Here is a 56,523-nt window from a genome sequence, read left to right on the forward strand (position 1 = left end):
GACTAGCAGCACAAGGGTATCAAGATTCGGGGGAAAGATGATTATAGCGACGCGCTGCTCTCATTTATCAGAATCTTGCTTATAAGAAATCATCTTTTCATGAGTAGGATTCTCATAAGTAAACTGGGAAGATTGGACGGTTACAACGGGCTGGGATTAAAAAATAGGTTATGGAAACTGTATTTTACCAAACCTATTTCTTCCCAAGGCGATTGCCTGTCGAACGGTTACATCATCGCCCCAATAGTTAGGCTTATTATTTTTCTGTGGCATAACTCCTATAACCGCGCTCCTTCTTTGGCTGATAGCCATAGCAATCGCTTGCCAACTTCAGTTTTAATATCTGAAAAATTAGCATAACTTTTGAAGTTTCAATTTCTGACCGCAAATAAAATCGCCTCATCTAATTGGGACTCCGCCGCGATCGCCTCCGGCATCTTTCTCTACTAAAATAGTTTTTGACCCGAATAAATCATTTTTTCGTTTTAAATTCTCTGCAAAAATGGCTGAAATGAAAATAACCCAAAATAACCATAGTAAGTACGGTTATTTTATTCTTTAATCGAAGAATTGTTGCAGGCAAAAAATAGTGATTAAGAGCGCTAAGTTGTGGCTTAGTCTAGGCTTAGTCCAAGCTTAGTCTAGGAAACTTGCTTTCTTGAAAAACTGATTCCCTGTGCTTAGTCTAGGCTTAGTCTAGGCTTAGTCCAAGCTAAGTTGTGGCATAGTCTGAAGCAAATGTAGTTTGGCATACAATTTTGTTATTTAAAATCCACTAATTACATAAACTTAGTGGTGATTATGTAATTAGTTTGTAAAGGAAAAAATTACTTTAATTTCTCCCTGACTTAAAGCCTTCACCACTAAGGAACTCTTCATTGATCAGCAAGAGAATTTTATCTGTGTCCTTTCCCTTGTTGGCATAGCTGGCTGGATTACTGGGGTCTTTCTTGTTGTCCATGCCGAACTTAGCATTATGGCTAATCACCTCATCCTTGTGAGCCTCAATCCAATCGCGTACCAGCAAGCCGTTACAGCCCGATAAATCTCTGAGTGCTTGGTTAGTAATTGCCAAGCGATCGCCCTCCCCAGTCGCCACAGTATCGTTATACAAACAGATTGCCTGATAAGACCTACGAATTTTTTCTATACCTGCTAAGGTTGCTTTACTTCCCCATAATGATTATCATTATTGTCTAAATTTGACTCTTGATTTTTGTTGAGTAATTTATTCCTTGGAAGCCCTTATCTGGTTTTTGGCTTAACCGAACCGTATTGATATGACAGCAAGTTTCGCAATAGGAATGGTTTCCAAGAAGTTGTAATCTAGCTGCTAGCTGTTGTTGATCCAGTACTTCTACTGATTTCTGTGTTTCTAACAATAAATCATTGGTTTTTATTTTTAAGGAAAGCATAATAAATATATACTTATCTACCCTCTGGGTGTACTACTGGTAAATTTATAGTGATGCAAATTGCTTTATTACACACCAAGCTGCAAAAATTAGCAATTTGGAAAATACATGCTGACAAGTTAGTTTGTGACTTACCTTTTACCACTGTGGTAGGACACCTAGAGTTATGCTGTTGCTTAAGTTTAGATTATGCTAGGCTCCGCGTTAACGGTGTCTCTCTGTTAGAGAAGCTATCTTGGAAGAAGCGAATAGCACACGGATACAATACGCTATGTGCGTGCTACGGGAAGGTTAATGCTAACGTACTTAGTGGACTTGGAGTATGATAACACTTGGTTCGTTGGTAGGTTCCCGAAACAACAGCTTGGGCATAGGGAAGGTCATTGATATATCTGATGCCAATGCAAATGTTGAGTATTTTTGTTCTATAGGGCAACGTCTTCAAAAAACTTTACCTTTAAGTTCGCTCTCTGAAGTCAGACTTGAACCCCAGGCTCGATGCTATATTAAGTACCAAACTCAGGATAAATGGATAGTTGGCAGAGTTTTCATCTGGGATGAAGATACAGAAATGTATCAAATTGATTTACCAGATAAGAAAACTGCGATCGCTACTGAAGAAGACATTTACGTTCGTTGTAATCTCCCAAATACAGACCCCATCGACACTTTAGCGATGAAGGGGCAAGAAACGCCCTATTTCCACGATAGACGCTTTGCTTTTGTTAAATGCTTAATTTTACAACGCGCTGTCAGTCGGGGAATGACGGGATTAATTTCTGCCAATATTAAACTTTATCCACATCAAGTTGAAGTTGTCCGTCGTGTACTTGAAGACCCGATTCAACGATATTTATTAGCGGATGAAGTTGGACTGGGAAAAACCATCGAAGCTGGTGCTATTCTTCGTCAATATTTATTAGATGAACCTTCTGGACGTGCGGTAGTGCTAGTTCCGCAATATTTACTCCAACAATGGCAGCAGGAATTAGAAAACAAGTTTTACATCTCCCACTTTCCCAAACGGCTAGCAGTGCTTTCTGTTGAGGATATTCACAAAATCAACCCGAAAGCGAATATTGGCTTGCTAATTTTAGATGAAGCACACCACATCGCGGCAATGGCAACCTCTAACGATGCAACAGTGCGCCAGCGTTTTGAGACTTGCAAAAATATTGCTCATAAAAGCGATCGCCTGCTTCTATTATCGGCTACCCCGGTTCTCAACCACGAGCAAGATTTTCTAGCAATGCTGCATCTGCTCGATCCTGCAACCTATCAACTTGATGACTTAGCAGGTTTTCGTGAAAGGGTAGTAAAACGCCAAGAGATTGGTCGAATTCTCCTGTCCTTTAAAGAAGGTGCAAACCCCTTTGTCCTGAAAACTAATCTCAAAAATCTCCGTAACCTGTTTCCTGAAGACAAGTATTTACTGGAATTGGCAGACAATCTAGAAAATAGTTTACAAGCAAAAGCTAGCGATATAGTTGAAATTGTCAGGGCAATTCGTATCCATATTAGCGATACCTACAGACTTCACCGCCGGATGCTTCGCAATCGTCGCGCTTCCGTAGAAGATGTAATTTTTGACCGTAATATTACACTGAGAACCGAGTACGATTTAGATGAGCGATCGCCTGACATCCACGAACTAATTGAGGAGTGGCGTGAAGTAGCTCCTGATGACAAACAATATCACCACATTTTTCTATTGTTTTTCCGTGCTTCTGGTACTTGGCTGGGTATTTTAAAACAGGTAATTCAAGCACGTTTAAGTGGTGTGTCCACTGCGGAATTAATTCAGGAGTTTGGTGCTGATAGTGTTCGCATCCTGACTGAAACTCCTAAATTTGCTAACGGGGAAGCAAATATTTTGCAAAGCCTACTGCAAATTATAGAACAACCGTCAGAGGATGGCGATCGCCTTGAATTACTCAAGACAGTCATCCTCTATCAACTCTGCGAACCTTTAAAAGTACAATCCTTGAAATTTAACCTCCCTAAATTACTTGCAGAGGTTCAACAACGGCTAAAAAGACCGATACCGGGAGACAGTCTGCCCAAAATTGTTATATTTACGAGTTTTGTACAAACTTGTGCCGAAATTGTCCGTTACTTGAGCGATCGTTTTGGTGAGGGAACTATCGTCAGTCACCAAGTTGGACAAACTAGGTCTCAAGTGGAGGAGAACTTAAATCGGTTTAAAAAAGACTCCAAATGCTTTATTTTAGTTTGCGACTCCTCTGGCGAAGAAGGTCGTAACTTACAATTTACCAACTACATGATATGTTTTGACTTGCCTTGGTCGCCAAATCGCCTAGAACAAAGAATTGGTAGGATAGACCGGATTGGTCGTTTATTGAAAGTTGAGTTTACAGTATTTGCTGGCGTAGACTTACCCGATAGTCTCTATGATGCATGGTATCGCTTATTGAAAGAAGGGTTTAATATCTTTGGGCAATCTATTGCCAGCCTCCAATTCTATGTTGATGAGAAATTACCCTTGTTAGCAGAAATTTTGTTTAAATCGGGTGCAAATGGACTATTAGAAAACATAGAAGTCATTCAAAAAGAAATTCAGCAAGAGCAAATAAAAATTAACGAACAAAATGCCCTAGATGAAATTGATGCTCTGGATGAGAACGCTACCCAATATTTTCAAGCTTTAGACGATTATGATGCCCGTCATCAAGAAATCCAGCAAGTAACTGAAGATTGGATTTGTGATGCATTGAGATTTCAGCCAATCACTAATCCTAATTTTTCGACACTTAAGCGTTATAAACCTACCGGAAATACATTAATTCCAGCAAACGATTTAAGCAGCAATTTTGCAGGGGTTTTAGAAGAATTTGGGACTTTTAACCGTAGGGTAGCAAATCAACAGCTTGGTGCAAAACTCTACCGCATTGGTGAAAAATTTGTAGAAGCACTATCATCTTATATCCATTGGGACGACCGGGGTCAAGCCTTTGCTATGTGGCGAGTTGCAGAAACTTGGGATTTTGGGGAAGGTGAAGAGTGGTATGGTTTACGATTTAATTACGTTATTGAAACAAATTTAACGAATTACAAAAATACCATAAAAGATAAAACTTTGCAAAGACGCGTAGATGGGTTATTCCCGCCCATTGTAGAAAGTGTATTTATTGATGCACGATATGAACCAATGTGTGCGGTTGAAGATGAAACATTATTAAATATCCTGCAACGTCCTTATAAAGGCCAAGGCGGTAAATATCGAGATTACAACTTAGCCAAAAGTCGTTTATCTATTCTTGATAATTTTATTGAGCCTAGCAGGTGGCAAGAATTTTGCCATCAGGCGCGTCGCACGTCTTTAGAATTACTCAGTCAGCGTCCCGAATTTATTTCATTATGTGAAAATAGTGCCATCCGTGCTAAACAAAAGTTAGGTAAGAGACTAGATCAATTGCGCTTGCGTCTCAACCGACTTACTAACCAAGAGCGTATTTCTAATAAGGTACTGGAGCAAGAACTCAATAACGAAACGGCATTAAGCCAAGTAATTATCGAAGGAATTCGTCATCCTAGCATTCGTCTTGATTCTGTTGGTTTTATTATCGTTTCTGGGCGACCTCCAGCTAAATCTGAGGAGGATGATTTATGATTGACTCCTTCTCAGAACTTCGGGAAATTCTTAAAACAGGTAAAATTCCTGAAGATATTAGTAATGTCTCAGAACCTTGTCATCGGCGTTTGTTGGATGCGCTGCAAAACTCGCCTGGGTCTGGGGATCTTGTTAGTCTAGTGCGTCATGTATTGCGGCGCGAGGATGCAAAACAGGGTGGAAGTTCTGCAACGACTCTTTTAGTATCTTGCAAACCTCCTTTTCCTAATCGCAGTATTTGGGAGTCGGCTAGCATAACCGTGCTGCGCGAAGATAAAGAACACTATCTCATCAGCGCCCGTCCTTGGCAACCAGAATGGCTTGACCTAGCTGACCAATATCCGCCAGATGCACCTTTATTTAGAGAAGAAAACCGACGGAATTATGAACCAGTTTCCGGCGACCCGTTTTTGCAATTAATGAAGTTAGACAAATACAGCAGTAGCGGACAGCGTGAAGCAATTCGTGCAGTTTTGACTGCTCCTGATAATTCAACTTTAGTAATAAACTTACCTACGGGTGCGGGAAAAAGCCTTTGCGCTCAACTACCTGCATTGCTGAACTCCAGAAATAATAATGGTGTCAGCGTGGTAGTTGTGCCAACTACAGCATTGGCTATTGACCAAGAACGGGCATTAAAATCAAAATCTTCTGTACATCATGCCACAGCCTATTATAGCGATGATTCTGTAGAGGGTAAAGAAAGAAGAGAAGGGATACGCGATCGCATTCGCGTCGGAACCCAAAGGATAATTTTTACCTCTCCTGAAAGTTTAATGGATTCTCTAGCACCTGCTCTGTATGAAGCAGCCAAACTAGGGATATTACGGTATTTTATTATCGATGAAGCGCACATGGTAGAGCAATGGGGTGATGATTTTCGTCCCGCATTTCAAGAAATTCCCGGTTTGCGAAGAGATTTACTGCGTCTTAATTCCTTCACAACTTTATTACTAACAGCAACATTAACAGAATCTTGTTTAGACACCCTGGAAACCTTATTTGGGAAAGATTTACAAGTAATATCTGCTGTACAGTTGCGGCCAGAGCCTGCTTATTGGTTTAAGCGATGTGAGAGTGAAGAAGTTAGAAAAAAAAGGCTACTTGAGGCAGTTTATCATCTTCCTCACCCGTTAATTATTTACGGAACTAAAGTTAAAGATGTCGAGAATTGGAAACGAGAATTAACCCGCGCTGGATTTAAAAGATGTGACCTGATGACAGGTAAATCTACTACTCAGCAACGGGAGCAACTAATTGAAAAATGGCGAGAAGGAAAGATTGATATAGTTGTTGCTACTTCTGCCTTTGGATTAGGTATTGACCAATCAGATGTCAGGGCAGTAATTCACGTTTGTATTCCCGAAACCATTGACCGTTTCTATCAAGAAGTTGGACGGGGAGGAAGAGATGGTAAAGCTTGTATGTCGCTAACATTATATACAACTGAAGACTTCAATGTTGCTCGTGGTTTAAACGAAAAATCGACAATTACTATTGAGAGAGGATTGCAGCGTTGGGAAAGTATGTTTGCGAAAAAAGAACCCCTGAAAGACGGTAAATATAGTGTGCCTATTAATAATCCTCCCTCTTTGCTAGAAGGAGATATTGATATGCAAAGTGACCAAAATAGGGCTTGGAATATTCGCACGTTAACTTTGATGAACCGAGCAAATCTAATTGAAATAGACTCAGAAGAACCTCCTCAGAAGAAAAACTCTGAATCAGAATCTGAACAAGCTTATCAAGCAGCTTGGGATTTATACCGAAATTCTCGCAGTATTCGTATCCGCAATGAATGCCATTTAGAAAAATTTATTTGGGAATCTGAAGTTGAACCAGTTCGCCATCAACGCCAAAGCTGGAGTTATAAAAACCTTGAACTGATGAAAGAAACTTTAAAAGCTAAACGTTGTATTTCAGAAATATTTGCACAAGCGTATAGTATTCCCTCACGTCACACTCCAGAACCCAGAAATCCCGTGATAGTTTCTCATGCTTGTGGAGGTTGTCCTGTTTGTAGAAAAAATGGAGTCACACCTTTTCCCGGAATAATGCCTGCTTCTAGACCTGTATGGCAAAAAACCAATTTTATTCAGGGTAAAGAAATCCAAAGGTTGCTTGCAGGTGAAAAAATTCTGCTTATTTTCTATGATTCGCTGGAACAATTAAATAAGTTGTCAAGAGGTCGAAAATTGTTTAAGTGGCTAATAGAACAGGGGATGAATAATATTGTAATTTCTCCAGAATATAATCAATTTTTGAAAGAAAGTAGTAAAATACATAACTCATTTATTTTTCTATTTGATAGTTATAAACCTGTGCTAATGCCACGAATACCCACTCTGATTTTTCATCCTCCAGGAATACGTTTACCTGCAAAATATTTATCTAATTACAGTACATTAAGCAGAACGCGCATCATTTTACTTCCTATAAATACACCAGACCCAGAGAGAGAAGACCGACTATTAATTAATATTTTTTCAGGCAGATATTTTAAATTTGATGTATTTTGTACCGAGGTTAGTATATGAGTGTTTTAAAAACAGGTTTGGCTCATCCCAGTAGAATGCGGGGAATATTTAGATATTTACTTCATGCTCAAGGACAAAGGGAGAAGAGAGACGTATTAGAAAAAATATTATCTCCTGATAAATTAGTCGAACATTTAGCGAGTGAAGAAAAATCAAAAGACAAAAAAACCTCTCATCCTATGTTCAATGATGCTATTAGGGAAAGCATAAAATGCAAACTTTTAATCGAAGAGAATGAAGAAGTTACAATTAATCAAACTTTACCAAAAGATGCAATAAATCCTCAGCTTGGTGACAAGCTATTACCTGATACTTTCAATTACCTTTTTTTTACATCTGATAACGAAGATGAAGAAGACTTTGGTCGGGTTTGTGCTTGGTATTTAGCACAGGATATTTACGATGCACCTGGGACTTGGGAAGAAGTGGAAAAGCGTATTAGTAACCAAAAAGCAGGCGATTTTTTGAAAATGTCAAGCAGTCGCCTCTTTGTGCAAATGGATGACTGGATGCGCTACCTGGGTTTTGCATGGGGTCATACTTTGGGAGGGAAACCTCTCACAGTTCCCGATCCGACAGCTTATATTAAACGAAATCTCAAGCTTTTGTTTAATGGACAACAAGAAATTACAATCCAAGATTTTATTAATAGATTAGCCAAACAATGTCCTTTATTTGAAACTGGAAAGTTTCGAGAAGAGGTAGAAGAACAAATTGGCACACGCGAAACTAATTTTCTTTCTACAAGTACAGCTTTTGCCTTATTTCGACTTCACGATGAGGGTGAGATTCAGCTTGAGAGACAATCTGATTCAGTCTTTATGATTTTACCAAAAGTCAATAACCAAGTTGATAATGATGGGCGAATTTCTCACATTATTTGGAAAGGAGAAAAATCATGACTTTTGAAAAGTTTGTCTGTTGGAAACTGGATATGATTCGTCAGGTGATGAATGTGGAAGCAACCCAAACTGCAAATCATTTGTTTTTGGCTACACATCATCCTATTGCAATGTATCGTCAGGACTCTATTAAAGCTTTATCACAAAAAGAATATGATGAAGCACAGTTTCTCAAAGATTTTTTAGGTGAAAACGATTTTGCCTTTGTACCTGTTTTGGGTGAGACGGGTACGGGAAAATCTCACCTGATTCGTTGGTTGCAAGCTAATATAAAATCAACCGATAGACGAAAAGTGCTGCTAATTCCCAGAATTGGCACAAATTTAAAAGATATAATTGAAAAGATTTTAAATATTGCAGAATTTGAGGCAGATAAATTAGATGAGTACCGCAAACGTTTAAATCAATCGAGCCGGACTTTCACAGATAAGGGTGCAAGAGAACAATTATTAAACAATTTAGCTTTTCAAGTTGGTATTAACGGACAACATACACGCGCTAAACTTGCTGATGAGGAAACTCAGGAATATTTAATCGAAAATTTACCTGCTTTGCTATATGATGATTTCTTTCGAGAACATTTATTAAGAGATGGAGAGATTATTCATCGTTTAGTAATTCATACACTGGGATATCAATATACTATTGAAGATATTAATGAACGTCGTGAGTTTTCTATCGAAGATTTGCCTCTTAATATTTTAAATATTCAAAAAGCTGGAGAAAAGGCACGAGAATTTTATAGTTTATTAATAAATGATGAGGATATAAAGAAGCACACCGTAATTTGGTTAAATGATCACTTAGATGAAGCTATCACCCAAGTTTTGAATTTTGGTCGAGAAGACTTGCAGCAATTAATGCGCGAAGTACGAGAGACATTAGCAGAAAAAAATATTGAATTAGTACTTTTAATTGAAGATTTCGCTAAATTGCAAGGTATTGATAGAGAAGTATTGGAAGCAGTTTTAGCAAGACCTCAGCAAGCTGGAAATAAGCCATTATGTGCTATGCGTACAGCATTAGCTTGTACTACAGGTTATTTTAAAAATTTGATTGATACAGTGCAACAGCGCGTTACCTTCAGCGTCAATCTTAATATTGATACAGTTGGTGAGAAATCTTTAATTACTCAGGATGATATTCAAGTATTTGTTGCTAGATATCTAAATGCTGTTCGCTTAAAGGAACAAGACATTGAAAACTGGGCTAATTCTCAAAATAGAGATGAAATAGAAAGTGCTTGTAACGAATGCGAACATTCCCAAGCTTGTCATACAGGTTTTGGTCATGTTGAGGGAATGGGTCTTTATCCTTTCAATTCTAAAGCTTTAGAACAGATGTTTAGTAGAGTAAATCCAGATGAATTTAACCCCAGAATTTTAATTAGAGATGTGTTGAAATACACTTTGGAAAATTCTATTGATGATATTGAAAATGGGCGTTTTCCTTCAGTTACTTTAGGAAAACACTTCGGGAAGATGAGATTGAGTACTGATGTGAAGTTACATATTCAAGCCAAAGATCCACAAAATTCAAAGCGTCGAGAGATATTTTTAGACCTGTGGGATGATAGTCATGAACTTTGCAATTTATTCTCAGAAGTTCATACTGCTTTTAATTTACCTCTGCTTGATGTTAAGGCTAAACCAATAAAAATTCCGCCTGTTCCACCCCAACCTCATCCAATAACACCAAGGGTTGTAGAACCTTCAGGGGAATATAAAATTGATACTTCGCTACAAGAAAAGCTTGAAAAACTCGATAGTTGGAACAATGAAGGACAACTATCAGATACGCTTGCACAAAATATTCGTCAGTTGCTTTTCCCCGCTATTATCGAAAAAATTGAATGGGATACTGAAATGCTGCTGAAGGGTACTTTCGTCGGTAGTGGTGGTAAGTTGCTTAAGCAAGAAAATCTCATGTTCCATAACCCAATGAAACATAAGAGAACACGTTATTCCGGGGTTGTTTTATCGCTTCCTCTCAATCCAGATGATGATAAGGAATTTACAGAAACTGTATACGTATTTCAAGGTATATTAAAGTACAATAAATATGGAAATTGGAAGTTTGAAAATGGCGATCGCTATTTTCGTATGTACGCAAAGTATCTAGAATGCTGGAGTCAGTACGTCATCGAAAAAATTCGCCTTTATCCCCGCGAATCTGGTGAACCTTGGAACCCCGTACCTGCTGCGGTGGAATTACTAGCGATTAGCGCCACGATGGCGGGGTATCCTACTAATACGCTCGAAAATTTGATTAATTCTTTGTTTATCGACTTAGATAAAAGCGATGATACAACTCGTGCATCTAGTTGGAAAAAGCTGTTTGATACTTTTAGTCTCAAGAGAAACAGAGAAGCATTATTAGATATTGTTAAAAGTCGAATTGCTTGTACGAAAGGTAGTTATTCAACGTTTCAAATTATTGATGCAATTCAAATTATTGAACCTCTAGAAAAAGTGCGTAAATATTGGCAACCTCAAGAGCAAATTCCTGAAGATGTCCGCGATAAGTTTCCAGAGTTACAAAAGGTACGTCAACAAGTCGATGAACTCCTAGAGAATGCTATTCAAGAAGAGTACGAACGACAGTTTAATATTTATCAATCTCTAGTATCTGAGTTGGGAGAAGAAATTAATAAAGAGAAAGTTATTAAAACTCTCGAAGCTGCAATGATTTCAGCACAAAGTGAAGGTGTATTTCGTGGTAAAAAAGACTTTGTTGGAATGAAAGACATACTAAATAAATTTAGACGTACCGCAATTACCAAGTATCAAGATACAATGAAGCGCGTACAAGCTGAGAAAGACAACCCAGAAAGTAAAGTTGGTAAATTACTTCAAGACTTGAGTGAAGATTATCAAAAAATTATTACTGATTCTTCAGAATTCCTCGATAATACTAATAATTTTCTGGATGCTTCGATTCTTGAAGCCAAAAGTCGTATTGCAGAGTTAGAGCAACCTGATGGTGCAACAGGAGAATCTAGTTACGAAGAAATTTGTGAGGGGTTAGCTAACTTACGGAATCTTATGAATGAAATTAAAGGTGATACAAAATGCTCTTAGAAAAATCACAAGAACTAATTGATTTATCTCAACGTAGAAAATCTCTGCAAAACTTTGTAGGTTATCTTAAAACTATTCAAACTAGGCAAAAGCAAATTGCTGATGCACTTGCAACTATTCAGCCACTTGTGGAAGCATTAAAAGCTTTTCGCCAAAGAGGTATTAACAATATTGATTTAACTCAGAAAGTAGAGTCTATTTTAAGTTTTGTTATTAATGTTGAGGATAATTTACAAAATAATTCCGAGTGGATTCTTGACAATAAAAATTTTAAAGGTAATATTTTAAAGTCAAATATAGATAGCCTAAAAACTACTCTAGAACAGCAACTGAGCGAAGCATGGAAAAGCTACCGGGATCGACAAATGCCTAGCACTAACAATGAAATCCTCAATTTACTGGCTAAAGTAGAAGCTTTTAAAAACACAGTTCGGGATATTCAGATTATAGATAGAGAAATAAAAAATGTTATTTATCCGAAAAACAATGCTGAGTTTGCAGTATATGAACGTAAAATTGAACAATTAAAATATTATTGGAATAGTCTTAGCTCTGATGAAGTTCCTGAAGCTGTATTGCATTTTCTTCGAGCAGCAGCAAATCAAGGAGCGCCTTTAAATCTTTTAACTCCAGAAGTTCAAGATTGGATTAATCAGCATGGTATTTCTGATTCCTTAAGAATTCGCTTGATTTAAAATAAAGTAAGGGCAGAGCAAGGGTGACTACCAACTGGGATAAAATAATTAGAGAATTTTTAGATAAGTTGGAACGCCAGGAAGTTCAACTTTTGACGTGGGGAATTATTGATGGTGGATTTTCTGAAGATGAAATTAAAGAACTTGCTGACGATTTTCTAAATAATTGTGAGATTGATGAGGATGTTTGGGATTTTATAGAGCAAATCATTGATCGCAAATTGTTGTTTGAGTTCAACCTCAGAGGCGATCGCCTTTTTCGCACCAGGATGGCGGAAGGGGTGAGATTATTTGCCCGTCTCCGCCAACTGTTCCCGAATAATAGTTGGCAAACATCTCCTACCTTAGTTGCTGATTATCGCTTACAAATCCGTCCGAGAATTTATCCCAAAAGATATATTACGCCAGAAGCAGTAATTAAACAGCTAGAGGCAGATAAACTATTAACTCCAATACGAAAAAAAGCTGTTGCAGCTATACTAAATTCGCCATTGCGTGGTGAGGTTCAACTTGCAGATTTTCAGCTACGCGCTACAAGCCGGATGCTGCGGGATTTAAACAGCACGAAAAGTCGCGGGATGATTGTCTGTGCTGGGACAGGAACGGGGAAGACTTTATCTTTTTACTTACCAGCACTGGCGCATATTGCAGGGTTGTTGAAAAAGAATGAGTATTGGAGTAAGGGACTGGCAATTTATCCCCGTAACGAACTTCTCAAAGACCAATTTTCTGAAACCTATCAAGAAGCACGTCGTCTTGATGCTGTCCTCAAGGCAGAAGGTAAGCGTAAAATTCTTATTGGTGCATTTTTTGGCTTAACTCCCAGAAGCGCAACTTTGGATCGGGTACAGGATAAATGGGAAGCTGAAAGTGGTGGGTTTACTTGTCCTTACCTGCGGTGTCCCAGATGTGAGGGTGCGCTATCTTGGCGACGGGCTGATTTAGAAGCAGGTAAAGAACAACTTTCTTGTCTCAAGCTATCTTGCGGTGCTGTTATCCAAGAAGATGAAGTAATTTTAACACGCGATCGCATGACGAAAACTCCCCCAGACTTGGTTTTTACCAGCACAGAAATGCTCAATCGGTCTATGGGAGACTCCCGTTACGGTCATATATTCGGCATTGCAACTGCGAAAAAGCCTCAGATAGTTTTGCTTGATGAGGTACATACTTACACGGGTATTCACGGGGCACAGGTTGCTTACCTGTTGCGACGTTGGCAGAAAATAATTGCCACAAAAGTCCAATTTACGGGTCTTTCGGCAACATTAGAAAGTGCAGCAGAGTTTTTTAGCCAACTGATAGGCTTAAATCCTGGTTCTATCGAGGAAGTTTCTCCCGGCGAAAATCAAGTTGCGGAAGGCACGGAATATCAATTAGTTCTCAGAGGCGACCCCGTATCTGGAACGAGTTTACTGTCTACAACGATACTAACTTCGATGCTGCTACGGCGCATCCTTGATCCATCTGAAGACCCTCCCAGCCAAGGGTTCTATGGTTCCCGTGTTTTTGCTTTTACTGACGATTTAGATGTAACCAACCGCTTATTTCATAACCTTTTGGATGCCGAAGGATGCGACAGTTGGGGTCGTCCTCTGCGGGGAAGACAGCCATTTGCAGCATTGCGATCGCATAGTGCATCTGAGGGAAGCGAACGCTTAGTTGCTGGGCAATCTTGGCTTTTATGTGAAGAAATTGGTCATGGGTTGGAATTGCCTTTAAGTATTGGCCGCACTAGTTCCCAAGATACTGGAGTTACCCCAAATAGCGATGTAATTGTTGCTACTGCATCCCTAGAAGTGGGATTCAACGACCCAGAGGTTGGAGGTGTAATTCAGCACAAATCACCGCGAGATATGGCTTCATTTCTCCAAAGAAAAGGACGTGCTGGACGACGGCGAATTATGCGACCTTGGACAGTGGTAGTGCTTTCTGACTACGGACGCGATCGCATTGTCTATCAAGGCTATGATATGTTATTTAACCCAGTTTTAGAAAAGCGCTCGCTCCCCATCCAAAACCGCTATGTTATTCGCACATCTGCGGTTTTCGCTTTTATGGATTGGGTAGGACACCAGTTAGCAGCAATCAAAGGAAGTGTTTGGTATGATTTTGCCAGCCCATCTGAATACGCAAAAAAACGCCAGCAATTAGAAATAGAACTAATTGAAAAGATTCTCGAAACAGAAACAAGACAACTCGAATTGGCAGCATATCTGCAATCAGCCTTGAATTTGAGCAAAGATGAGGTCGAAGCTATTCTCTGGGAAGCCCCAAGGTCATTGATGATGGTGGTACTTCCCACTTTGCTGCGGCGTTTAAAGTCTAATTGGTATCGCTTTTCAGTACATTTAAATGAATCAAATCAAGATTATCAAACCAACGACCCCTTACCCGATTTCGTTCCCCCCAGTTTATTTAGCGACTTGCTCTTACCAGAAGTAAAGATTACGACACCTCCCCAATTGCGTAATAGCCAGCCAGATATTAACCTCATGCCCATTATTCAAGCACTGAAAACCTTTACACCAGGCAGGGCTAGTCGTCGTTTTGGGGTACAACACATCCATGCAACTCACTGGATTGCTCCCCCGAATTGGCAAGAAAGAGAACAAAATTTACCAATAGAAGACTACTGTACTGAATTTGAAGAAGCGGGAATTTTTCAACTTTGGCAAAATGGAGAAATTGTAGATATTCGCTGCATTCGTCCTTGGGCAATCAATCTTACACAAGTTCCTGCCAGCATTTCCGTTCGTTCTAATGCCCAATTAGAATGGTGCAGTCAAATAATTCCTCCCGACTCCGGTATTAAACTCGAATTACCCCAAGGTTCCTCGTGGTGCAAAATTATTACAGAAGTTTGCTGCTTTACCCACATCCAACAATCGCCCCTTGAAGTGCGGCGGTTTGCGATCGCCTCCCATGCTAACATCCGTTTTCAAAAAGGTGACGAACTCGATACGACAATTTGCTTCACCCAAAAACACGATGGTAGTCCAGCAGCTGTAGGATTTGCCCAATCTGTTGATGGTCTAGTATTTCGCTTTTGTATTCCCCCTAATTTCAGCATCAGTCCCAGCGATTCTAATCCAGAGAAGATTTGGGCGTTTCGCACGGCATATTTCCGATATCGGGTCTTGATAGATGCCAGATTGTGTGAATTAACAAATGTCTTTCAACGGGAATGGCTTTATCAAATATATATATCGATGCTCACCGCCCGCGCCTTGGCAGACCAAATCTCCCTACCTGAAGCTTTTGAGGCGCTTTTGGGTGAAAATATGGGTCAAGAAATGGCAAGGGTTCTGGACAATATCTTTCAAAGCTTGAACGTCGAAGAAACTCTACTGGAAGAAGGGGAATCTGCACCAGAACAAATTCAGGGACGGCAGAGGGTACATGATAGGTTGCTGGCACTTGCCAACGCAGACATCATCCAAACTATATTAAATGACCTTGCACCGATTCTCTGGTCAGAACCTGATGAAGAGTGGCACTCTTGGGCAGCATTACGTTTTAAAGCGACCTTGGGAGGGGCGCTGCTGGATGCTTGCGGGCAATTGTGTCCCCACTTTGATTTGGGCGACCTGATTTTAGATATCGATCCTGGCCCGCGTCCACCAGATGCATCTGCTATTTCAGAGGGAGTAGAGGAAATTTGGATAACTGAATCTACCATTGGTGGCGGTGGGGTGATTGAGGAAATCTTGCGGCGCTATGCTGCTGATCCGGCGAATTTTTTCCGATTGGCGGGGAGTGCGTTGTCACCTGGAGATTTTGAGATTGTGAACTCGGAACTGACGCGGTTATTGGAGTTAACCCAAACCAGTGCAGATGTCGCCGATGCAATGGCTGATGTGCGGTTAGCCGAAGGACATGGTGAATTAAAACAAGCAAGCGATCGCCTCCGCAAAGTCCTGTCCTCTAAGGGGATTTTGGTAACGCATCCGGTGATGACTGCAATTAACGCACGGGTTTTGCGTCCTGGAAGTACCTCAGAAACCGATAAACTACTGCTGGATTTGATTCGTTTGTGGCATCAAGAAGAAGCGCGTTTAGGTATTGAAATTGATGCGCGGGTGTTTGCTTATGTCGCCAGCAACGATGACCAGTTGGATCAGGCATTGTTGCATCTTGGTTTAATGCAGCCTAATCCCTATTGGCGGTTTCAAGTGATTTATGGGCTGTTGTGGGCGAGGGGAAATATTATTCGTTCTCGCGCCTTATCTTCTTACAATCCCTTTGTTGTGATTGCCGATGCTGATAGAGAAATTTTACTGGATATTTTGCAAGTGGGCGATCGCACAGTTTGGCTGAATGAACCCAATTGGCGAGAACAGGTGGAGGAAGCGTTTAAGCAAGGTGCATCGGTTTCGCTGATAGCGCCTCCTGATGCGAGGGGAGATTTAAAGTCAGCGATTTTGAGTTTAGCAGTCGAACCGATGGAACTTGGGTTTTTGCAGGTTTATCCATTGGTGGAGGGGGTGCAGAGGTATCCGGGAGGGTTTGGGGTGAGGCTACGGGTGCGAGAAACGGTGCAGTAATAATCTGCTTGAAGATAAAGTCTGACCATCCAACACAATATGGATATTACTGTGATTTGAACTAAAAATTGAGATTTTAACTCATGATATGCTTCAGGAATGAGTATCCAGTTTATAGTTCACTTTTAATATTCGAGTTTTTTTACTAATAATGATTATCGTGTATAGGGGATAAAAAGACTGATAAAAGAGACGTTTGTATCAATCCTTCGGCTTGATTATCATTATTATTCAGCTACGAGTTGAGTAGGCGATCGCTCTGTTGTTGGGCGATCGCTTGTTCAATGAAATATTTTATTTTTACTCAAATATCTATTAAAATAAAAGTTTTGAACCATACAATGGGTATTTGAATCATATTTTGGATTGAAAGTTTAAGTTAGAACAATTTTGTCAGGGATTTTTTGTGCAAGTTTTGTTCAATTGTGTTTTTTCAACTCATTCTCTAGTTATGATTCATAATTTCAACTCTCACTCATGATTTGATTCAAAGTTTTAATTTGTGATTAGCGCGAAAGCCTGAATTTTCGTTAACTCTTTTCTAATTTATGGATCAAAATTTTTCTCACATTATCAAAGCATAATTAACCAACAAAAAGAACAATTTAGCATTAGCTATATTAGAGCGATCGCTGCCGTTGCAGGTTATTCTTTATATAGACCAGAAGTTGATAACGATAGCGTAGATTTAGGAATAGTCAGTAGAGGTGGTACAGGTAAAATCTTTTCCCCTAGACTAGAAGTACAACTAAAATGTACATCTAGAGGTATTCTGGATGAAAACTATATTAAATATCCCCTCAATCTCACCTATCAGGAGCGTTTACCAATTCGCGGCACAGGTGATTTAGTCAAACAAGATAATCATTTTATCCTGAAAAATCCTCAAAATTTGCAAATTGAGAAAATCTAAATTCAGCCTATCAATATTTTTAGGTTTTTTCTAGATGAGTTTTGATTTTAAGAGTTGTGCAATGCCTTTTCTGTGAAACGCTACGTGAATGAAGGGCGTAATTTCGGGAGTTACAATTAGTAGCGTAAAAGATACTTTGCCATGACTAAATTCAAGTGTAATTACTGAAGTGTTCTTACTAATAGTTAAGTTAACTTTTTGTTAGCCAACATCTACTTTTATAAGAATTAACCAGAATGTTAACTTTTTCAATTGGTGAAGTAAAAAATGCACTATCTAAAGCTCTTGAGTCTTTGCCTGATTTTCATCAAATGAATCCTTTTCAAAAAGGAAAAGTTATTGATTTAACCTTTAAATCAGTTTTGAAGGATTTAATGAATCAGTTTAAAATGAAGCCAGGTATAGATTATGTAGATAATTTGGGTGAGAATGAGCCTGCAACTGATTTTGTAGCTTTATCTCAAAAGGCAGATCAACTAATTACAGGTTTGATGGAAGGAAAGATTATTGCAATAGATGGGTATGTTGCCAAAAGTAAGTTAGGCAAAGAATATGAAGTAAAAGCGCATTTTCGCAGCAATCCGAAAGTAGCTTAAATCTTCTACTCACCGTCTCAAAATAAATGCTTTAACAATAATAAAATTCGGCTATTCACAATATGGAATCAAAATTTTTTGAAACTGGTAACTATATATATGAATGCAAAACTTCTCCTACCAATATGGAAGGTGATTTTGATACAGGTTATTTAAAACAATCAATTAAAAAACTTAGACAACGTTGGGATAGAGGAAATCTTCCAAGCGGCTACCGTTATGTATTTCCAGTTAATTATATTAATGTTGAAAGTATTAACATCCTCCAAAATTTGCAAAATGATTATCCAAGTGTAGATATAAAATATTATGACTGTGAACACGTTCAAAAACTTTTGATAAATTTAGAAAAAGTTGGTAATTTACAGTCATTGTTTGATTATATCAAGCAAGCAAGAGGTAAATAAAAGTGTCTCAAGACTTATATTTTTATAAACAAAAAATACTGACAGATAGTGCCACTAAAATTCTTTCAGAAGAAGAAATCTATGAAGCGATTAAGGCATCATTAGCAAAACGAAATTTAGATAATGAAACTTCTGTGCGAGAGCAACTATTTCAAGAAGTTGAACTAAAGTCAGTTGAAATAAGTGCTTATTCTCCAGAAATTGAGACTTTATTAGAGAAAGATATTAAGTTTATAAATCCACAATCAAGATTTTTCATGATGAATGAAAATATGTGGAATGCTATTAAAGGTTATATTATTTCTCGCTATATCAAAACAGATAATAGCATAAAAATAGATCCTGAAAACAGTAATAACATTGACCAGCTAATAAAAAAGCTGAAGCAGCTCAATCCTGAAATAAGCGATGATTATTCAAATTTAAATAAATTATATAACAAAAAAATGCTATTTGTTAATATTCAATAGTCAGAGTAACTTATATCTGTTGTTTACTTACAATGTCCTCCCACTTAAGCATCTACTAAACCCTGACTTATTGCAAACAATCTTCGTCGCTTAACTCAGCAACCGCAGTCAGTGCGTATGGCTCGGTTTTCCCTGGATATCTATTTAGTATGCTCGTTATCGATAACATCGGCAAAAGTTCCTATACGTAGAATTATCTGGAAATTATTCGATCGCACCCACCCACACCGTTATAATCATTGATTAATTGAGGCACAATAGAACCAAAGGCACTGTGAACACACAATGACTACTCAATTGATGGTTCAACCCTCATCCTTAATGTCTTCTGGTATCAGGATGAGCGAATTCGGTGATATTTATCTTTTTAAATTTACCGATGAGCTACAGTCTCGCTTTGAAGAACTGTTGCAGAAGAAAAAAGCTGATGCGCTCACTCCTGAAGAAGAAGCTGAATATGTAGGCATTTCCGAACTTGAGCGAATATTTACCTTGATTAACGCTCAACTAGCAGCCAAAAGTAAATGGTGTCCGAACAAACTCGAAGACTTGTAAGAAAACGAGCTGAATATCTCTGCGAATACTGTCACTCTCCAGAATACTTGAGTCCAGACCGTTTTACCATTGACCATATCATGCCGCAGTCTTTGAGTGGCTCTGATGAATTGGATAATTTGGCATTAGCTTGTCATCGCTGTAATGAGCGTCACTATAATTTTACAGTAGGTACTGATCCCAACACTCAAAAACAAGTCCCTCTATTTCATCCCCGTCAGCAACAATGGTCTGAGCATTTTATTTGGACAAAAGACGGGACAAAAATTGTCGGTACAACTTCTACAGGGAGAGCTACTAGCCATCGTTTTGACTTCAATGATGAACGTCGGGATGAGCCTTCGATTCAAGTTGCTCGTCGTTTTTGGGTAGAAGCGGGTTGGCATCCGCCCCAGTTAGATCCACGTCAAGAATAAGAAGAAATGTCATCCCGCTATATTCACTCACGCCTAAGTTCCCGCCAAATCCCTGACTTACTCCAAACAATCTTCGTCGCCGAACTTATCACCCCCAGCCAATGCGTGTGGCTTGTTTCTCCGTGGATATCTGACATCCCCGTTATCGATAACACCGCCAACACCTTCCTATGCTTAGAACCTTCATGGAGTCGTTCCCGCATTCGCCTCTCCCAAGTCCTCGCCACTCTAGCTGAACGGGGAACGACTGTACACATTGCTACCCGTCCCGACTCTCATAACCACAGATTTATTGAACAAATCAAAGGCAAAACTGACTATCAGGATGTTCCTGTGCGATTCCACATTACCGAAGAACTCCACGCAAAAGGTATCCTGGGAGATGGGTATTATCTTGCAGGTTCGATGAACTTCACCTACAACGGTATTACAGTCAATGAGGAAGTTGTAACTTATGAAACATCCCCAGAAGCGATCGCTGAACAACAGTTGATTTTTACTAACCGATGGGGAGGGGCGTAATGCTATTTTGGATTATTTAATTTTTATCCTGTAAAAATTTGAGTACTTTTTATTACACATCCTACTATATTAACTATGTGATATTCAAAAGCGATGACTAATGCCAGCAATGCAGATATCCGCCACTTCCTAGAGCAGTTTTTTGGCACTGACAACAAATTTGACCTTGGCAAGATTGAACGTGGCGAAGGAAAACAAGCCAAAATCCGTCCTTGGGTCGAGTTGTTGACCAAAGGCGAACCTCAGCCAACAATTCTTCCCTGCTGGCGTTCCGAGAGTGTAGATTGGTACGGCATCGCCCTTTCGGAACGCCAATTACGCCGTTTGAGTGAAGAATTAATGGCGTTTGTTGGCCCCACATATTCGACATTTCGCGGACAAAGAGCGCAACTAAACCCCCAAGACCCTATAGAATTAGCAATTTACGAATTTACTGGAGGCGCTGCGGTCAAACTGTGCGGACAAGCGACGGATGTTTGGGAAGCACTAGAGCAGATGCGCCGAGTGAGTGAGAGACGGGTGAAACGGGTCGCAGATATTCCCCGTCCCACAGGTCGCGTACTGCGGGACTTTTATATGGCATTGCAAGCAGGCGATCGCATTGCTGCGGAAAACTCACTACAATACCTTGTAGACCAGCATCGTCTGGATGCGCTGAATCTGCTGTTTCTGCGGGTGCAACTCTTAGCAGAACTAGAGCAATGGAATGAGTTGCTTACCCTCCCGGAACTAGGCAATCTTTTACAGGTTCGCCGCCCCTTCGCCGTTACCCAAGCTCTGCTGAAGGCAGTATACTGCACTGAACTACAACATTTTGAGGACAATAACGCCCCAGGCAGTGCTGTAGCCTATTTCCAAGAAGTAGTTTTCCCCCGTTACAACAATCTTTTTGCTGTCCGTGCAGGTAGTAAAATCCCGGAAGTATTGAAATTATTTATGCTGCTGGCGGTGGGTGGAGAACCAACGAAACCTGCACTTCGAGACGAACTGCTGGCAATTGGGGAAGTTGAAGAAACTCACCGCAGCTATTTGCAAAGGTTAGCTGCACTGCTAAAAGATTCTACCCCGAACAGCGAAGGCGACCCCCTGCAACAAGCCGAACAGCTATCCAAAAATGGAGACTTTGATCAAGCTTTTTCATTGCTTTGTAATGCTACGTCGTCGAAAGAGAAAGTTCGCTTGCTCCTTCAATGCGCCTACGAGTTGCAAACTTTGGCGGTGGAAAAAGCTGTATTGCAAGCCTTTGACGAGTTGACTGCTGACGAGCAAACAGCCTTGCTAAAGGTACGTTGGAACCAAGATTTTCTTACTCAACTGCGGGGAAGCCAAAAAGGTACAACAAAAGACACCCCAACAGCTTTATCTGTCCCAACGAATTGGTTGGAGTGGTTATCGCAACTTGATAAAAAGCCAACCTGGGAACGAGCGTTATACACTGCACGCCAGGGTTCTGCCGAGTGGGATGTCACTAGCTTGCTGATGCAACCACAGGCGGTGGCAGAATTTGACGAATTGTTAAGTAAAGTAGGCTCAACATCTGAGTCTATCCTGCACGATGCGCTTCCTTACTTGCTAGGATTTTTTCAGAAAGATGAGCAATTTCCCCGTAGCGAGTTCGAGAGCCTTTATTACTCATTGCTAGAACTGCTAGTCCTGAGTACAGAGGGTGGGGATGTTGATTTGGTTTTGTTCAATGATTTAGCGATCGCTATTTTAACTTTGGGAGTTAATACAGCAAAATATACAGAGATTGTAGACTATGCTTTGGAGCTTTGGGACAGGTTCGCCTCACCCAAAAAAGTTGATTGGATGCTTGACTTAATTGATGTACTAATATCATATCCTTGCCCAGTCCTAGAAAAGCGCGAACAACTTCTATTTGCTACGGCTGAAACTCTACGCCGTTTTACAGAACGTATTGATGAAGTGCAAAGGGGAATCTTTCGCGCTTTGGTAAAAGATTTACACTTAGGAGAATCGTTTCCAGATTTGCTTGACGAACCAGCGAGTTTAGTCGAGCAAAATCTGGAAGTTGAGGTGAATATTTTCCAAAAACTCAAGAGTAAATCTGTTCTTATTTACACTCTCACAGAAACCGCAGCAATCAGAGTAAAAAGTATTTTAGAAGCAGCTTGTAAAGAAGTGACAGTTTATCTCAGTCATGACAAGGGAGGTAATGATAGGCTGCGTCAGTGGGTGAGAAATTCTGACATTGTTGTGATGGTGACGGCTAGTGCTAAACACGCAGCCACAGGTTTTATTGAAGCGAATCGTCCATCGCATCTTGCGCCGATTCTTTTGGTTAACAGTAAAGGTAGTGCAAGTATGCTGCGTGCGATTAGCTTATATCTTGCACCAGGCGACTAGAAGTCGCACGCCAGGTGCTTCAAGTCGGCGGAGCCGCCCAACGCACTGGCTTGGCTACACAGGCAAAACCCGCCTGCGCGGGTTTTGAACCTTGATTTTCCGTTAGTCTTCACAATACCAGGCGGACTTCGTTTCTTCGTTTATATAGCCGCGATTTATAATCGCTAAGGCTAGGTGCAAGATGTGAGTTAGGGAATATTTGGCATGTTCAAGCTAATAGACTAGGGGCGATCGCAAGAGCGCCGTTAACTTGCCGGATGATATAACCCCGTATTTTCGTTAAATTCCCACCCCATACCTGATCTATCCTTGCCCTTGCACCATGCCACAAAAAGCGGTGGATGCAGATTAATTCGCTGTTCACGTATAGTTTCTACATTTACACCAAGTCTTGAAGCTAAACCTTCTTCCGTTAATGGTTGGATTCGCGGAGTATGCCCTTGATAGGATGAATTGTTATAGTACGATTTCTTCTGCCGCCTTGGTTGGTTGTTGAGATGATTTTGAATTTTAATAATCGCCTCGGTAAACTGTGTCATTCGGGCTGTCATCCCCTCAATTTTTTGTTCTAAATCGGCGAGATTATGGATTGCTCCAGTTTCGTTGCTATTAGATTCACCGAAGTTCTGTGATTCCAGCTTATCCAGTCGTTCGCAAATAGCTAATATCGTTTGGGAAGTAGGGTTGGCGCTTCTACTGTTACTGTCCAACGCCAGTATTAATTCATCCAAAGAGTGAAGCAACTCGCTTGTTCGTCCTTGTCGGTGCAGCTGGGATAACTCCCTAACTGCTGGAATCAGGGGAGTGGGTATGCGGATCATCTCGCTGGGTTTGTTCTCGTCAGACATAGTGATATCGCAATTGATAGCAACAGCTATCGATATCAAGTAGATAGCAATGCTATCAACATATCAGGGATTGGTGATTCAAGCACAAACCCGTTCGGGAATTGTCCGCCGTGTTTTGGGTCTTTCGCCCTAGAAGGGATCTTGCTACTTTTGTGCAGGCTTTTGGAATTATTAACGAATAGTGCCGGCATATCCACGGCGCTGTCGTAGAATATAAAAGCTTCCTGAAACTGCACTTCAGTTTTATCTACTGAGTCAAAAATATTGCACCAGTATAACTACCCGAACATCATTATTAATGACTTGCTAAAGGGCGATCGCTCTGGGGATATGTGGTCGGGTGTGGGGCGGGGTTAAGTTGACTATATTTTCTTAACTAGACATAACTAAGTATAGTTGCGGTTACTAATCATACTAAAACAGGTTAGAACAGTTACATACATTACTGAAACTTATGTTTAAGCAGCTAGTTTCGCTTTCAATACTAGTGTCTTTGCCCTTGTTGGCATAGCTAGCAGGGTTACTGGGGTCTTTCTTGTTCTCCATACCGAATTTCGCGTTATGACTGATTATTTCGTCTTTGTGTTGCTCAATCCAGTCACGCACCAGCAAGCCATTACAGCCAGATAAATCTCTCAGGGCTTGGTTAGTCACAGCCAAGCGATCGCCGTCCCCAGTCGCCACAGTATCGTTATACAAACAGATTGCCTGATAAGACCTACGAATTTTTTCTATACCTGCCCCCGGCGCTTTGCTCCCCCATACCTCATCATCAGTCTTGGCTTGCCAGTCAATCTCTTCCTTGATGGTGCAATCTTGGCAGGTGTGGCAGTGGTAGCAGGTGCTATTGCTATGCCTTGAGTTACCTTGTTCACCACCTCAATAATTTTCTTTTCTAGCCAAGAATCTAACTCAGTGACATTCAGAGTAACTGTTTGGGCTTGCTGTGCTGTGGTTTCCATAGCTGCTTTCTCCTGTTGTAATTGTTTGTTGGCTATATCTAATTGGTTATTGACTTGCTCTAACTGGTTATTACTTTGGCGTAACTGCTTAACTTCCGCCTCTAGTTGAGCAGTTACGCGCTGTGCTGACTGTAATTGCTTTGCAGCATCCAAACGGTCAGATGAGCTATACAATTACCGAAGTCTGAAAGTTGTAGTATGGGGGATAAAAATGGCACAAGATGACCGCTATACACTTGCCACAGGGGAGTTAGGCGCACATCGGCTTTCAATCCTCAACATCATCCACAAGCCCTATACAGAATTCTTATTCCGGCAAGTTGGACTTGAGCCAGGAATGTTAGTAGCTGACATTGGTTGCGGAACTGGTAATGTTTCTAACTGGCTGGCCCAACAGGTTGGTTCTGGCGGCTCTGTTTTTGGTGTAGATATGAGTGCCGCACAGCTAGAAAAGGCGCAGCAGAATGCAGAGGCTCAGGGTTTAAGCAATATAAAATTTACCCTTGGCAATGCCTACGATATAGGATTACCTAAAGAATCTTTTGACTTGGTTTACTGCCGCTTTTTGCTAATGCACTTAACTCGTCCTACTGATGCACTCGACCAAATGCGATCGCTTCTTAAGCCTGGTGGATTAATGGTGTGCGAGGAAGCAGACTTTAGCTGTGCCTTTTGTGATCCGCCATCCCCGGCTTATGAGCGTTGTTTTGAACTTTTCTTAGCTATCAGCGACATTCGCGGTCAGCATTTTCGTCTTGGAACCACGCTATACCGAGTTTTTCAGGATGTTGGGTTGGTTGCACCGTCCGTTTCTTTGGTGCAACCCGTTGTAGTGCGCTATAACGCCAAACGCCTAGTCGATTTATCATTATTTGAGGCAGTTGATGCTTTCATTGAAGCTGGACTGACAACACAAGAAGAGATTGACCAGACGATTGCCCAAATAAGGGCATTGGCTGCTGACGAAACAACAATATTTTGCATCCCTCGCGTCACGCAGGTTTGGGCGCAAAAATAAGTTTATTGTTCCGTTTCCGGTTTCAAAACATGCGAATCGCTTAAACCCGTTAACAAGTTTACTCAATTCAGTTTTGGGGGATAATCAGCAAGTCGCCACGCTCCCGTAATACCCTTGGAACCCAATCAACTAAACCTATTTCCAGAAGTGAAACCCACACCAGCACGTAGAGCAGAGGCGCTGGTGATGAGTGCTGATGCCTTGCTGAGGTGGAAAGCGCAGATTTTGGACTATCAGCAACGGGTGAGGGAAACCAAGCCAGTGCAGCAGGCGACATTATTTGACCTAGCTCCAGTGCATTGTGACCCAGAGACGATAGATCCGTTTACGCTGCATTTACAACCAATGGCTTTTTACCGGATGCCAGATGATTTTGGTCAAGCAGCTTTGTATTTTGTGATTGATAGTGCTGCTTCCCTATTACTTTATATTGGCGAAACCTGTCGTAGTAACAAACGCTGGCGTGGGACTCATGGCTGTAAAGATTACATCAGCAGTTACCAAGACTTACATTATCGCTATCAGATAGAGACGGCAGTTAATATTGGTTTTTGGTGGGATGCTCCAGTTGAACAACGCGCACGGCAGGCGCTAGAGTTGAGCCTGATTCAAAAGTGGCGATCGCCGTTCAACAAGGAAAATTGGGAGCGGTGGGGGCAGCCGTTTAAGTAGGGTGTTTCGTGGTGATTAAATTAAAATGTCTGATAATTTACCTTTTCAAAATCCTGACCAACTACAGCAATGGCATCAGGGTATAAAAGATGCCAACCGTAATAATATTTTCTGTCATTGTCGTGCTTGCGATTATGAGTGGATGGATTCAGCATTTGATGTTACTTGTATTCAATGCAGTAGCAAAGATGTAGAAAGTATTTCATCTTGGCAGTTTCCCGATGACTAAATCGAAATGCTTATTGAAGAGTGCGATGGCGAAGCGAGTAAAGCGAGTGTCATATTTGTTTTGGAAATATAAGCAACGCCTGACTGCACTATCCACTTCAACAGCAGAATAGTTAGTTGATTATTATATTGGTATTAATAGTTATTATTAGGGTTTACCGAACCTAAAAATTGGAGTAAACCGTAATCTTTTTTACTGCTTAATTTTGTGCGGTAATCATCAATTTATTAGGTGATGAGAACCGAATTTACAGGAGTTTTAACCATACTTATTATAAATACATAAGCACACAACCAAGTGCAAAAACGATTAAACAGAAGCTGAATTTTTCCGAGAAAGAGTTATGGCACTAGTTCGTTACAACCCCTGGCAAGAATTGAACGCTTTTGAACGTCACATTAATGGCTTACTTGGAGATACCAGAGTACCATCTAGATTGTTTGACAGAGACTTTATCAAAGTTCCGGCTGCTGAACTACAAGAAACTGATGATGCTATTCATTTGAAGCTAGAACTGCCAGGACTTGAAGCTAAAGACTTAGATATTCAAGTCACCGAAGATGCTGTTCACATTAGTGGTGAGCGCAAGTCCCAAACTCAAACCGAAAACAATGGCACTACAAAAAGTGAATTCTACTATGGTAAATTCCAACGTGTAATTCCTCTATCTGCTCGGATTCAAAATACCAATGTCACCGCAGATTATAAAGACGGCATTTTGAATCTGACACTGCCAAAAACTGAGCAAGAAAAGAACAAAGTTGTCAAGGTGAATTTGGAACAACCTGCTGCATAATGTGAAACTACTCTACCTCCAATAATTGATTGAGATAGCTAAGAGCTTGGTTCTGAGATGACCAAGCTTTTTTGTATGCGATGTCTATGACGGGCTGCGACGCTCTAAGCGTTGGCGCAGCCTCTCGTAGAGAAGCCATGCCGCAGGCTTTACGCTACGCTATCGGTGTCGCTCTTAGCCGCTATCCTCTATACCTGATAATTACTTGATAGTTGCTTGTTGATAAATAAGCCCATTAATTTATATAGAAAATTCTTGAAATTGAAGATTTAGTAAATTTACTGTATTTTAATTCAGTAGCAGAGGGAATCATCATGCACAACCATATCTCGCGCCGTGCGTTCTTCATTGGCGCGGTGAGAGCGGGAGTTACCGGACTCGCCGCCACGTCCCTCTCAAGAACTGGAGTTCTCGGCAGCATAGCCGTTGCACAAAGCCAACCTCGCCTGCGGCTCAACCTGCCGCCCTACCCATTCTTCGACAACCTTCGGACTGTCATGACCGAAGATATAGACCTCCTCGACCAACTCGTGAGCGCCTATGCACGCACAACCCCACTTGGAGGTCACGATCCGATCGACTTTCTCTCACGCTACGTCCCGGTGTACGTGTTCGAGCAGACACTCCGACCGTCCGAACCCGGCGACCCGTCGCTTTCGACGTTGCTGTGGCTGATGCACCTTGCCGGGTATTTTGGCGGCGTGTGGTTGCGCGACGCTTTCATCCGCTTTCCGGTGCCAGGTTCGCCGAATCCACGACCCGGATTTTTGCCGAACGCCAATAGCTTTAACGCGATTGTGACGCGCATTAACGCCGCGCTCACAGCATTCAACGGCAACGATGCCGGAGCGATTGCTTATGCTGAGGGGAGTCTTCGGGGCGCGCAGCTCCAGGGACTCACTGACAGCTACGGGTATAACGCGGGCTACCTCGACCAGATTCTCACTGGTTCAAAGCCGACGAACGCAATGGCTCCTGTAGGCTACTTCATCTACAATCCAACCTTGCTCTTTGAAGGCACCTATGCTGTCGAGGAGATCCGCCCGCTCGACAACTGGCGCAGACACGCCGAGCAAGCCGCAAGTCGGCCGGGCAGTCGCTATGCTGAGATTGTCAACGGTGTCGGTGGTGCCGACTCACTCCTGGCAATCCAGTCGTCCGGGGTTGCGCGGGGCAAGGCAACGTGGCAGCCCCAGAACGTGTTCCTCGCGATCGCTAACTACGACCAGCCCACGTATGACCTGCTCCTCGTGACCAGCGCGTACTTCTTGCAGTGCATACAGGCTACTGGGCTGGCGGCGCTTGCAGCATCGGCAGTTGGTAACGCAGACTGGGCGCGGGCCGCCGTGCGATCAAACGCGATGATCGTGCCGTATGGAGGCAGCTACAGCGTTGGCCTCTTTGACAACACTGGTCAACTGCCGACGTTCACGATGGTCTGACGGCTGATTGGTCGCTGTGGCCTGCGGCCTCCGAGGTTCGTCAGTATCCATCACGCTTGGGGGGTAAGATCGCTCCTATCTTTTTCTCGCTTGAATGAGGGGCGATGTCTACTTTAAGGGGCTGCGCCTACGCTCATATTCCAACAGAACCATCGCAAGTATCCTCCCACACTGCCATGAACTCTTGCCACTCCTCGTCTGTCTGGAGTGGTTTGTCTTTAGTCAGCCCCACTACTCGCGCTAGCTTCCTGGCTTGGTCTAAGCTCTCACCAAGCTCAACCAACTGGTGTTCTAAGTTGGGGTCGTAGCCTTGGGCTAGTAGCTGGGCATATTCGGTATCGGTTATGTCGAGGTTGTGAATGTTGGTCATGGTTGGGGGACGATCGCTTGAAGGTGTGATTATTGTTTAGCAAAAGCCAAGTCACTTTCAATTAACTTGGCACCTGTTAGATTAGCCCCACTCAAATTACATTCGTAAAAATTTGCCCCTCTTAGGTCTGCTAGTGCTAGATTAGCGAGAGTTAAATCTGCACCAGTGAGGTTAACTTCACTTAAGTTAGCACTACTTAGGTTAGCCCTTTGAAGTGAAGCTTGTTGCAGGTCTGCCCCGCTTAGGTTTGTCCTCATTAGGTATGCCTTACTGAGGTCGGCTCCACTTAAATTAGCAAGGCTAAGGTCTGCTGCTGTTAAATCAGCATAACTTAGATTGGCTTGACTTAAATCTGCCCAACTCAACTGAGCATAACTTAGATTAATTTCACTCAGTTTCGCTGATGCAAGTACTGCACACCTCAAATTAGCATTAACAAAATTTCTTTCTCCGATTGCATAACGGCGTAAAATTTCATCAGTTGTTACTCTGCCTAAAACAGCTTTTGATGCGCCTTGATAACACCATGTAGTTTCTAATAGCTTGGCAGCAGTGTTAACAGCTACTTCATCACCGGAAGCTATGATTACACCATTGCAGCCATCCCACTCACCGTTAAGCATCAGGGCAATCTCACTAGCGGCAGCAATTGAGCCAAATAGTAAAACAGAGTATTTTTGCTGCGGTTTTAACCAGTTATTCCAAACAATCGAGATGATATTTTTCATTTCTATAAGTTTTGGCACTTTCAGACTATTCTGGCTAATAACAATCAGACTGGTGTGTGTAACAACCGACTATTATTGTACGGGCTTAACGAACGCTTGCTAAAAGTTATCTCTTGAAATGGTGGAGGTATTTGACCAGACTGCCATCAATGCTTTTCACTTCTCCTTTAATAAAAAGTTGAAGTTACGATGCCACATTCATAGGTTTTGGCAATTTGGCATCACAAGTCTCTGAATTGCGGTTTAAATGAGATATCGACAGAATAGACACAAATCGCCAGTTGTTGACCCAACGCTGTAGAAGAACAAGAGCAACCAACCCACAGCGCTCGGTCATCGCTTCGCTACAACTGGCTAGTAATGTACTAGAAAATACATAGTAAATGTGCGTAGGCACAGCCCGTCGTAGACATCGCATCGGTGGTTCTTGGAGTTTTTCGTGAAAGCAGTAAAGTGGGTACAACCGCACCCCCACTGTCTGCTAAACTCTGCTTCTAGGAAACCCGGATATCCAAATATTGATAATGTCGTTAATTCCAAATACATTAGCAACCTTCATGGCTGTTTTCCCAATCGCCAATCCAATCGGTGCAGTTCCGGTTTTTTACAGCTTAACAGCGATGGAAACATCATCTGGACGACATCGGCAGGCGATACAAACTGCCATAAATGTAGTCTTAGTTTTAGCTGTGTTTTTACTAACTGGCAGGTGGATTCTAGAATTTTTTGGAATCTCATTAAATGTGCTACGACTGGCAGGGGGATTACTTGTTGCTCATACAGCGTGGGAAATGGTTACAGTCCGTCAACGACTAACTCCATCAGAAAATGATGAGGCTCTAGATAAAGAAGATATTTCTTTTACACCAATGGCAGTGCCATTAATCAGTGGGCCTGGAGCAATTGGGGTAGTAACGAGTTTATCGATTAGCTTTAAGCATTGGGTAGACTATCTTGAGTCTTTAGCGGGAATTGTTTTAATAGGTATAAGCCTTTATCTGTGCCTGGCCTTAGGTGAACCACTTATTAAGAAGTTAGGAAAAAATGGTGTGGGAGCCTTAAATCGAGTTTTTGGTTTTTTCATCCTAGCAATTGGTGTGCGGTTTATTGCCGATGGCTCTATTTCCTTGTTGAAAGAAGCGTTCCATATTCAAATAAAATAATCTTTAACTATAATGCTATAAAATACTGGACAGAATTATTGAAAATCAAACCGCCACATACCCTTATCTTGGTTGAATTGCTTATTTTTAGGCTTGAGCGCGATTGGTAAATTACGCATCCTTAACTTTTCCTCTCTTGATGGGGAGAGCGATCGCTTTTCTCGCTTGAATGAAGGATAAACACAATCAAATTACTGCCACTTTACCTAATGCTGTCTCCAAACGACTGGTGAATTGTGAAGAGCGATCGCAAGTCAGAATCAACTGCTCAATGGCCCGTGTCATCGCCACATACAATAGTCGTGCTTCTTCTTCTGGTGTAGCGTGTCCGTACTGGTCAGGCATAAAACCAATACCAGGAATAAGCACCACTGGGAACTCTAGCCCTTTGCTGGAGTACATGGTTATGAGTTTGATGCTTTGTTCGTCCGGGTTATAGTTGCGGCTCTCACTATTGGCATTTACCCACTCTATTGGGATTTGGGCTTGTTGGAAGTCCTTGTAGATGCGATCGCCCATAAAGTTGGAGCGATAGATAATTGCTATTTCGTTCCAGGGGATATCTCTCTCGTGTAATTGTTGCACTCGCCCTGCTAGGTAATCTACCTCGTGTTTAAAACTGGGTAAACGGATGAGGTCTGGTTTGGGGCCTTGCCGTCCTGCACTAGCAGGTTCTACCAATATTTGTTGGTCATCATCCTGGGTTTCGGTGGGTTGCATTACTTCTTTAGCAAATTCATAGGCTACCCCCAATACTTGAGCCGTGTTGCGGTAGTTGAGTTTAAAAATGGTGGTGCGTCCCTGTGCCTGGATGCCTACACTCTTGAAGCTAAATTTCTTAGTGCGTTGTTCACCGTAGAGGTTTTGGGCATCGTCGTAGAGGATAAGCAAAGAATTGGTTTCGGGGTTGACCATCTGGGCAATCAACTTTAACCACTCTGGTTTAAAGTCGTGGCCCTCGTCTAGCATCACCGCGCCATAAGTGCCAGCCGGTATCAACTGGGCATCGACAGCAGCAATAACTCGGTTAACCAATTCTTCTATATAAGCTTCACCTTGATACTCTCTAGAATCTGGTCTGGGGATGTCATATTTTTTGAGTAAATCCATACACCACCCATGAAAATGTCGTACCTTAATGCGACTGACTCGGTTTTGGTCTTGGATAGTCTGCCGGAGTTTGGCAGCAAGAGAGACATTGAAGCACAGCACCAAAATTGGTTTATTACTGACTTGTGCAAGGTGTTGACAACGGTAGGCTAAAATCATCGTTTTGCCGGAACCAGCTACACCATGAATTACCCGATGTCCATCACCTAGACTCCGTGCCAGCTGCTCTTGCTGCAAGTCCATAATCTTGAGAATGTCGGGGATTTGCAACTGCGGTTCTTCTTCAGTATCGGCGGTGTCTGGTTCAAATTTGGTATTAATCCACAACTCTGGGAACAGATGCCAACGGATTCTATCTATTTGACTGCTGGTGAGTGTCTTGCCAAATTGATATGCCGATAAATCCCAAAGTCGCTGCTGAAATTCGCCTACATCTGTGCTTGGTCGCATTTCATCTTTGCAGATAACCAAGTGTTCCTCAAATACTGCTGGTAGTTCACTGTTGTTAAAATCTTTGCGGGTGATGTTGGTGAACACGACCCCATAACCGTAGGGCATAACCAGCTTGCCTTGATATTTACCTTCTTGCTGCACCAGAGCAGGGTCTTTTTCTAGCATCTTGTTCACTACTAGGGCATAATCTCTTGCCTGTTGTAGTGGATGCTTGACTTCTTTTATCCCATCCTCAGTAATTATGGTGACTGTGGAGGGGTTGATATTTTGAATAGTGTCTAACTTCCAGTCTTTGACTTCAAGGATGAACAAGCCCCGGCTGGGGTGCAGCACGATGAAGTCTGGATGCAATTGCTTTTTACCTACTGGCACGTCATACCAAAGTAAATAATCATTCTCTAATTTTTCCTCTAAGCGCTGCGCTAATCTCCTCTCGCCGGGGGTCATTTTCATTGAGCAGCTATTGAATGAGGGAATTAGAGTAGCCATAGATGGTAGATGTTTATATGGGTTTTTAAGGGGGGCGATTGCTCCTACTGTTAGTCTTCCCTTAATAATGGGTGCGATCGCCTGCGACGGGCTACGCCTGGGGTTTCCTCTAAGAATTGGGGTGATCGCACCCGCTACTGTTTTTTCTTCGCTTGAATGAAGTGCGATCACTAATAATAACCCATGTCAAACCGCACTTCCTTTGCAAAACAATCGCGATCGCCCCATTTTTAGCCATTTCTGCGTTGGTGCTGACTGATTTATCCTTCTCTATTGCAAATGTACGTAGCACTGCTACCAAATCAAACTGAGTTATTACAGTAAAATAAGGGGAGTTATTAAACTAAAATATGATCGTAAAAATTACAGAACGACTCCACCGAATAATAGATTTATATTTTGGTATTTTCAGTGCCTCAATTATTCTTAGTTTGTGGTTGATTACTTTTATATGGTTTTGCTCTGTTGATATCTCTAAAATGCCACTTTTTATCATTATAATAATTTTATTATTCCGGGTATTTTTACATACTGGAGTATTCATTGTAGCTCATGATGCTGCTCATGGAGTAGTGCTTCCTCAGCATCATAAACTTAACCATGTGATAGGTTATTTAGCTATTTATATTTACGCACTTTTGCCTTACAAACAATTTGTAGAAAAACATTGGATGCACCACCGCTATCCGGCTAGTTCAAATGATCCTGATTACCATGATGGTCACAATAAAAATGTGGTTTATTGGTATATCAAATTTATGCGCGGCTATTTGGATTGGAAACAGAATCTAGTATTACTAGTTTGGATGAGTGTAATTTTTCATGGTATCAGATTAGGTTTACACGTACCTGGAATTAATTTAATAATGTTTTGGGTACTGCCATTATTGTTAAGTTCAATGCAAATGTTTTACTTTGGCACTTACTTGCCGCATAGAGAACCTAAAGAAGGTTACACAAATATTCATCATGCTAACAGCAACAACTTTTCAGTTTTCTGGTCATTACTGACTTCTTATCACTTTGGTTATCATTGGGAACATCACGAGTATCCTGATTTGCCGTGGTTTAAGCTACCATCTGCAAGAAATGCCGCAGATTAAGAGAATATAAATTAAGCTGAAGGTTGTTACTAAACAATGGTAAGTAACAGATACATTAAAAAGTAGTTTATTTTACTTCTTCCTTTCCTTAATCTTCTGCCTCTACTTCCTGCCAGCCTTTGATAGCACCAACAATAAAAGCACCTGCTGGGTTATCAATAGCCTTTTCAAATGCAGCCAAACCACCCTCCTTAACAGCATTTATTACTCGTTTTTTCAATAATGGGTTGCTTTCAATGCAGTTTACAACTTCTGCCGCTACTACCATTTTCTGTGGTGTAGTGGTGGTAGGGTAAGTTTGCTCTAATTGTTTTAGTAATAGCTGAATCTCGGCAGCAGCTTGGGCAAGGCTCTGCGGTTGTCCAGCAGCGTAGTAATTACCTTGGATATAATCGCGTTCAATGCGCTCGTTATAGTTGCCGCCACCTGTGTTGATATTGCGATTGCCAGTCATTGTTGTATCTCCTTGAACTACTTTATTGTTATCGCCTTGCACATTTCTGATATGGCCACCAACTGAACCACCAACTGAAAATCCACCAGGGTTACTAGTCATAGTACTTACCTGTCCTACTTGAGTATTTGAATAAAAGTTAGGACGCTCTAGCGCCGTCATTATCATATTCTCTAATCTGCGAATTTGATTATCTTTTTCTGCTAACAGCAATTTAATTTCTCCCTCTGGTAAACCCTTAAGCTGATTATAAGTGTCAAAATATTCTGCACTCAGTTCAGATTTGTCAGCCGTAGCTGCGGTTTTAGCACGAAGTAAAAAATTATCTTCACCTCGTACTTCCATGCCGACAATTCGCAAATCAGCATCAGGGTGATTCTCTGCTAACTGCTTGAGTGAAATTGCGATCGCCCTTGGGTCAACACCTTGGTTATGGTAAAGGTCAAGGGTATCAAAAATTGGCTTGATAAAATCACCAAACTCCCCATCTGCAAAAACCTCTTTGTTATTATCAGGTTTGCGAAGGGGTTCAGGGTTTTGTTTTGTAGGGAGTCGCATATAAACGTATTCACATCTCACCCCATCAAATTTGGTGTCAGTTGTAATGCCCCAGTCTTGAATGTATGCCCCGGTGAGAGTAGCCCTTGTTAAATCAGTTCCAGTAAGTTGAGTCTGTACTAATTTTGCTCTGGATAAATCTGCATTTTGTAAGTTGGCTTGGCTCAGATCAGCACCAATAAAACTGGCATCTACTAAATTAGCTCCTTGAAAATTGACCCCCCGTAAGTCTTCACGTTCAAAGTTTGTTTCTGGTTTTTGACCTGTCACCAGAACTTGACGCACTTGTGCATTTTGTAAGTAAGTTGTGCCTGGGCAAACACGGTCAAGTTTTATAGTTTTGTTGAAACAGGTACGAATCAAATTAGCTTGTCTAAAATCTGTACTTTTAAGTGTAGCAGCCGTGAAATTAGCATCTGTTAAGTTGGCGTTGCGAAATTTAGTACCTTTTATAATTGTTAAATATATAGCTATTTTCTTAATTAATATATGTTTCTGCTGTTGGCTAAAAGAAAACCAACCAGTAAAAGCAGATAAACCTGCTACTATTGCCATAAAAATTTCAGCAACAGAGGAAGAAATCATTCCAGCCATTATTACCCCCATACTTATAATTATAAGTATAATTACATTTAAATAAGACTCAAAAGCCGCTCTTGCTACAGCACCTGCTAAAGCGCCTAATAGTACACTAAATGCTATTATGACGATAGCTATCAATACAGCTGCTGATCCTTTAATACCACCTATGCCAACTGCTAAAAGCAGATCCACTGCTGTAACTATTGCCAAAGTCCAGAGACCAGCTACTTCACCTTTGGTTATATTGATCAAAGAAAAAATTACATAGCCTATTAATGTAAGCAATGTCAGCCAGAGAGCTATGTGATTTGTTGCTTCAAGATTCAAAAAAAATTCAATAGCCCTATAAGCCAGTCCTGAAAATAATCCAGACCCTGCTGATAACAGGACTGACAATATCATTAAGATAATAATCCAATGGTCTTCCGTTCCTGCTTTTGCATAACTGAAGTTTGCACCTGTCAAATCAGCATGGCTAAAGTTTGTCCCTCTAATATCAGCATGGCTAAAGTTTGCACCCTCAAGGTTTTGATCTTTGAAAGAACGCCCTCTGAGATTTTGATTAGAAAAGTCCAGGCTCATGCAAGATTTCCTTTATAAATCTGGAGGTTTAACTTAATTGACTGTGATCGCATCTTTAACTTTTCCTCTAAGAATGAAGGGTGATAAGCCTAACGGCATAGCTTTTACTTACCGCATTTTAGATAGAGCCTCAATTTATATTCCCTATCCTGGGGTTCGCATACATAGACTTCATCAACTAAGCTTGAATTTGGGTTTGAGGCTGTCTTGTTTGTGTGTTGATGGGTGCATTTAGTTTGCGGGATAATGCCAGCACATTCATAGCAAACTGTTGATAAAGTTCTGGAGACTTATTCATGAAAACAACTATTGCATTGCGATGACTGTAAATTGCTAAATATCGACGTTTATTGTTTATTGCATATAGAATAATGCCAGCACCGGCAAGCAGTAGAATTAAACCTAAGACAAAAGATTGATTTACTAATTGACCCAAAGCTGAAAAAGCTAGAAATCCTCCAAGACCCAATAATGCATAAATAGGGGCTTCTAATGTTTCTGCTGAATCAATATTTTGAATGCGTATCCAAGTCTCTCTCTTTTCTAACCCAGTTTTTGTTGTTCCTTGAAGAGTATCACCTGTAACTTTGACAATAATTGTTCCTCTTGCTGGTACTAAGACATTTCCCCAGATTTGGGCAGGAGCGCCTGTAATTTCCGTGACTTGCTGAGTAGTTCTCATGTTTGTATTACCGTTCATTAGATGCCTCACCTGATGTTTAAAATTGCAATCAACAGTTGGATATAAAAACTAGAACAAGTGGGCTATTGGAGCTATACTTACCGCTCACATCAAAACTGAGCCAGAAACTAATTTGGCAAATACTTCGCTAATAAATCTTGACCCTGAGCGCCCATCTCATCAAGCTTCTGCTCAATAAGCTTCATCGCCATCGGCGACGGCGTTGAGCGTCCATTTTCCCAACGATTAATTGTTGTATATGTAACGCCTAAAGTGGCTGCAAATTGTTCTTGCGTAAGCCCGAAGGCAAGCCGCAAATCATGAATGATCCGCCCCACCTCTGGCTGGTTGATAGCCAAGGGTTTTTTGATAGCCATTTAACTTCTAAACTTGACCTACTAGTTTAAGTAGCCGATGCTATATTATTTGTTACATATTAACCGTGCAAAATCTCAATAGACTTCAGTGCATCTCCGTAAACTCTATTTTTAGAGTAAAATTTTTTGCTTGAATAAAGGGAATTTTTTAAGTGATGTTGAACTTGAATTCAAGCGAGGAAAGTTACTAAGAGAGTGCGATCGCCCCCAGGATATTCTTAGAGGAAGTGCGATTCGCTCAGAGTGACCATTAGGAAGACAACGCAGATAAAAATGGATACAACAGTTATTTCTGCCTTGATAGGTGCTGTAGTTGCACTTATTGTCGCAATAATTACAGCAATAATTACAGTTCGTGGCTGGCAAGAGGAGAACCGTCGTTTAATCAAACAGCAGCAACGGGAATCACAATTAGAACATTTAAAACGCCAAATTGAAGAGTTATATGGCCCGTTATGGGGTCTAGTTCAGCAATCGCAGATTATATATGATGTTGCAGTACGCGTTTTACCTTCAGAAAATGGCAAGGTGAGGCAGGACTGGTTTGAAAAAAATGATGATAGACATTGGAAAGTCTGGCGGTTTTTTGCTGAAACATACTTTCAACCGCTTCATTCTCAAAAGGCTGAGTTAATCAACACAAAAAGTTATCTTTTAGAATCCGGTCACTTACCAGAAAGCTTTGACCAGTTTTTAAAGCACGAGGCTCAGAGTGGATGCTTATATCGCTTATGGAAAGAGCAAGACGTTTCTACTCAAGGCAATCCCGATCTGAAATTTCCTGCCGAATTTAACCAGGATGTTAAAACTTCTTTAGACGATTTAAAAATGCAATATGAGACTTTACTAAGATATGAGCAAGGTAAAAAAGTTTCTCGATAAGTATTATTTAAGCAAAAGCGATCGCCCCCTCCCCCCCTACAGCTGCTCCATCTTAATCCCTGCCACTTCCATCATCACCGTAGTAATCGGCACAAGCCGCCCCACAGTGGTGTAGTGACTGCCTCCTACGGGTGTTGTAGTCGAGCGCTCCCGAAACCGCTTCATGGTAATCAAAAACCACTCCCGCGTCTTTGGCATGGGTAGCCTGTACAGTTGGCGAGTGTTAACAAAGTAATAAAACAGCCAATCTACCTCAGTGTACATAAAGCAGCCGGGGGTTCCCTTCTCTAAATTGCTGTGAGTCTCAAAGAACAAGTTACGAGTCTTGTTCCACCTATCGCCTTTAATCTCAATTAAGATTTCACCCGTCTGCGTTGTCCAAATGAGGTCAATATCTCTGCACTGGTAGCCTGGGTCATTTTCAACGTTAACAACACTAATAGTTTCTGGTTTGGAGAGCAGCCAAGCTTCCATATCAGTAGCAGCCAGCTTTGCCACTTCTTGAGCGTCGTGCATGGTGTAGGTCATAGCTGTATCTCCAGTACCAGCAAGGCGTATTAGTTTATTATTTTACTTATTGCTTCTCACATAAAGCACTTATAGAAATACAAGCGTTCACGTAGTGTCTTGTAGAGAGGAAATAAGGAAGCAATGCACCTCATAAAATGGGAACCCTGGTAATAGTTGCGTTTACCAGTCTCATGAAATTCTTAAACTTCCTCAAACCCAAACCAGCCCAGCCAACTATTGATTGCTACGGGCAACAAAGCTGCGGCGTTGAGCAACAGCAGATTCAATCGCTGATGGAATGGCTATTTGCTAGTTTAATGGCGGCTGGGTATGAAGGAAAGTCACACCTAATTTGGTACGACAGCGATAATCCCGACACCACCCTGGAGCAAACAGTTAAGAAAGTGATGAAGCGGGACGAGCCAATCTTTTTGTATCGCTGTGGTAGTCGGGTGCAGTCGCCGCCTACTGGGTATTACTGGCGAATGATGGACGAATACCCATCAATGCGGATTTATCAGTTAGAGGTTAAGGATGGAGAGTAATAAGGTTTTCAGCTAGCCCAAGTGGGAGCGATGCCACCGGAAAGGGCGCTTCCGCCATTGCATAAACTAACTGCTGTCGAATGCTTATTTTGTAGCAGGTGGGGTATCAACTCGCTCGTTGAGTTCTTGAAGTTGTTGGTTTAATTCCCTTTGTCGTTTGAGTAAAATTTCCAAATCTTGCTTAGTTGCTAAATCCGCCTTGTTAGCAGGAATAAGTTGATTTAGCCTGTCTAGGCACGTATTCAAGCCAGCAGCAAATTCATAGCGCGTAACTGGGCGCGAACCTCGATATGTACCATCAGGATATCCAGATAGGCAACCTGCCTGGGGAACTGTGTTGCGCCCATCGCTTGGTATTTGTGAAAGAGTTTTTGATGGATATAAAATAATTATTGCTAGTGCCAAGGTAGTCGTGGTGGCGAATGGGAGCAAGCCAGCAATTGATGACATCTTAAACATTGGTTGCAGCTACAAGCCATTTACTCCTTCACCTTATCAAATTAATATTAGGCTTTCAAACTTAGCTTAATTCTTAAAGTAGATGAGATAAATCATTAAAAATGCATATACTGCAATTATCAAGCAATGAATAAACGAAGCTCCTGGTTTTAGACCAACCAGGAGCTTTTTTATTAATTATCCATCTCAGTTAGGGGGTATATCACAAGAAGTAACAGCGTTCATCCTCAAGGCTATTAATAGTTGATTCTGCTGGTAGATTGAATGTCAATGTTTGGATTGCTATTGTGTATTTGTCAGTAAAAAACGTCTATCGAATTAAAACAATGAATATTCTTGCTTGGATTGTTTTAGGTCTAATTGCTGGTGCTATTGCAAAGGCTATCTACCCCGGTCATCAAGGTGGCGGAATTCTCGGAACAATCATATTAGGAATTATCGGTGCTTTTGTTGGTGGTAGTTTGGGTGTATTCTTCAGTACAGGAACCTTGACATTAGCCGCCCCGACACTGAGCATTCCTGGTATTGCAGTAGCGGTTCTTGGCGCAATTGTCGCTGTTTTCTTGTGGAACGCGTTAACTAGCCGCAGTGCAATCTAAGAAATTAAATTGGAATCAATTAATCATAAAAATCAGGGAATTCATTTCACTATATTTTATCCCTGAATTTAATTAAAACAGTAGCGTTTACCTAACTTTAGGTAGGCGCTAATATTATTTTGACAAATCGATGGCCACTTTTTGGCTTGATATTCAAAGAGGAAAAGTTGCACACAAGAAGCGATCGCTTGCTTCAAGGCAGTACACTGGTACTATGAAAATCCTTAAATCACATTCTTGCAGACAAATTTAATCATAATTTCGCTTTTTAGAAGTAATTTTATTTATGATTAAGTCCCTAAAAGGGTATCAAGAGAAATGATACAAAACATTTCCCTCTTCATTTACTTCAAAAGAAGCATTAAGTTCTTTAGCTTTCTCATCTAAATATTGTTTAGCTAATTGGGTTGATATTTCCGCATTTTTCGCCAGTTGCAATACCGTTATTCTGCCAGTATTTTGCTCAATTAATTCTAAGAATACTAACTGAAGACGCTTTTGTTCTGATTCCAGAAGTAATGCTTTTTCCTTTCGATTCTGCTGTACTAAAGACCAACTCAACCAGCCTCCTATAATGGTTGACGGAATAGTAAGAATACTTAGAGCAGCAATATCATTTTCTTTTTCTTGAGCGGGAGTTTTGGGATTGAGAATTTCTAGAATCATCACAGCAGAAAATGGAATACCAAATAATAGAAAACATATTGCTAAAATTTTTTTAACTAGTTTCATACAACCTTTTTCAGTTCCTCACAAATAATGTAAAAATAATCCCTCTATTATACAATGTATAATCAATTACTTGTTATGCTGGTATTTCGCTGATGTTTCCTCTCTTATCGACACTACCTGACCACTTGTAAATGCTGATGAGTGGCGATCGCACTCGTGGGAGGAATTAAACTGTGTGGGGTAGTTTACAAAAACGTCTTCAATGTACGTGAGATAAATTGTAGTGCAAGTTAAGAGTCTGTTCTCTAGTCGAACTTCCAGCGTTCGTACAACCAATGGACATAATCTAACACTAATAAGAATTTAACCTACGTAAGTAGCACAGTTAGTTATTATCCTGTTGTATTTTTAGCTTGGAATGCAAACTGACTACTGAACTTACGAGGTTAAATCAACAGTAATGTTAGCTAATTTTTGGTGCAAAGTTTATCGTAATGGGTGGTTGACAGGAGTAGTAAAGTTTTACTAATTACCTTCAACACACTATGTTTCTGGGGAATGTCCTGTTAACTGGAGAAGTTTTTGAGCGGTCATTGGTTCTTGAGCTTGATTAGACCACAAAAAACTTCAAATGGATACTCTGACTCACTCATCATTAGACTTCTGCAAGAAGTCTATTAACAAACCATTGGAGGCTTGTTTAATTTTTTCCATAATCTCGTTAGCCATAAAATTTATTTATGGTTATGAGCATTGATTTTTGAGTTTGCCAATCAGAGAATTAAGATTGATTTGAGTAGGCCAACCTTGAGGAAGATTTGCAGAATTATATCCTCTATCTTTCAATCCTTGAATAAATTGGTTGCGGATGTATGCAGTATCAAAAGTGCCAAGCCCATCAAAATAAACATCAGTTAGGTGAGCAGGGTCTAAAGCCATTTCACCTTTATATACTGCACCATCATTTGAATCATCCCAACCCCAAGGGGTATTAGCAGAATTTGTACTGCAAGTTGGTGTACCAGCGCCACACCCACCACTCGAATCTCCCTTGAAAGTTCCCCAACTAGCGAAAGTATTGGCAGAAGAACTTGATAAAGAAGCTTCATTTAATTGATGTTGCCACATTCCTGCTTCAGCAAACACATCAAGCAATTGATACTGTACATCGCGGTCATTCCCCGAAGCAGGAAGTTCTGCTGTAGTACCATTCGGATAATAAATAATCCCATCCTCGCTACTTGCACCCTTAAAGTTTCCAGCATAAGGCCAAGCTTTTAATCCATGACCTTTAGCTTCTTGAGTTGTTAATGGGTGCAATGAACCACTGTAACTATTCATTGTCAGTGTGCCATCAATACTTTCTGCACCATTGCGTAAAGGACTACCAGTTGGAGTGTAAGAGTAGAAATCGTTATGAAATACAGTGACAACGCCTTCTAATTTACCAAAAGCTGAACCGTCCTTACGGACAATTGTAAGTAAACCCTCTAAATCATTTTCGTGTTCTTGATCAAAAGGAATATCAGTCCAGTCTTGAGGATGGAAAAAGGAATATGTAACAAACCAATGAGTACAAGTTTCAGCTACAGAATAGTAAGCATGAGCAGAAAGTGGAAACAGGAAAAGGTTATCCCAGTTATTTGTACCTCGCCAATCGTTATCGTAATCAAATCGTGTAATGTAGTCTCCACTATACTTGGTGCTGTCTGTGTCTTGATAGTGAATAGGAGCATGATATAAAGCTAAAGCTAAATCAGTGGTGGATTGAGCAATTACTTTTGTATCTGTTAAAATGCCAATTACTATTGCTATAAGCAGTCCAAAAGCCACAAGAAAAAGTTTTTTGAAACTCATTCAGTTTCACCTTTGCTGATAAACAAGATTCAGTATAAAAGCCAATATTTAAGAATTGGTAATGACTCAGGTGATTCGTGCGATTATAAAGTTAAGATTTGTGTTGATGCTCAAATTAATCGTTTAGATTTAACTCAATTGAAAAAATGACATATTCAAAGAGGAAAAGTTGCACACAAGAAGCGATCGCTTGTGACAAAGCAGTACACTAGTACTATGCCGAAATTACCAGAGTGCGATCGCTGTTTACTTTACTCACACAATCCTCACCTCGTCTGTGCCGTTCATCCTGATGGGGTAGACGGTGATAGCTGCCTAGATTTTCGAGAAGACCCCAACGCCGAACCAGCAGAGCTGTGGCAACCGGAGGGGGCAAGCTACTACAACGGTGAATTAATACTGCAACCACAACAGCGATTGACGCAACAGCAACAGCTAGAACTGCTAGATACCCATCCTATGTTTACTGGCAAATGCCCTCAGTGCCAGCATGAGTTTGACCGCGACTGGTCGGCGCGGGTGCATTGGGATTGCCCTGAATGTGGGTGGATGGATGATAGCGTGTAGGGCAATTTCTGGAAAACTCTATCTACTTTCTTACTTAAACTTGGCTGAACTTACCAGAGTAAAGTTCATCAGATACTTCTTTAAGTTCTGGTTCAACCACTGTCAAATGTTGCTCCAAAATTGTTAAATTCCGAATATTAGACTTATAGAAAGCATCAAACAAATCACCTACTAAAGGCACAGTACCAACGACTGTTTCTAAACCTACATTAAAAATCATTTTGGCTAAGTCTTCACGCGGGATACCGAAGCGGGTTGCTAAAAATATGATATAAGCTGAAAACGCTGTACTGATTAAATCACCGGCACCGGGAATTAAACCGATAATTGGGTCTATTCCAATATGAAAACCCGTTAAAGGGATACGTATTGATGTATCCATCAAGCGGCTGAGTTTGCGGATGCGATTTAGAGTAGCAAGGCGTTTGGCAGCGTCCATAATTTCCTATATTTGCACTACTATTAAATTGCACCATTTTTAGTTATTTGTCTTGTACCGTTAGAAATAACAAATATGAAGAAAAATCCACCAATACTGCCTAAAAAAGCAGATAGATGGATGATATAGTTTATTGCGATGCCTGCCTACGGCGGTAAACTGCGCTCTATTAAGTGCTTATGACCAAAACTAATTCAGAAATCCTAGACCAGCTAAAACTTGCATCTGACGGCTTGTTATTTATGAGCGAATCCGAGTACCCGTTTGAGGTTTTTCTTTGGGAAGATGCTGCACCTATAACACCCCAAAAAGTTATACAACAAACAAATCATCCTCAAGATATACCCATTAAAATTGTGCAAATTGACGATTTTTTTCAAGTGGCAACGACAGAAGAAGATTGGCATGAGGAAGAAGAGAAAGCAACCGTCAAACGATTTCAAGCTCTTGTGCAAACACTCAAAGAAAACCTGAGCAATTTGCAGGTATATCGCCTTGGGGAAATAGAGATTGATGTCTATGTTATTGGTCAAACTCCAACTGGAAATTTAGCGGGGATTTCTACTAAGGTTGTAGAAACTTGACTTGCTTAAGGACTATCTACTTTGCTTTCAATAACTTCTTGAATATTTGGAGAGACATTAGAGAGAAAATCATAGCTTGTGAGTTTTTCTAATTCATCAACACTTACTTTATAAGCTCTCCAATCGTTGTTTATTTCTTGCTCGTTGGGGATGTTAACTGCGATGACACGAGTATTAGCGGTAATACCGTTAAGTCCAGAGTCTGGGGTGTCTAGTACGACAACGATTTTCCAAGTTGATTTGGGAACCGTCACCTTACCTTTAAGGGGTTCGCCAAGACTGCCAAAAGGCCCAGCTACGATATACAGTTCTTTACCAAGGCTTACCAGTTCTCGGCAATAATCTTCTAAATTGCCCCAAGTGTTCCGGTTGTTGTCCGGTGTCTGCGGCATCATGTTGGTCATCAGGAAAGTGGCGCTGTTATCTTCAACTGACCTAGTACGGTCTGCTGAGGGTGTAACATGACCTTTGTCATATCCTGAGCCTGTGTAAGCACTGGGAGTTATCCGCACCCAACCAGCAGGTAGTGTGCTGTCAGGGCGGAAGTTATTTTGACGCTCTGCATCACCCAGCCATGACTTATTTAACTGCCAACTCACCCAGTTGGCAGTTCCCTTACTGTTGTTGTAAGAAAGCGCATATTGATTTTTTACCATGAGGTAATTATCAGGCGTAAGCTTTGTAGGAGTTGCACTGCTGGGATTTCCTAAAAGCAGGTGAGGGCTTATTGAGGTAGGTACAATCGGCGTTGACTGTAATGGTTTTTCTGTTGTTGATGTTGGCACCTGGGTTTGCGCTGGCGAACACCCCAACAGAGCAATTAATGCAGTTGCAAAAGCCAAAGCCTGAAAACGACTGATGATTAAACGCATAAATTTTAGAAAAAGATTGCAAATTAAATTAATCATCACCATTTTTGAGGGGATGTCCAGTTTTTCAATACAAGAGCGTAGCTCCCCCCTGAAGCTCAAGTTTCCTCTAAGAAAATAGCGATGCCTAACGGCGGCAAGCAACGCTTTTCATCTATCATCAGTTTATTGCTATCAAAACTGATATCAAATGACTCAACAAAATTCTCCACCAAGCGAAATGATTCGCGTCCCTACTGCCTTAATTCCAGTGGTGCGGCGATTATCTAAGCTACATCGTCAAGGTCATACAATTGTCTTGCTGCAAGGCTTAGAGGAATTAATATCTCAGTTTGATAGCAATATTGATATCGATGTTACCCCAAGCAGCAAATCGGTTTTGCAGTTGGAGAAGAAGCTAGAAAGCAAGCTCGACGCAATGACCAAAAAGCTGGAACTCATCGAACGGGCTATTTCATCAACTCGATACAATAGTCAACCTAAACAAAGAAGACAAGCTAACCCATACCAACAAACCCTAGTTGAACTGCAAGCATTACCTCCTGAAAACCTAGCACCGCGACTAGGTTTAAGTCCGTCGAGCCTCGCACCGGAACGAGAAAAACTCACTACCAAAGAATTTATCAGTTGGACTCGTAACCGTGACCCAAGGGGCATAGGTTGGGAATGGAATCCAAAAGATGGACTTTACCATCCAGTGAAATAATTTCAAGTGCCTAAATGCTACAGCTTGAACACAAAAAACGGGGTGTTGCTTGACCACAAATAATGGAGCAAGTAGTTAAGCACATCCACTTAAAGAATAGAATAATATAAAAGCTTCCTGAAACCTCACTTCCAGGAAGTAAAATGTTTATCTGAGCGTAACCCTAAAGACCAGATGGATGTTACTAATATTGAGATTGGCTCTGTAGAAATTTTGCCTGCTACTCCCCAACCAAGTGTAATTAAAAACACTAATGCTCAAGTAACTCCAGAATTGGTAGAGGAGGTAATTCGGCAATATTATTACCGCACGCCTGCGGTGGGTAATGATTCTGAGTTAATTTTGGCTTGGGCTGGAAGCCAAAACCGCGAACAAACTAAACGAAAATACTACCGATTTGGTCAAAAATTGCTTGATTGGGTACGTCATGAAGGTATACCTGATTTAAGATTGCTACAGCAACCATTGTTACTAGAATTTATTGCTAGTTGGGGTGAGGTTTCCCCTTATACTAAATCTAACCGAGTGCTGATATTGCGATCGCTGTGGAGCTATGGGAGCGGGGAGAGTATTGGCTATTTTTTGCGGAATATTGCAAGTAGTATAAATTACGACAATTTCAGTAATTTACCGAAGGCAGAGCGATATCTAGAAGATTTCGAGATGAAGAAGCTAGCTGATGCTGCCAAACAGTTAGGGGGGCAGCATTGGTTGGTTTTCTGTCTGCTTTTTTACAGTGGGATGCGGGTTGGCGAGGTTGGTCGCGTGACGGTTCCGGGTAACGAACCGGGTAAACCCAAGGAAGATTATCCGGGTTTATATTGGCACAATTTTAAATGGCAGCCAGACCCGACACCGGATGATAGGCAAAGGGGGTATTACACGATTAAGTTTCGGGGGAAGGGGGGAAAGTACCGGGAGATAGGGTTAGACCACGAGACATCATCGCAGTTTAAGAAGTACCGGGGTATGGCTGGTGACAAAATGCCAGTGTTCCCTAATATGTCACCTGATCCAAAAAAACGGGGTCTGCCATTGAGCGATCGCTCGATTAAAAGTTTGATTCAAGACATATCTGAAGTAGCCAAAGTAAAATTTTCTTGTCACTGGCTCAGGCATTCTCACGCAACGAGGGCGGTGGATTATAAGAATGTTTTTGAGGTGCAAAATCAGTTGGGGCATAGTAAAACCGATACAACCAAGGCTTATGTCCGCACAAAAAAAGATGCAGGCACGGGTACAGTGTTGCCGAGGTTTTGATTGGTTGATAATTCCATAAACGGCTGACTGATAGCAGCGCTTTGTATTTGCCAGATGATGATGAGTGATGTGGTGATTAGTTCTGGAGGGAAATATGAAAGTTTCATTTGAAAAAACTTACCCAAATATTGCTCGTTGGGTAGATGAGCATGAAGGCTGGATTGAAATTGGTTATGACGTAGATAGTCCTCTCAATTCTTTTGTACGCGCACTCGATTGTGGTGGAATGTTTTGGCAGGGAAAAGAAAGTTATGAAAGTATAGATGCAGCACTGCAAGATTTAAATGCGGGGCTAGAAGCTGTATTAAAAGATATTTATGGCTAGTAGCGATGCCTGCGGCGGGCGGAGCCATCGCCTATATGTATGAATGAATTTGGTTAAGCTTTCGTACTGCTAGAAAGCATTACAATTGGTCAAGCTTTAGTTTAATTAGACTGATGACGTTTACCCATTCTCTATATCCAGATAATTGGTCAGAAATTGCCACTTCAGTTAAACAACAAGCCCAGTGGCGTTGTCAAAAATGCGGGTTACAGTGCATCGCCCCTGGTGAAAAAACATCACATCTAACACGCTCAAAACGCAGAGTGTACACCCTACAGGTACATCATTGGGACAGAAATCCGGCAAATAACCACAGAGGCAACCTTATAGCTCTTTGCAGTGGTTGTCACCTTCATTACCATCAAGGTGGTAAATCAAATGTAACACCTGGGCAGTTATCTTTGTGGTAGGTAAGTATGGATGATGATACTCAAGAACTAATCGCTATCCAAGAAGAACTAGAGCGACTGGGCGATCGCTTAAGAAAGATTTTTCCGTCAACTCATCCCCAATTTGATGACGTTTTTGAAGACGTTGGCGCGGCTGGATATTATCTTCGTGAAGCTGGTTATCGTCTGGAATCAGTTCTTAAAACCGTACAAGGTGATAGCGCAGCCTCTTCGAGTTCATCGAGCGTCTGAAGAAACTGAAATTGAGTAAAATTTCCTATCCTCAGACAAGCCAGCGCTCAAAGAGTAAGGGATATCCGCAGACTTGGTGCGAGTTTACCGACTTCAAGGCAAAGGCAACAATATCTTAATCATCAAAAAAGTCGATGCCTGTAGCGATGGTATGTCAGATAAAGAGTATCCATACTCGGCAATTTTTATCCTGGGGAATAAGGTTTTAGAAGGTTGTGCTGAGAAAAAATGATGCCCCATCTGCAAATTTAGCCTTTACCGCCAAGGCATTCACGCAGCGTTCGCCCGTCCCCAGAATTGTGCAGTAGACAAACGCATACTACAACTGTATTATTAATATAAGTCTCAATTACAAATACTACAAGCCTTCAATGATAAGCAGATTCTCCTCAACCATTAGCAGCGTGATACATTGCCGACCCAACAAGGGTTTAGGCAGAGTATTCGCGCTGTTTGCGTTTGAGGAAATGTATTGTTTTGTCGGCAGTAAATTGCAGCGTGAAAGTATTTTTGAAGCGATTACCGGATGGCTGAATCTAGATCAACTTATCCAAAGCGGGAGGTGCAAATGTCTTACAGCACCGACATAGGGCAAAAAGTATCAACTACCTGACCCCCGCTCCTGATGACCAGAGGCGGGGGTTATTTTTTGAGGAGTGGATTTAACGTATGCAAGCTCAACCACACATATTACAAAATTCGGTGGTGGTCTTTTCTAAGAACTACCTACCACTGGCACGTATCAACATTAAACGAGCAATCGTGCTGTTAGTCACAGGTCAGGCAGAATCGTTGAATTTTGGTACTACAAAGCAGTGGGAAGTACGCTCACCCAGTGTTGTACTACAAGTTCCCGAACATATTCGCTTGACTATGGGTAATCCCGAACGCCACTGGAAAGTACCACCTGTAAATCGGCGTGAAGTACTCAAGCGAGACAACCACACTTGCCAATACTGCGGCAGCAGCAAGTGTCTGACGCTCGACCATGTAATTCCCCGCTCAAAAGGTGGGCAACACAGTTGGGACAACGTTGTAACTGCGTGTGAGAAGTGTAATTCAACTAAGAGCGATCGCTTACCTCATGAAGCTGGAATGGTTCTCAAAAGTAAGCCTAAAGCCCCAATTCACCCAGCAGTAGCATTTGCTGAACAGTTTTGGAATGCACAACGCCTGAGTGAGAACGAGTAATTAACTTCAAACCTAGTCAGAGAGGGCAATAAGCTCGATTACGTAACACTGCCCTCTCAGTTCTTTCAAAAAGTTTGTAGTATGCCCTTGACATCTTGTAGTATATTATGTAGTATATATGTAGTGATGCACTACAGCTTCTCAAAAAGGCATAGCGCAAACACTTCTGAACCATGAAAACTAAATAATTGCCATCCAACGTGGGGGTGTAGCTTAGTCTGGTTTAAAGCAGTCGCCTGTCGAGCGAAAGACCGTGGGTTCAAATCCCATCATCCCCGTGTAGCCTTGTGGACGAATAGATAAGTCGTTCTGATTCTCAGTCAGAGAGAAGCGGGTGCAACTCCCGTCAAGGCTTCCAAATGAGGATGTAGCTCAGTCGGAAAGAGCGCTTGTTTCCGAAGCAAGTGGTCACAGGTTCGATTCCTGTCGTCCTCGTAGTATGTCCAGGTCGCCTAACAGTAGGGTATTGGTCTGCAAAACCGACTGTGCGAGTACCCTTCGGGAACGCTAACGCGAACGACTCTCGCCCTGGACTCCAAGCGTTGCAGTGTAGCGATTTACGGCAAAGCCCCAAGCTCATAACTTGGTATATGCGAGTTCGACTCTCGCCACTGCTACCAAATGCACAGATGGTGTAATGGCAACACCACAGTCTCCAAAACTGTTGTTCTGGGTTCAAGTCCTAGTCTGTGCGTTGCCGTGTCCTAATCGAAAAAGCTTACATACTAGCCGAATGGTAAGGCAACTGTCTCTTAAACAGTCTATGCAGGTTCAATTCCTGTGTGTGAATCAACAGCTTTTTCAACTTACATGGCATACATGGTGCAGAAGCGAAGTGGCCGAGCGGCACGTCTTTCAAGCGTGTAATTAGCGGGTTCAAGTCCCGTCTGCACTACCTTTTGGGTCGGCTCACCTATTGGTGTAGGTAACGGTCTGTAAAACCGCCGCGTTTGCGTTGCTGGTTCAATTCCAGCCCGGCCCATTATGGAGAGATTGCTATTGGCAGGGCAAGCTGTTTGCTAAACAGTTGTGAGATTCATCATCTCACTGTGGGTTCAACTCCCTCTCTCTCCGCCTTATGAGAACGTGGTGTAACTGGATAACACATCAGTCTACGAAACTGAAAAGTGAAGGTTCAAGTCCTTCCGTTCTCGCCTTACCCCCTGGTAGCTCAGTTGGTAGTAGCGCCTGTTTGAAGAACAGGAGGTCGTCAGTTCGATACTGACCTGGGGGACTGGCACATTGCCCCATAGCTCAATGGCAGAGCAACGCGCTGTTAACGCGGGGGTTGTAGGTTCAAGTCCTACTGGGGCAGCCATTCATTGCCGAGTGGACGACTGGGAAAGTCGCGCTCGTCTCTGAATCATAGAGATGTTGGTTCAACTCCAACCTCGGCAGCCAATTATTGCCCTGTGGTGTAACTGGCAACATCCCTCGCTTTGAACGAGGAGATTCCAGGTTCAAATCCTGGCAGGGCAGTATTATCCGGGTGTGGTGTAGCTTGGCAGCACTCCTGTTTTGGGAACAGGCGGTCGTAGGTTCAAATCCTACCACTCGGATTCGTGGGTCGTTAGCTCAATGGCTAGAGTTCCCGCCTTTTAAGCGGAGTGATCAGAGTTCGAGTCTCTGGCGACCCACCTTGCCCCTGTGATGCAATTGGAAGACATGACCCGCTTAAAACGGGTTTTCTACAGGTTCAAGCCCTGTCAGGGGTACTATCAAAATGCTGGTGTAGCTCAACATGGCAGAGCAACTGTCTTGTAAACAGTAGGTTGTAGGTTCAACTCCTATCATCAGCTTCAATGCGATTGTGGTGTAATGGCAGCATCAGAGTCTTCCAAACTCACGGTACGAGTTCGAGTCTCGTCAATCGCTCTTTTAGCCCTGTAACTCAGTTGGGAGAGTGCCTCTCTTACAAAGAGGAAGTCGCGGGTTCAATCCCTGCCGGGGCTACCAATTTATGGGAGTGTTGCCTAATGGATAAGGCATCGATCTTCTAAATCGAGCAATGTAGGTTCGACCCCTACCACTCCTGCTCATGGGTTCGTAGCTCTAATTGGGAGAGCGCCTGTTTTGCACACAGGAGGTTGTGAGTTCAAGCCTCACCGAATCCACTCTTGGTGTCTGAAGCCAAAGCGGTCGCGGCGCTGGTTTGTGGAACCAGTCATTAGGGAGTTCAAGTCTCCTCAGATACCCCTTGTTTATATGGAAGATGCTGCTCAAGGGAGGGCAACTAGTCTTGAAAACTAGAGCAGGATAACACCTGGGGGTTCAATTCCTCCATCTTCCACCTTCCACCTGAAGCCGAAAAGTGAGGCGCTGTGCTGATAACACAGATTATTGAGGGGCAGTACCTCTAAGAGTGGATTCTCCCTGCTCCAGTCCAGCGTAGACCGCCGCAGGCATTGCTCAAGCTCTCAACCAACAATTTTCTTAGAGGAAAGGCAATCCAGTGTTTCCTGCTGCGATCGCCTTCAAGCTTTAAGTTATTTTGGGCAAGCCTCCTTTGTGAGTTGTACATCAACTGAAGGTAATAGCTTAAGGTTCAGTGACCCGCAGCTAGAAGAGGCAATAACCCAAAGAGATGCTAGAGCAACTAACCCACCAACGATAATGAGGGCGGTTGATCTATGGTGAGAGTTTTGAGGTTGAAGCATTATTGTTCCCTTACAAACAGATTTAGGCTGTTCCAAGTTGGCGTTTAGCACGCTTACCTGAATGGTTTAGGAACTTTGATTAATATTTATTTTAATTTAATATGCCTAATATTTTTTTACATCTTTTACCAGAAGTTTACTTTTTAAGCAAGTATTTATACTTAATACTTCTGATAGATGAAAATAAAAAAAGCGGATACTCAGTTACTTGAGTTACATAGCCAAAAACTCAAATATCTGAAAATTTAACTTTTCAAGTTTTTGCGTATTCAATCAATCCTTTTAATCCATATAAATTTCACTACGCAAGCACTATTAATTGTTGTTTCCATATTAAGTGTTAAGTTCATCACTTTTTAATGACGAGCTAAAAACTCAAATATTTAACTTTTCAAGTTTTTGAATATCTGAAATTTCAGGTACGCAAATTTAGCCATTGCTCTAGCAAATCTTGAACAAGTTCGCTAAACTCCCGCTTTTCGCCATTCTGACTGGACTTTAACAGTTCAATTTTGACTGCTGTGTGAGTATTTCTTTTAATGTAAGCAGTTACCTGCTCATAGTCAGGGTCAGAGCGTTTGGCTTTGGGTCGTCCCCGTTTTGGCGGTTCGGTTTGCAATTGGGCAACGGGCTTTCGTTCTACCTTTTCAGGTTGTTGAACTTCTGGCAATTGAATTTCTGTTTCCTGGCTTTGATTTTCTGGCTCTGGTTCAGGTTCACGACCCTTTGCTGCATCCAAAATACCTTTGAATTTGCTCACTTAATCACCTCCTGACCGATACTTTGATAATCTCGCCAAGCAATTTTGGCGCGTGGGTCAGAAATTTTGTTAACTGGTACACCAGCTAACGCGGCTTTTTGAAAGGCAACTGCATCACGGACACTACCGTTAAATAGAGGTAATCCAGCTTCAGTTAACATTGCCCTTGCTTCTTCTCCATCTCGCCGGGGCTTAGGTGGAACGCGAGTAATAAGGATGCGGAATTTATCAGCACCTAACGAATTGAGAGTAGTAACAGTCTGCATCAGGGCATCAAGTGATAAAGCATCGGGGGTAGTGGGAAGCACAAGTAAATCACATCCTTCCACAAGTGCTTCTAAATCTTCCTGTTCCGGTCTTGCTTGGGTGTCAATGATAATGTGCTGGTAATTCTTCGCATACTTTGCAGCTTGCCGCTCATCAATCACTTTGAAGGGCAGAGCGCCACGTTTTGACCAACCGCTAGCAGAACGGTTTGGGTCGCCGTCAATAAGAAGTGTCTCGCCAAAGGCTTGTAAGTAAGTAGCTAAATGAACTGCTGTTGTGGTTTTCCCCACCCCTCCCTTGAAGGATGCAACTGTGATAATCATGGTGATATCTCAAATATTGAGTTTTTCAAATGCTGAAAACTTGAATTGTTAAATCTCTAAGTTTTTGCGTACTCAAAAACTTAACCCTCTGCGAATGTTATTACTGTACCAGCTATGCTCAGGCTTTTAAATACTTACATCTTTAAACTTTTGAATATTTGAGTACGCAAAAATCCAAAAATCTGTAAACAGTGCATTATTCTGATTCAATTTTAATTGGCTAGCAATAGTTGATTTAAAGGAATTGAGCATTCTTGCTTGTCGCCCCAGCATTTCCGAGCGATCGCTATTCCCCTGAAGACAGCTTTCAAAACATAGCTTCGGAAGTGGGAACCAAAACCCGTTTCCTTAATTTCAGCTTGTGTAGCGATCGCCTGCTGTGCCAATTCCTCTAAAGACAATTGCTGCTGATATTTTTGATGAAGTTGCCAGAGATGCGAACGCTGGTTTTCTGACAGTAGCGGCCAAACTTGATCAATCTCAGCTTGGTTCACCGCAACTTCTCCCCAATTAGAAATTTTTAGTAGTTTCTCAATTACCGCTTCTGTGGACTGCTGATGATTTTCAACTGGTAACTCAACCGCAATGCCTGCTCTGGGCGTAGCCATCGCCTGACTTTCTAAGTCATGAGTGATGACCATTGACTCAACTTCTTCTGCTAGGGTCTGTGTTTTTTGCTCTGCGTACTGTTCTTGTAATGTGGTCAGCGTATTAATTTCGGTTCCTGCAACTGCTGACAATTGGCAATTGGGAATTGTTGCAAGTGCAAGGGCCTCTAGTTTTGCTTTGGCGGCTTTTTCTCTGGCTAGGATATCGCGCTCTACCCATGCCGTGAAAACTTCCTCTCGGCGATCGCTAACGGGAACAGCGTGACCATCGACCAAAACCAGATTTCCCTCATCATCTTTTTGGAAGTCTGGCGCGGGGACACCGTAAATCCAGACTTGGTTGCCTCGTGTTCCCTCTCGCCGCAATCGGGGGAATTTATACCCAGTAAGAGATGCTAGTTTTTGACAGACTTGCATGGGAGTATTTAGCTTTGCAAACATATTACTCTTAGCGCCAAGAATTAAGCTCAAATCGGACTGATGAGTTTTTGCTTTCTCAAATACTGCTTGTGCTAATGGGTGATTGTTGCTCAATCCGTCCGTTTCTCGAAGCTCTTTGTACCCAATCCAGTCTAAAGCATCAATTTTTTTCCCAATAAAGCTTTTATTAGTATCGGGAATGAAATAATCTCCATCGCCATTTTTTAAAGCGGTAGACATGACGTTTATTTCTCTATCCGGTAGAAATTCCCTACCCACGCCAAGGTAGTAATCTAGTCGAATTATAGAATACCAGTTTTGATCATCTTTCTCTACTAATTCGGGAGTAACGGTCACGTTATAACGCCTTTCAATCTCACCTTTTCTGTGTTTTAACTGTTCGGACTCAGTTTTGCAATTCTGTTTATCTAGTTTCAAAAACTGTTCATCTGTAATGCTTTCAGACGCTGTGACATTTTCACAGTGTCCCGCATATTCTGATTTGCAGTTGTTGTAAATTTCTTGCTTAGTAGTCTCTACTTCTGCGGGTTCAGGTAACTCATCTGCGCCCACTTCACAGATGATATGTCCCTCAGATTTCAAATCACTAATAATTTGCGATTCATAGCTATTCATCCCATCATTGATGATTGCCCCTAACTTCGCCCAGGTATTAATGCAAATACTCTCAAAATTGCCTTCTATCGATTCCTCAAATCCCAAATCAACGAGCTTTTTAATATTGGCTTTATTCTTGATGTACTCACCTGCTAGTAATGCCTTGACACTATTGGAGCCATTGCCTACCCTATTGATGCCTACTGGATTAAGCCAGATATAACGAGGGACTGGAAGGCGGTAACGTGATAAATGCTGTCTGACACCATCGGTAGTTTGTACGCCTTGAAAAATCCCAAAAACATAATCAAAATGCTTTTCTTCAATTGATACCCCAGTCTCAATGGTCGAGGTAGTTAGAACGAGGTCATAGTTTTTAATTACCTCATTTAAATCATCTGTACAGCCAAAAGCCGGATGACCAAGAGTAGTTGTACTTTTAGAATCAATTCGTAAAATTCTCAGGTGTGGCAGCAGTTTTTTATAGTACGCCTCCAAATTGCGAGAACCCCATTTAGAACTAGCCCGTTGTCCAGACAAAGCAACAAAACACTTATCCCCATTCTCTAGTTTTTGGGTAAGGATTTTTACTAATTGTGCTGGATTATTACCCTGTACTAAATTTACCTGCCAAGGCTCTACAAACTGAAATGTATTTTCCACAAGAAAAGTGTCAATCTCTTGCCCAATTAGCCCTTTGATAAAGTCAATGCCAATATCGTTTAAGTCAGCATCAGCAATGAAGATTTTCCCACCATAATTAACAACATTCAGTAGCAGGCGTTTGAAGTTTTTGATGATGGCTACGCGATCTGTCTGACAAGTCGAACTGCTCAACAAATGCCAGATTAGCTGCATGATTTCATCCAAAATCAACCAGCACCCTTTCCACTCATCAGGGTTAAATTTAGCTTGGCTTTTTGGATGTAAGCTATCAATTACTAGCCCCATTCCGAAATGTGAGCCTTGCTCAGTCTGCTTCACTTCGGTAATGAAAGGTAATCCCAGTTTTTTTACAAGCTGGGTTGCCAGTTGCACCCGATGGGTAATTACTAACACTCTCCTCTCACCAGCGCGAATTATCGGGTCAGTT

Annotated in this window: 55 protein-coding genes and 24 tRNA genes (1 of these 79 only partly in view); 59 read left to right on the top strand and 20 right to left on the bottom strand. The window is 41.6% G+C overall.

Features of this window, described 5'->3' with window-relative positions; translation table 11 throughout:
- Window positions 1-832: 832 nt before the first annotated feature.
- Window positions 833-1,114, bottom strand: coding sequence for a hypothetical protein (locus H6G86_RS24890; RefSeq protein WP_179076783.1), 282 nt, complete (start codon window positions 1,112-1,114; stop codon window positions 833-835).
- 354 nt (window positions 1,115-1,468) lie between these two features.
- Between H6G86_RS24890 and H6G86_RS24895 the strand changes: the two genes are divergently transcribed.
- The 15 genes from H6G86_RS24895 to dpdD all read left to right on the top strand — a co-directional run bounded on the left by H6G86_RS24895 (window position 1,469) and on the right by dpdD (window position 23,053).
- Window positions 1,469-1,741 (top strand): hypothetical protein, encoded by a 273-nt coding sequence (locus H6G86_RS24895; protein ID WP_100904389.1) that lies wholly within the window; start codon window positions 1,469-1,471, stop codon window positions 1,739-1,741.
- The gene (gene dpdE / locus H6G86_RS24900) at window positions 1,738-5,046 is read left to right on the top strand and encodes a protein DpdE (RefSeq protein ID WP_179076782.1); all 3,309 of its coding nucleotides are present in this window, start codon (window positions 1,738-1,740) and stop codon (window positions 5,044-5,046) included. Before H6G86_RS24895 ends, dpdE begins: the two co-directional genes overlap by 4 nt.
- Complete coding sequence (gene dpdF, locus H6G86_RS24905) at window positions 5,043-7,583, top strand: protein DpdF (RefSeq protein ID WP_190936582.1); 2,541 nt, start codon at window positions 5,043-5,045, stop codon at window positions 7,581-7,583. Before dpdE ends, dpdF begins: the two co-directional genes overlap by 4 nt.
- Window positions 7,580-8,485, top strand: coding sequence for a protein DpdG (gene dpdG / locus H6G86_RS24910; protein WP_179076780.1), 906 nt, complete (start codon window positions 7,580-7,582; stop codon window positions 8,483-8,485). The genes dpdF and dpdG overlap by 4 nt, the downstream gene beginning before the upstream one ends.
- A complete protein-coding gene (dpdH, locus tag H6G86_RS24915; RefSeq protein ID WP_179076779.1) occupies window positions 8,482-11,565 on the top strand; it encodes a protein DpdH in 3,084 nt (1,027 codons plus the stop codon). Before dpdG ends, dpdH begins: the two co-directional genes overlap by 4 nt.
- Entirely contained in the window at window positions 11,556-12,260 is a 705-nt protein-coding gene (locus H6G86_RS24920) for a hypothetical protein (RefSeq protein ID WP_179076778.1), read from the top strand. Before dpdH ends, H6G86_RS24920 begins: the two co-directional genes overlap by 10 nt.
- A gap of 23 nt (window positions 12,261-12,283) precedes the next feature.
- Window positions 12,284-16,807 (top strand): protein DpdJ, encoded by a 4,524-nt coding sequence (dpdJ, locus tag H6G86_RS24925; RefSeq protein WP_190936583.1) that lies wholly within the window; start codon window positions 12,284-12,286, stop codon window positions 16,805-16,807.
- A gap of 610 nt (window positions 16,808-17,417) precedes the next feature.
- Window positions 17,418-17,720, top strand: coding sequence for a DUF4365 domain-containing protein (locus H6G86_RS38885; protein WP_256874785.1), 303 nt, complete (start codon window positions 17,418-17,420; stop codon window positions 17,718-17,720).
- Window positions 17,721-17,956: 236 nt separating this feature from the next.
- Window positions 17,957-18,316 (top strand): hypothetical protein, encoded by a 360-nt coding sequence (locus H6G86_RS24935; protein WP_179076776.1) that lies wholly within the window; start codon window positions 17,957-17,959, stop codon window positions 18,314-18,316.
- 62 nt (window positions 18,317-18,378) lie between these two features.
- Window positions 18,379-18,723 carry a hypothetical protein gene (locus H6G86_RS24940; RefSeq protein WP_190936584.1) on the top strand — a complete coding sequence of 115 codons (345 nt, stop codon included), beginning with the start codon at window positions 18,379-18,381 and terminating at the stop codon, window positions 18,721-18,723.
- A gap of 2 nt (window positions 18,724-18,725) precedes the next feature.
- Complete coding sequence (locus tag H6G86_RS24945; RefSeq protein WP_179076774.1) at window positions 18,726-19,193, top strand: hypothetical protein; 468 nt, start codon at window positions 18,726-18,728, stop codon at window positions 19,191-19,193.
- Window positions 19,194-19,478: 285 nt separating this feature from the next.
- A complete protein-coding gene (locus H6G86_RS24950) occupies window positions 19,479-19,748 on the top strand; it encodes a hypothetical protein (RefSeq protein ID WP_104900801.1) in 270 nt (89 codons plus the stop codon).
- Complete coding sequence (locus tag H6G86_RS24955; protein WP_179076773.1) at window positions 19,718-20,164, top strand: HNH endonuclease; 447 nt, start codon at window positions 19,718-19,720, stop codon at window positions 20,162-20,164. Before H6G86_RS24950 ends, H6G86_RS24955 begins: the two co-directional genes overlap by 31 nt.
- Window positions 20,165-20,170: 6 nt before the next feature.
- Entirely contained in the window at window positions 20,171-20,686 is a 516-nt protein-coding gene (dpdK, locus tag H6G86_RS24960) for a phospholipase D-like domain-containing protein DpdK (protein WP_104900803.1), read from the top strand.
- Window positions 20,687-20,779: 93 nt separating this feature from the next.
- Window positions 20,780-23,053: a protein DpdD gene (gene dpdD, locus H6G86_RS24965; protein WP_190936585.1), complete on the top strand. Its 2,274-nt coding sequence runs from the start codon at window positions 20,780-20,782 to the stop codon at window positions 23,051-23,053.
- A 245-nt stretch (window positions 23,054-23,298) separates the two neighbouring features.
- Here dpdD and H6G86_RS24970 read toward each other — a convergent pair whose 3' ends face one another.
- The 3 genes from H6G86_RS24970 to H6G86_RS24980 all read right to left on the bottom strand — a co-directional run bounded on the left by H6G86_RS24970 (window position 23,299) and on the right by H6G86_RS24980 (window position 25,037).
- The gene (locus H6G86_RS24970; protein WP_179076771.1) at window positions 23,299-23,901 is read right to left on the bottom strand and encodes a hypothetical protein; all 603 of its coding nucleotides are present in this window, start codon (window positions 23,899-23,901) and stop codon (window positions 23,299-23,301) included.
- Between the two features lie 414 nt (window positions 23,902-24,315).
- Window positions 24,316-24,600, bottom strand: coding sequence for a hypothetical protein (locus H6G86_RS24975; RefSeq protein ID WP_190936586.1), 285 nt, complete (start codon window positions 24,598-24,600; stop codon window positions 24,316-24,318).
- Window positions 24,601-24,632: 32 nt separating this feature from the next.
- Entirely contained in the window at window positions 24,633-25,037 is a 405-nt protein-coding gene (locus H6G86_RS24980) for a hypothetical protein (protein WP_179076769.1), read from the bottom strand.
- Between the two features lie 37 nt (window positions 25,038-25,074).
- Here H6G86_RS24980 and H6G86_RS24985 point away from each other — a divergent pair, with 37 nt between their 5' ends.
- From H6G86_RS24985 to H6G86_RS25005, 6 genes are all read left to right on the top strand, one after another.
- Entirely contained in the window at window positions 25,075-25,881 is an 807-nt protein-coding gene (locus H6G86_RS24985; RefSeq protein WP_179076768.1) for a class I SAM-dependent methyltransferase, read from the top strand.
- 186 nt (window positions 25,882-26,067) lie between these two features.
- On the top strand, window positions 26,068-26,553 hold the full coding sequence (locus H6G86_RS24990) for a GIY-YIG nuclease family protein (protein ID WP_179076866.1): 486 nt from the start codon (window positions 26,068-26,070) through the stop codon (window positions 26,551-26,553).
- 25 nt (window positions 26,554-26,578) lie between these two features.
- A complete protein-coding gene (locus tag H6G86_RS24995; protein ID WP_094347023.1) occupies window positions 26,579-26,782 on the top strand; it encodes a hypothetical protein in 204 nt (67 codons plus the stop codon).
- A gap of 343 nt (window positions 26,783-27,125) precedes the next feature.
- On the top strand, window positions 27,126-27,578 hold the full coding sequence (locus H6G86_RS25000; protein WP_190936587.1) for an Hsp20/alpha crystallin family protein: 453 nt from the start codon (window positions 27,126-27,128) through the stop codon (window positions 27,576-27,578).
- Between the two features lie 80 nt (window positions 27,579-27,658).
- Window positions 27,659-27,787 carry a hypothetical protein gene (locus H6G86_RS39650; RefSeq protein WP_277883663.1) on the top strand — a complete coding sequence of 43 codons (129 nt, stop codon included), beginning with the start codon at window positions 27,659-27,661 and terminating at the stop codon, window positions 27,785-27,787.
- A gap of 105 nt (window positions 27,788-27,892) precedes the next feature.
- Window positions 27,893-29,020 carry a hypothetical protein gene (locus H6G86_RS25005; protein WP_190936588.1) on the top strand — a complete coding sequence of 376 codons (1,128 nt, stop codon included), beginning with the start codon at window positions 27,893-27,895 and terminating at the stop codon, window positions 29,018-29,020.
- Between the two features lie 133 nt (window positions 29,021-29,153).
- Here H6G86_RS25005 and H6G86_RS25010 read toward each other — a convergent pair whose 3' ends face one another.
- The 3 genes from H6G86_RS25010 to H6G86_RS25020 all read right to left on the bottom strand — a co-directional run bounded on the left by H6G86_RS25010 (window position 29,154) and on the right by H6G86_RS25020 (window position 30,581).
- A complete protein-coding gene (locus H6G86_RS25010) occupies window positions 29,154-29,390 on the bottom strand; it encodes a hypothetical protein (RefSeq protein ID WP_190936589.1) in 237 nt (78 codons plus the stop codon).
- 29 nt (window positions 29,391-29,419) lie between these two features.
- Window positions 29,420-30,118 carry a pentapeptide repeat-containing protein gene (locus H6G86_RS25015; protein WP_190936590.1) on the bottom strand — a complete coding sequence of 233 codons (699 nt, stop codon included), beginning with the start codon at window positions 30,116-30,118 and terminating at the stop codon, window positions 29,420-29,422.
- Between the two features lie 184 nt (window positions 30,119-30,302).
- Window positions 30,303-30,581 (bottom strand): hypothetical protein, encoded by a 279-nt coding sequence (locus H6G86_RS25020; RefSeq protein ID WP_206758445.1) that lies wholly within the window; start codon window positions 30,579-30,581, stop codon window positions 30,303-30,305.
- Between the two features lie 61 nt (window positions 30,582-30,642).
- Between H6G86_RS25020 and H6G86_RS25025 the strand changes: the two genes are divergently transcribed.
- Window positions 30,643-31,281 (top strand): MarC family protein, encoded by a 639-nt coding sequence (locus H6G86_RS25025; RefSeq protein ID WP_190936592.1) that lies wholly within the window; start codon window positions 30,643-30,645, stop codon window positions 31,279-31,281.
- Window positions 31,282-31,467: 186 nt separating this feature from the next.
- Here the strand turns inward: H6G86_RS25025 and H6G86_RS25030 are convergent, their stop codons facing one another.
- Window positions 31,468-33,504, bottom strand: coding sequence for a 3'-5' exonuclease (locus H6G86_RS25030; RefSeq protein ID WP_313931447.1), 2,037 nt, complete (start codon window positions 33,502-33,504; stop codon window positions 31,468-31,470).
- A 179-nt stretch (window positions 33,505-33,683) separates the two neighbouring features.
- On the opposite strand from H6G86_RS25030, the gene H6G86_RS25035 reads away from it, so the two are divergent.
- Window positions 33,684-34,436, top strand: a complete 753-nt coding sequence (locus tag H6G86_RS25035; protein ID WP_190936593.1) for a fatty acid desaturase — start codon at window positions 33,684-33,686, stop codon at window positions 34,434-34,436.
- An 88-nt stretch (window positions 34,437-34,524) separates the two neighbouring features.
- On the opposite strand, the gene H6G86_RS25040 is transcribed toward H6G86_RS25035, so the two are convergent.
- The 3 genes from H6G86_RS25040 to H6G86_RS25050 form a co-directional block, all read right to left on the bottom strand.
- Window positions 34,525-36,612 (bottom strand): pentapeptide repeat-containing protein, encoded by a 2,088-nt coding sequence (locus H6G86_RS25040; RefSeq protein ID WP_190936594.1) that lies wholly within the window; start codon window positions 36,610-36,612, stop codon window positions 34,525-34,527.
- A 178-nt stretch (window positions 36,613-36,790) separates the two neighbouring features.
- Window positions 36,791-37,312: a hypothetical protein gene (locus H6G86_RS25045; RefSeq protein WP_190936595.1), complete on the bottom strand. Its 522-nt coding sequence runs from the start codon at window positions 37,310-37,312 to the stop codon at window positions 36,791-36,793.
- Window positions 37,313-37,422: 110 nt separating this feature from the next.
- The gene (locus H6G86_RS25050) at window positions 37,423-37,671 is read right to left on the bottom strand and encodes a helix-turn-helix domain-containing protein (protein ID WP_190936596.1); all 249 of its coding nucleotides are present in this window, start codon (window positions 37,669-37,671) and stop codon (window positions 37,423-37,425) included.
- A 273-nt stretch (window positions 37,672-37,944) separates the two neighbouring features.
- On the opposite strand from H6G86_RS25050, the gene H6G86_RS25055 reads away from it, so the two are divergent.
- Window positions 37,945-38,553, top strand: coding sequence for a hypothetical protein (locus H6G86_RS25055; protein WP_190936597.1), 609 nt, complete (start codon window positions 37,945-37,947; stop codon window positions 38,551-38,553).
- A 36-nt stretch (window positions 38,554-38,589) separates the two neighbouring features.
- Here H6G86_RS25055 and H6G86_RS25060 read toward each other — a convergent pair whose 3' ends face one another.
- Window positions 38,590-39,081 carry a hypothetical protein gene (locus H6G86_RS25060; protein WP_199338418.1) on the bottom strand — a complete coding sequence of 164 codons (492 nt, stop codon included), beginning with the start codon at window positions 39,079-39,081 and terminating at the stop codon, window positions 38,590-38,592.
- Window positions 39,082-39,254: 173 nt separating this feature from the next.
- On the opposite strand from H6G86_RS25060, the gene H6G86_RS25065 reads away from it, so the two are divergent.
- Window positions 39,255-39,608, top strand: coding sequence for a hypothetical protein (locus H6G86_RS25065; protein ID WP_190936628.1), 354 nt, complete (start codon window positions 39,255-39,257; stop codon window positions 39,606-39,608).
- An 84-nt stretch (window positions 39,609-39,692) separates the two neighbouring features.
- Here H6G86_RS25065 and H6G86_RS25070 read toward each other — a convergent pair whose 3' ends face one another.
- On the bottom strand, window positions 39,693-40,058 hold the full coding sequence (locus H6G86_RS25070) for an S-layer homology domain-containing protein (protein ID WP_190936598.1): 366 nt from the start codon (window positions 40,056-40,058) through the stop codon (window positions 39,693-39,695).
- Between the two features lie 335 nt (window positions 40,059-40,393).
- Here H6G86_RS25070 and H6G86_RS25075 point away from each other — a divergent pair, with 335 nt between their 5' ends.
- Window positions 40,394-40,666, top strand: coding sequence for a GlsB/YeaQ/YmgE family stress response membrane protein (locus H6G86_RS25075; protein WP_190936599.1), 273 nt, complete (start codon window positions 40,394-40,396; stop codon window positions 40,664-40,666).
- Between the two features lie 309 nt (window positions 40,667-40,975).
- Here H6G86_RS25075 and H6G86_RS25080 read toward each other — a convergent pair whose 3' ends face one another.
- The gene (locus H6G86_RS25080; RefSeq protein WP_190936600.1) at window positions 40,976-41,398 is read right to left on the bottom strand and encodes a hypothetical protein; all 423 of its coding nucleotides are present in this window, start codon (window positions 41,396-41,398) and stop codon (window positions 40,976-40,978) included.
- Window positions 41,399-42,082: 684 nt separating this feature from the next.
- The gene (locus tag H6G86_RS25085; protein ID WP_190936601.1) at window positions 42,083-43,195 is read right to left on the bottom strand and encodes a hypothetical protein; all 1,113 of its coding nucleotides are present in this window, start codon (window positions 43,193-43,195) and stop codon (window positions 42,083-42,085) included.
- Window positions 43,196-43,411: 216 nt separating this feature from the next.
- On the opposite strand from H6G86_RS25085, the gene H6G86_RS25090 reads away from it, so the two are divergent.
- Window positions 43,412-43,762 carry a hypothetical protein gene (locus H6G86_RS25090; protein WP_190936629.1) on the top strand — a complete coding sequence of 117 codons (351 nt, stop codon included), beginning with the start codon at window positions 43,412-43,414 and terminating at the stop codon, window positions 43,760-43,762.
- A gap of 34 nt (window positions 43,763-43,796) precedes the next feature.
- On the opposite strand, the gene H6G86_RS25095 is transcribed toward H6G86_RS25090, so the two are convergent.
- Complete coding sequence (locus H6G86_RS25095) at window positions 43,797-44,201, bottom strand: DUF4112 domain-containing protein (protein WP_190936602.1); 405 nt, start codon at window positions 44,199-44,201, stop codon at window positions 43,797-43,799.
- A gap of 179 nt (window positions 44,202-44,380) precedes the next feature.
- Here H6G86_RS25095 and H6G86_RS25100 point away from each other — a divergent pair, with 179 nt between their 5' ends.
- The gene (locus tag H6G86_RS25100; protein ID WP_190936603.1) at window positions 44,381-44,785 is read left to right on the top strand and encodes a nuclease A inhibitor family protein; all 405 of its coding nucleotides are present in this window, start codon (window positions 44,381-44,383) and stop codon (window positions 44,783-44,785) included.
- Between the two features lie 5 nt (window positions 44,786-44,790).
- On the opposite strand, the gene H6G86_RS25105 is transcribed toward H6G86_RS25100, so the two are convergent.
- Window positions 44,791-45,657, bottom strand: a complete 867-nt coding sequence (locus H6G86_RS25105; RefSeq protein WP_190936604.1) for a DNA/RNA non-specific endonuclease — start codon at window positions 45,655-45,657, stop codon at window positions 44,791-44,793.
- 187 nt (window positions 45,658-45,844) lie between these two features.
- On the opposite strand from H6G86_RS25105, the gene H6G86_RS25110 reads away from it, so the two are divergent.
- From H6G86_RS25110 to H6G86_RS25260, 31 genes are all read left to right on the top strand, one after another.
- The gene (locus H6G86_RS25110) at window positions 45,845-46,360 is read left to right on the top strand and encodes a hypothetical protein (protein ID WP_190936605.1); all 516 of its coding nucleotides are present in this window, start codon (window positions 45,845-45,847) and stop codon (window positions 46,358-46,360) included.
- Between the two features lie 174 nt (window positions 46,361-46,534).
- Window positions 46,535-47,620 carry a tyrosine-type recombinase/integrase gene (locus H6G86_RS25115; RefSeq protein WP_190936606.1) on the top strand — a complete coding sequence of 362 codons (1,086 nt, stop codon included), beginning with the start codon at window positions 46,535-46,537 and terminating at the stop codon, window positions 47,618-47,620.
- Window positions 47,621-47,714: 94 nt separating this feature from the next.
- Window positions 47,715-47,945 (top strand): hypothetical protein, encoded by a 231-nt coding sequence (locus H6G86_RS25120; RefSeq protein WP_104902485.1) that lies wholly within the window; start codon window positions 47,715-47,717, stop codon window positions 47,943-47,945.
- Between the two features lie 113 nt (window positions 47,946-48,058).
- A complete protein-coding gene (locus H6G86_RS25125) occupies window positions 48,059-48,355 on the top strand; it encodes an HNH endonuclease (protein ID WP_114084167.1) in 297 nt (98 codons plus the stop codon).
- A 6-nt stretch (window positions 48,356-48,361) separates the two neighbouring features.
- Window positions 48,362-48,586, top strand: a complete 225-nt coding sequence (locus tag H6G86_RS25130; protein ID WP_190936607.1) for a hypothetical protein — start codon at window positions 48,362-48,364, stop codon at window positions 48,584-48,586.
- Between the two features lie 76 nt (window positions 48,587-48,662).
- Window positions 48,663-48,818: a hypothetical protein gene (locus tag H6G86_RS25135; protein WP_206758446.1), complete on the top strand. Its 156-nt coding sequence runs from the start codon at window positions 48,663-48,665 to the stop codon at window positions 48,816-48,818.
- A 437-nt stretch (window positions 48,819-49,255) separates the two neighbouring features.
- A complete protein-coding gene (locus H6G86_RS25140) occupies window positions 49,256-49,777 on the top strand; it encodes an HNH endonuclease (protein ID WP_190936609.1) in 522 nt (173 codons plus the stop codon).
- Window positions 49,778-49,979: 202 nt separating this feature from the next.
- A tRNA-Asp gene (locus H6G86_RS25145) sits at window positions 49,980-50,055 on the top strand.
- A gap of 3 nt (window positions 50,056-50,058) precedes the next feature.
- Window positions 50,059-50,135: transfer RNA gene (locus H6G86_RS25150), tRNA-Glu, on the top strand.
- Between the two features lie 3 nt (window positions 50,136-50,138).
- Window positions 50,139-50,212, top strand: a tRNA-Arg gene (locus tag H6G86_RS25155).
- 6 nt (window positions 50,213-50,218) lie between these two features.
- A tRNA-Cys gene (locus tag H6G86_RS25160) sits at window positions 50,219-50,315 on the top strand.
- Between the two features lie 5 nt (window positions 50,316-50,320).
- Window positions 50,321-50,397, top strand: a tRNA-Ile gene (locus H6G86_RS25165).
- Between the two features lie 3 nt (window positions 50,398-50,400).
- Window positions 50,401-50,471 (top strand) — tRNA-Trp (locus H6G86_RS25170).
- Window positions 50,472-50,496: 25 nt separating this feature from the next.
- Window positions 50,497-50,564 (top strand) — tRNA-Lys (locus H6G86_RS25175).
- Between the two features lie 34 nt (window positions 50,565-50,598).
- Window positions 50,599-50,672 (top strand) — tRNA-Glu (locus tag H6G86_RS25180).
- A 6-nt stretch (window positions 50,673-50,678) separates the two neighbouring features.
- Window positions 50,679-50,759: transfer RNA gene (locus tag H6G86_RS25185), tRNA-Tyr, on the top strand.
- 4 nt (window positions 50,760-50,763) lie between these two features.
- A tRNA-Ser gene (locus H6G86_RS25190) sits at window positions 50,764-50,851 on the top strand.
- Window positions 50,852-50,857: 6 nt separating this feature from the next.
- A tRNA-Arg gene (locus H6G86_RS25195) sits at window positions 50,858-50,931 on the top strand.
- Between the two features lie 6 nt (window positions 50,932-50,937).
- Window positions 50,938-51,011 (top strand) — tRNA-Phe (locus tag H6G86_RS25200).
- A 9-nt stretch (window positions 51,012-51,020) separates the two neighbouring features.
- Window positions 51,021-51,095: transfer RNA gene (locus H6G86_RS25205), tRNA-Asn, on the top strand.
- 5 nt (window positions 51,096-51,100) lie between these two features.
- Window positions 51,101-51,178: transfer RNA gene (locus H6G86_RS25210), tRNA-Gln, on the top strand.
- Window positions 51,179-51,183: 5 nt separating this feature from the next.
- Window positions 51,184-51,256: transfer RNA gene (locus H6G86_RS25215), tRNA-Gln, on the top strand.
- A 6-nt stretch (window positions 51,257-51,262) separates the two neighbouring features.
- Window positions 51,263-51,336, top strand: a tRNA-Pro gene (locus tag H6G86_RS25220).
- Window positions 51,337-51,341: 5 nt separating this feature from the next.
- Window positions 51,342-51,414: transfer RNA gene (locus tag H6G86_RS25225), tRNA-Lys, on the top strand.
- Window positions 51,415-51,418: 4 nt separating this feature from the next.
- Window positions 51,419-51,492: transfer RNA gene (locus H6G86_RS25230), tRNA-Leu, on the top strand.
- Window positions 51,493-51,502: 10 nt separating this feature from the next.
- A tRNA-Thr gene (locus H6G86_RS25235) sits at window positions 51,503-51,576 on the top strand.
- 5 nt (window positions 51,577-51,581) lie between these two features.
- Window positions 51,582-51,652, top strand: a tRNA-Gly gene (locus tag H6G86_RS25240).
- 5 nt (window positions 51,653-51,657) lie between these two features.
- A tRNA-Val gene (locus tag H6G86_RS25245) sits at window positions 51,658-51,733 on the top strand.
- 6 nt (window positions 51,734-51,739) lie between these two features.
- Window positions 51,740-51,812 (top strand) — tRNA-Arg (locus H6G86_RS25250).
- Between the two features lie 5 nt (window positions 51,813-51,817).
- Window positions 51,818-51,891, top strand: a tRNA-Ala gene (locus H6G86_RS25255).
- Window positions 51,892-51,984: 93 nt separating this feature from the next.
- A tRNA-Ser gene (locus H6G86_RS25260) sits at window positions 51,985-52,067 on the top strand.
- Window positions 52,068-52,849: 782 nt separating this feature from the next.
- Here H6G86_RS25260 and H6G86_RS25265 read toward each other — a convergent pair.
- The 3 genes from H6G86_RS25265 to H6G86_RS25275 form a co-directional block, all read right to left on the bottom strand.
- Window positions 52,850-53,194: a hypothetical protein gene (locus H6G86_RS25265; RefSeq protein ID WP_190936610.1), complete on the bottom strand. Its 345-nt coding sequence runs from the start codon at window positions 53,192-53,194 to the stop codon at window positions 52,850-52,852.
- Window positions 53,191-53,784 (bottom strand): ParA family protein, encoded by a 594-nt coding sequence (locus H6G86_RS25270; protein ID WP_190936611.1) that lies wholly within the window; start codon window positions 53,782-53,784, stop codon window positions 53,191-53,193. Before H6G86_RS25270 ends, H6G86_RS25265 begins: the two co-directional genes overlap by 4 nt.
- A gap of 212 nt (window positions 53,785-53,996) precedes the next feature.
- Window positions 53,997-56,523 carry the 3' portion of a plasmid replication protein, CyRepA1 family gene (locus H6G86_RS25275; RefSeq protein ID WP_190936612.1) on the bottom strand. 1,301 nt of this gene lie beyond the right edge of the window, so the window shows 2,527 of its 3,828 coding nt (coding positions 1,302-3,828); its start codon lies off the right edge, out of view; its stop codon occupies window positions 53,997-53,999.

The sequence above is a fragment of the Nostoc sp. FACHB-133 genome (assembly GCF_014698055.1).
GTDB lineage: Bacteria > Cyanobacteriota > Cyanobacteriia > Cyanobacteriales > Nostocaceae > Nostoc.

What these genes read in the sequence shown, in the direction of transcription:
- H6G86_RS24895 (WP_100904389.1), top strand. Translation starts at nt 1,469, where the DNA reads ATGCAAATTGCTTTATTACACACCAAGCTGCAAAAATTAGCAATTTGG.
- dpdE (WP_179076782.1), top strand. Translation starts at nt 1,738, where the DNA reads ATGATAACACTTGGTTCGTTGGTAGGTTCCCGAAACAACAGCTTGGGC.
- dpdF (WP_190936582.1), top strand. Translation starts at nt 5,043, where the DNA reads ATGATTGACTCCTTCTCAGAACTTCGGGAAATTCTTAAAACAGGTAAA.
- dpdG (WP_179076780.1), top strand. Translation starts at nt 7,580, where the DNA reads ATGAGTGTTTTAAAAACAGGTTTGGCTCATCCCAGTAGAATGCGGGGA.
- dpdH (WP_179076779.1), top strand. Translation starts at nt 8,482, where the DNA reads ATGACTTTTGAAAAGTTTGTCTGTTGGAAACTGGATATGATTCGTCAG.
- H6G86_RS24920 (WP_179076778.1), top strand. Translation starts at nt 11,556, where the DNA reads ATGCTCTTAGAAAAATCACAAGAACTAATTGATTTATCTCAACGTAGA.
- H6G86_RS24935 (WP_179076776.1), top strand. Translation starts at nt 17,957, where the DNA reads ATGTTAACTTTTTCAATTGGTGAAGTAAAAAATGCACTATCTAAAGCT.
- H6G86_RS24940 (WP_190936584.1), top strand. Translation starts at nt 18,379, where the DNA reads ATGGAATCAAAATTTTTTGAAACTGGTAACTATATATATGAATGCAAA.
- H6G86_RS24950 (WP_104900801.1), top strand. Translation starts at nt 19,479, where the DNA reads ATGACTACTCAATTGATGGTTCAACCCTCATCCTTAATGTCTTCTGGT.
- H6G86_RS24955 (WP_179076773.1), top strand. Translation starts at nt 19,718, where the DNA reads ATGGTGTCCGAACAAACTCGAAGACTTGTAAGAAAACGAGCTGAATAT.
- dpdK (WP_104900803.1), top strand. Translation starts at nt 20,171, where the DNA reads ATGTCATCCCGCTATATTCACTCACGCCTAAGTTCCCGCCAAATCCCT.
- dpdD (WP_190936585.1), top strand. Translation starts at nt 20,780, where the DNA reads ATGACTAATGCCAGCAATGCAGATATCCGCCACTTCCTAGAGCAGTTT.
- H6G86_RS24970 (WP_179076771.1), bottom strand. Translation starts at nt 23,901, where the DNA reads ATGTCTGACGAGAACAAACCCAGCGAGATGATCCGCATACCCACTCCC.
- H6G86_RS24985 (WP_179076768.1), top strand. Translation starts at nt 25,075, where the DNA reads ATGGCACAAGATGACCGCTATACACTTGCCACAGGGGAGTTAGGCGCA.
- H6G86_RS24990 (WP_179076866.1), top strand. Translation starts at nt 26,068, where the DNA reads ATGAGTGCTGATGCCTTGCTGAGGTGGAAAGCGCAGATTTTGGACTAT.
- H6G86_RS24995 (WP_094347023.1), top strand. Translation starts at nt 26,579, where the DNA reads ATGTCTGATAATTTACCTTTTCAAAATCCTGACCAACTACAGCAATGG.
- H6G86_RS25000 (WP_190936587.1), top strand. Translation starts at nt 27,126, where the DNA reads ATGGCACTAGTTCGTTACAACCCCTGGCAAGAATTGAACGCTTTTGAA.
- H6G86_RS39650 (WP_277883663.1), top strand. Translation starts at nt 27,659, where the DNA reads ATGTCTATGACGGGCTGCGACGCTCTAAGCGTTGGCGCAGCCTCTCGT.
- H6G86_RS25005 (WP_190936588.1), top strand. Translation starts at nt 27,893, where the DNA reads ATGCACAACCATATCTCGCGCCGTGCGTTCTTCATTGGCGCGGTGAGA.
- H6G86_RS25010 (WP_190936589.1), bottom strand. Translation starts at nt 29,390, where the DNA reads ATGACCAACATTCACAACCTCGACATAACCGATACCGAATATGCCCAG.
- H6G86_RS25015 (WP_190936590.1), bottom strand. Translation starts at nt 30,118, where the DNA reads ATGAAAAATATCATCTCGATTGTTTGGAATAACTGGTTAAAACCGCAG.
- H6G86_RS25025 (WP_190936592.1), top strand. Translation starts at nt 30,643, where the DNA reads ATGTCGTTAATTCCAAATACATTAGCAACCTTCATGGCTGTTTTCCCA.
- H6G86_RS25035 (WP_190936593.1), top strand. Translation starts at nt 33,684, where the DNA reads ATGATCGTAAAAATTACAGAACGACTCCACCGAATAATAGATTTATAT.
- H6G86_RS25040 (WP_190936594.1), bottom strand. Translation starts at nt 36,612, where the DNA reads ATGAGCCTGGACTTTTCTAATCAAAATCTCAGAGGGCGTTCTTTCAAA.
- H6G86_RS25045 (WP_190936595.1), bottom strand. Translation starts at nt 37,312, where the DNA reads ATGAACGGTAATACAAACATGAGAACTACTCAGCAAGTCACGGAAATT.
- H6G86_RS25050 (WP_190936596.1), bottom strand. Translation starts at nt 37,671, where the DNA reads ATGGCTATCAAAAAACCCTTGGCTATCAACCAGCCAGAGGTGGGGCGG.
- H6G86_RS25055 (WP_190936597.1), top strand. Translation starts at nt 37,945, where the DNA reads ATGGATACAACAGTTATTTCTGCCTTGATAGGTGCTGTAGTTGCACTT.
- H6G86_RS25060 (WP_199338418.1), bottom strand. Translation starts at nt 39,081, where the DNA reads ATGACCTACACCATGCACGACGCTCAAGAAGTGGCAAAGCTGGCTGCT.
- H6G86_RS25065 (WP_190936628.1), top strand. Translation starts at nt 39,255, where the DNA reads ATGAAATTCTTAAACTTCCTCAAACCCAAACCAGCCCAGCCAACTATT.
- H6G86_RS25070 (WP_190936598.1), bottom strand. Translation starts at nt 40,058, where the DNA reads ATGTCATCAATTGCTGGCTTGCTCCCATTCGCCACCACGACTACCTTG.
- H6G86_RS25075 (WP_190936599.1), top strand. Translation starts at nt 40,394, where the DNA reads ATGAATATTCTTGCTTGGATTGTTTTAGGTCTAATTGCTGGTGCTATT.
- H6G86_RS25080 (WP_190936600.1), bottom strand. Translation starts at nt 41,398, where the DNA reads ATGAAACTAGTTAAAAAAATTTTAGCAATATGTTTTCTATTATTTGGT.
- H6G86_RS25085 (WP_190936601.1), bottom strand. Translation starts at nt 43,195, where the DNA reads ATGAGTTTCAAAAAACTTTTTCTTGTGGCTTTTGGACTGCTTATAGCA.
- H6G86_RS25090 (WP_190936629.1), top strand. Translation starts at nt 43,412, where the DNA reads ATGCCGAAATTACCAGAGTGCGATCGCTGTTTACTTTACTCACACAAT.
- H6G86_RS25095 (WP_190936602.1), bottom strand. Translation starts at nt 44,201, where the DNA reads ATGGACGCTGCCAAACGCCTTGCTACTCTAAATCGCATCCGCAAACTC.
- H6G86_RS25100 (WP_190936603.1), top strand. Translation starts at nt 44,381, where the DNA reads ATGACCAAAACTAATTCAGAAATCCTAGACCAGCTAAAACTTGCATCT.
- H6G86_RS25105 (WP_190936604.1), bottom strand. Translation starts at nt 45,657, where the DNA reads ATGCGTTTAATCATCAGTCGTTTTCAGGCTTTGGCTTTTGCAACTGCA.
- H6G86_RS25110 (WP_190936605.1), top strand. Translation starts at nt 45,845, where the DNA reads ATGACTCAACAAAATTCTCCACCAAGCGAAATGATTCGCGTCCCTACT.
- H6G86_RS25115 (WP_190936606.1), top strand. Translation starts at nt 46,535, where the DNA reads ATGGATGTTACTAATATTGAGATTGGCTCTGTAGAAATTTTGCCTGCT.
- H6G86_RS25120 (WP_104902485.1), top strand. Translation starts at nt 47,715, where the DNA reads ATGAAAGTTTCATTTGAAAAAACTTACCCAAATATTGCTCGTTGGGTA.
- H6G86_RS25125 (WP_114084167.1), top strand. Translation starts at nt 48,059, where the DNA reads ATGACGTTTACCCATTCTCTATATCCAGATAATTGGTCAGAAATTGCC.
- H6G86_RS25130 (WP_190936607.1), top strand. Translation starts at nt 48,362, where the DNA reads ATGGATGATGATACTCAAGAACTAATCGCTATCCAAGAAGAACTAGAG.
- H6G86_RS25140 (WP_190936609.1), top strand. Translation starts at nt 49,256, where the DNA reads ATGCAAGCTCAACCACACATATTACAAAATTCGGTGGTGGTCTTTTCT.
- H6G86_RS25270 (WP_190936611.1), bottom strand. Translation starts at nt 53,784, where the DNA reads ATGATTATCACAGTTGCATCCTTCAAGGGAGGGGTGGGGAAAACCACA.